The following is a 57,671-nucleotide window of genomic DNA, read 5'->3' on the forward strand; positions in this document are numbered from 1 at the left end:
GAGCTGGAAACGGTTGAAGAGTTTTTCCTGATAATACTTTTTTCCTTGCATAACTAAAGTTACGATCGATCCGCCGATCCACAATGATCATGACCGACTTTTTTGCTAACTTGTGCAACAGGCACAATGTATAAAAATAATCGCTCAATTTTGGGCTTAACCAAAGGTCGTTGCAAGTTTACTACGTCTGATTTTCCTGCGGAAAATCCTCGCACGTAAACCCGCAACTATTCTTATACGAGACCGTTGTGCAACATATCGCCATGAAAAAGTTTCTGATTATTTCACTTATCATATTATTTCACGGTTGTAAAGAAAAATCGACAAGGAATTTTGAAGATTATAATGAAGAGGACTTTGTTGAAGTGCAAGGACTTATTATAAAAGTCGAAAAGGAATTTGCCTATCAAAACAGAAAAGTGGACGTAACATACATTTACGATTTAGAAAAAGATAACCCAACCATTGGCCATGAAAAGAATTCCCCATTTATTCCTATGGTTGGACAACCTAGGGTTATTATGGTACATAAATATGAGGACAATGTTTCCTTTTTAGGTGTAAATACTTATGTAAAAGATGAAAACGACTTAGTAAAAAAATACTTGGAAAAGAGCGACCAATTTGGAGTTGAATATTACGGAGTTGACCAAAACGCGTTGGATTAATAAGACAGCAAGAAGTAAGGAAAAAATAAAATACGTTGCACAACACGGTGTATAATTAATTGCGGGCGGATTTCCCAAAATGGAAATCCTTGCAATTAACTATCTTCGGTACTGGCGGACATTTTCCGTTGGAAAAGTCCGCAACTAATCATACACATGACCGTTGTGCCTAATTCCAGAATGACAGAAACTGAAAAGAAATACGAGAAGATTTTATTCAAATATCACAGTAATGTTCTAGACGAATTGACTGTAGAAACAATGTGGGCTGAAATAATTGACGAAGAAAATGGAATTTACAAATTAGATAATATTCCGTTTTACGGACCATTAATCGCAACCGACGATGAGTTTTATGCGAAATTTGAGGAATCGGAGCAAATGCTGACTTATCAAAAGACAACTAAGTTTTCAGGGAACTCTATAGTTCTAATTATGATATTGCAAAATGGGTTTGACAAAGAAGTTATAAGAAACAGATTTAAGGAATTGAAATGCAAATCGGAAGGACTTAATGACTCATATTTTTCAATGGAAATTTTAAAAGACATTAATTATTTCGAGATTAAAAAAATGCTGACGGAATATGAAAATGACGGAATTTTAGAATATTCAGAACCGTGCTTATCGGAAAAACATCAAACGGATTTAAAAAACAACTAGGCACAACAATGGCTCCTATGAAAAGCACTAGTCCAGTTCCTTAAAGTTAATATTTTATTTTTTATCAGTCCATATTGGTGATTTTGGGGTGTTGAATTGTTGGCAACCCTTGTCAGCTTTTTACTTGGTTGTCAATACTTCAACACCATATATAACTTGCTCCGCATCCTATAGGTGATCGATCCTAGATTATGAACGTCACCGGCATCTGTATGATTATAAGTTATAATAAGCCCGGCCACTTGCTATAAAAATGTGATCCCAATTCCTTGGGCCACCCACGTTGTTTTGTGGTACTGGCTTTGAATACTTCGTTGTGAGCTTTGTTATCTGGTTGCTGTTTATCCTTTAGGTTATTCCAATACCCCTATCACATAAGGGGTCTCCGTCTTAAACCGCCAGTGTCCTGCTAAGCAGTTTCCTGGCTACCTTTATGATAATGCTCTTCACGTTCTTGCCATGGTACTTGCGGTAATAGGCCTGCATAACTGGATCCGCTCGTATAGCCTGCCAGGCAGTCTCCACAAAGTAGGACCCGATCAAACGGTGCGCCCTTGGAGTCATTCCCAGTGTCCTATAATTACCTCCGCTCTGGTGTACATCTGGGGCGAGGCCAACATAGCCCGCCAGATGTTTTACACTGTTGAACCACCCCAGATCCCTTAGTTCGCAAAGTATGCCGCATGCCACTATACCACCGATTCCGGGAATACTACGAAGCAGCATGTAATCTTCTTGTACTGCACTTTACAATATTTCCTGAGTTGGGTGGAAACGTAGCGCAGTTCTTGATCCACGAAACGGAAAAAACGCATCCTGCTCTCCAAGGGCGCCTTCGCCGTAGGAAATGCAAAAACCATATTGTTCAACCACTTCCGATACTTGTGGCTCCAATGGTCGTTGTCGAACTCCACTGGCTCCTTGATACTGCATCCTAATGTAGCTCTTGATCCGTCTATAATCCTTTACGGGGTCGTTGTGCCAACGGAAAAGGCTCCTGAGCTGTTCCCGTTCATTCCCCGATACATGGATTCTCTCCAAACGACCGTCCTTAAGTTCCCTACTTAGCAATTGCGCATCGATCTTATCGGTCTTTGTATGGAGTTCCCGTCCCTTTCTGTGCACGTCAGCAGGGTACACGACCTGTGAACGCCATCCATACCCCTCAAAGCAACGGTGGGCATGGTAACCGCAGCAACCGGCCTCATAGACAACATTGACCTGGTGTCCGGAAAAAAGTTTGTCTACATACTTGAAAAAAAGATATGGTTTGGGAGGCATAATTAAGGATTACCCCGGAAAAAACGCAATGGAAAAAATAAATATCCCAGCTATTCTTGTGCATATCCATCCCAATGAATAAGTTAGATGCGGCGGTAATGTGCGTATTCATAGCTTAAAGGTTTTAGCTATAAATAAAAGATACTCAACCTACTACATTCAAATAGATGCTATAATTCATTGTGGTATCACGCCAAAAAGAATAAGAACAATGAAATATTCGAGCTAAACAATTATTAATTCTTAGGTACTATTTTTAAAAAAAATCGTTTATATAAGACAGATTCACTGACATTTTAAAAATTATAAATATATTTTTAATGTTTATAACTTACCATAAATCCGAGTGAATTTGCATATAGATTAAAGAAAGTTATCGAAAAGAAGACCATAATTAAAAACTTGATAATTCATCAGTATAACTCCTTTGAAATGTTCAATGGGATAAATGAATTATAAAATAAAAAGCCATAAAAATGGATAATCTAATTATTAGCATGGTAAATACAATTGCCAGCAAAACAATTTTTTTTACAGAAATAATGTTTTTAATTGTACATAATGAACTTGTGAAAGGAGGAGTAATTATAGCAATCCTATGGTATCTTTGGTTCAATGTAAAAATCATACCCTCACATGGTCGTGGGAAAATTATTACAACCCTTTACGGAACCATTGGCGCCATAATTGTTGGTCGGTGTTTAGCTAATGTACTTCCATATAGGGCTAGACCTATTCTTAATCCAGAATTCGCATTCACTTATCAAATAGATGAATTTTCTTGGCTCAACACTTTAAGTTCCTTTCCAAGTGATCATGCCATTCTATTTTTTTCTCTAGCCACAGGAATTTTTTCTATTTCAAAAAAATGGGGTGTTTTTTCATTCGTCTACGTTTTTTTAATTATTTGTTTTCCTAGAATATATTTAGGGTTCCATTATTTTACAGATATATTCGTTGGTGGAGTAATTGGGGTTTTAATGATGTGGTTAATTTTAAAAGTAGAACCATCAAAAAGGCTTTCACGGTATATAATGAAGTATTCCAGCATAAATCCTGGTCTATTTTATGCCTGCTTTTTTATTCTTAGTTATCAAATAGTCACATTATTCAATGAAAGTCGTGCCTTGGCCAGTTATGTATTTAAGCACATATTTTAATAACAAACCAAGCTATATATGCTGTATTATCAGGTTTCAAATTAAAAAAATTAGACCATTTTTTTATAAGGATACAACGGTAAGTTTCCTAGATAAAGATTTGTTTTTCACCGAGTCATTGTAACTGCAAATTTATTAGTCACTAGCGATTATTGAAAATTGCGCTGGGGTCTAAAAGTAATTCTAGCGATTAAGTACTTCAACTAAAATAATGTTTATCACAAAAAATGCTTAATTCACAGCAATTCTATAATAAAAGAAGAAATAAATATATCTTTTTCGAAAAATTCTCTAGACCGAATTAAATAAACTGTAAGAAGCTTCTATTTTACAAAAGATCCATAAATTTAATTTGAGGTTTATAATATTTTTCAAATTTTAAGTATTTCAAATCCCTGTTATATGAAACAAAACATTGGAAAGCACCTTACTTAAAATACTTGTAGAACCTTTTATTTCCTAAAAGTAACATTTCCTTATCACCTTCACTATCGCCAAAAACGCTAATTTTATTAAATTCAGACAAGCTATATTTCTCTCTTATACGATTAACTTTTTCTATTCCATAGCAATTTTTTGTGGCAAAATTTCCGGTTAAGACATGATTTTTATGCTCTAATTCCGTACACACCAAGTCAAAATCCATGAATTTGGTCCAATGCTTTAAATAAGATTTAAATGATGCAGATACTACCACTATGGTCAGGTCCTTATTTTCTTTTTTAACCTCCTTTAGATAATCCAAAAAGCTTGCCCTAATTATTTCAGGAAGTTCATTTTGGCTATAATCCAAACAAAGCCTATCAAATTGAAAAACATCCATTCCCTTGAAGTGAAATGAAAATAATTTTGTTTTTGCCTTTTCATTAGAGTATAAGTTGAGCTTCATAAGTATGACAAAAGGAAATATGTATAAAAAGCCCGAAAACAACTGAAACCAGCTTTTAGAATAAGTTAGAAAATGAATAAAACTATCTTTATTTGTTATAGTACCATCAAAATCGAATAAATAAATTTCCTTTTCTAGACTCATTAAATTACAAATTATTAAGTTATTTTATACTGCTACTTCTCAAAATTAAGAACGCCGTCGTAATAAAGAAAATCATGTTTATAGAGATAAAAACCATCCCAAAGGCGGGCCCAAAATATTCTGTTGGATGAATCCCAATTTCAATATCCAGAAATATCCTTAGTAATTTTGGCACAATTGGATAAACGCAGAAATATGTAGCAAGACCTATTAATATGGTTCTGATTTTCTTTGAAAGGGCAGGATTGGAAAACGCAATAAGTACTGGAGCCATTATTACTACATAATCATAAGGTAAGTGAAATAAAACAGGAAAAGATAACAATAGAGTTGAAATTATAATCAGACGTTGGGAAGGACGATAATATAGACAATAGGCAGAAAAAGCTCCATATACCAAGCTAGCGCCAATTGAGAAAAAATTTATACCAAAAAAAGATTCGTTGCTATAATAAATTCTAAATAAAGTGAGTAAATCTGAATGTCCATGCCCACTAGTGTACATTGAAGCTACCTTAAACGGCAACGAAATGGATTCGAGAAAGCCAATATCAAATTGAAATGAAAAAATTAACGCAATTAAGAGGTTGATAAGTAAAGCACCAATAGCCTCTTTATAAAAACCAGCAAGGAAGAAACCCAGAAGTATTGGGAAACCAAACGAATATTTGGAAAAAATTAAGGTCAGAAGTACCAAAACAACCCACTTCTTATTTCTAAATATCCATGCTAACGAAACACTACATAAAATAAAAATGGATATTTGGCCTTGATATAAACTATTCGCAAAATTGCTCCCTACCAGCATTATACTTGCTATAAGAAGTACTTTGTATACTTCTACCTTCTCCCAACGTATAAAAGCATAAAGTGTAAAAATGAAACAACCAACGTTAAACATGAACCATATGAGCTTAAATTGATCCCAATCAAAAAAAACGAAAGGAAATAGCACATAATATAGTATATGTCCATAATTTGGATAAGCAGTTAAAAGCCACTCGGAAGAAGTTATTGCGGAAGTATATGGATTAATGCCTTCCCATAATAATTTTGCTCCATACCATTGGGCATCTCCACCTCCATCCAGGTACATCAACCTATAATAGGAATAAGCCAAATTCAATAAAAATAGTATTCCAAAAATGGAATAGAATAGCCATTTTTGGAATATTTCTGCACTTATTTTACTACAAATTAATCCCATTATTATAAAATAAGTTTAAATATTCATTTTTTTAAATTGCCACTCTGGAATGTTTCGTATTATCAACATTATCCAACGCCATATCCAAATTGTATAAACCACATTTGTAAGTTTTTTCTGAGCATTGTAAATATCACTGGCAACTTGCTCAGGGGTACCTGTCAATCTTTTTGGCAAATCTAAACCTTCTGTCATTTTAGTTGCTATAAAGCCTGGTTTCACTGTTATCACGTGGACGCCGGATGAAAAAAGACGATTCCTGAGTCCTGAAAGATAAGTACTCAACGCCGCTTTGGCTGCGCCGTATATATAATTTTTTTTACGGCCCCTATCGCCTGCAACAGAACTAATCCCGCAAATAAAACCTGATTTTCTTTGCTCAAAATCCAAAGCTATTATATTAAATAAACTAACAATCCCAGTAAAATTTGTATCTATTAGCTTACTAGCTTCCATAAATTCTTTTTCTGATATTTTCTGATCTCCCAAGTATCCAACAGCTGAAATTACACCAATAACTTCTTCTTTTAATTGATCATAGAAGAATTGATGAGAGCTGTAATCAAGAATATCCAATTCCAAACATTGGGCATGACATTCATATCTTAATTTCAAATCACTTGCAAACTCTTCGAGAGTATCTGAATTCCTAGAAGCCAGATATAAATTAAAGCCTTCTTTGGCGTATTTTCTTGCAACAGCCATTGCGACATCGCTTTTGGCGCCAATTATTAGTACATATTCCTTTTTAGATACCAAGTCGTTTAGATTGAATTGAGTTAAATTTTTCATTCATTTTATATTTTTTTCTGATATTTCGGAATATTTCTATTTTTGGATATCCCTTTTCAAATGTATCCTTTGCAACCCTGGCGTCTTTAGCCAAATAGATACGACCACCCCTATTTACAACAATTTCATCAAGCTTGTTCAATAGCTCAAATAAACCTTTTTCAATTTTAAAGTCCAGTGCCAAACTATAACCTTCTATTGGAAATGATAAGAAATTTCCGTTCTCCTTTCCATAAAGTTTTAATACAGATAAAAAAGATCCTTTTCCAGAGCTGGCAATCGATTTTAATATTTCCTCCAAACCTTCATAACTGTTCCTTTTTGGCAATATAAACTGATACTGGATAAAACCATTTCTCCCATAAATTCTATTCCAATTGTTTATACTGTCCAAGGGATAAAAAAATGTTTCAAAGTCTACCAATTTTTCCGTAATCCCGTCTTTGACTTTCATATAGTAGAACGTATTGAATATTTTAACACTAAGCGTGTTTAGAATAAATGAGGGGAAGAAAAAAGGGACATTGACCTTTTTTTTGGGTATAAAATCCAATCGTCCGTCATTAGTAAAATCCCCAACCATTAACAAGGACCTTCCCATTTTATCATTTTTTGCCAAACAATCAATCCAAGCAACGGAATAAGGTTTATTTTTATATTTTTCGAAGGCTTCAAAAGTTTCTTTAAGGTTTTTAGTCTTAATTGTTTTTTGCTTTATAAATCTTGATTCAATTTTCTTTAGGTATATTTTAGCGTCCAAAATTATTCCAGTAAGACCCATACCACCGCAAGTTGCTCTAAATAATTCGATATTTTCAGTTTTACTACAACTTACAATTTCGCCTGAAGGGAGTAATAGATTCAGCATAGCAACACATTCACTGAAACAACCTTCTATATGATGGTTTTTACCATGAACATCACTGGCTATTGCCCCCCCCACCGTTATAAGTTTTGTCCCGGGTGTAACTTTCAGGAACCAACCACGTGGTACCGAAAATTCCAGTATTTCAGTTAATAACGCTCCAGCCTGGATATGAAGAAGTCCTAGGTCATCATCAAAATTTAAAAAGTAGTTTTTGGGTTTTATACAAACTATAGTATCATTTATTGCACTATCGCCATAGCTTCTACCATTGCCATAGGCAATAATCTCTTCTTCCTTTTTTATGAAAGATTTTAACCTATGAGTTTCCGAAATGATTACCGTCTTAGCATTGACTTTAGGGTAATTTCCCCAACTTTTTGTGTTACTCATTGGCAATTATTCTCTTTAAGAGATTTTTTTTTAATACAATTCTCCTTTTGTATGGATAAATCAGAAATAAATTAAAACAGAGAAATGCAAAATCCACCCCGATAAAACCGTAATTAAAAATGAATCTTTGAATACTAGATCGGTCGGAGATCCACTATTTTTTTCAACAAAACTTAGTTGCATGTATCTCAATATACCCAAGATAACATAAATTGATGTCAGATAGACAAATTTGCTTTCCAGTCTACCTACGACTTCGGCTGAAGTTGTGTATAGAATATAAGTTACTATTGTTACCGAAGACATAATCATCATAGACCCTTCGACAAATTTTAGATTATAATCCGTTATTACTTTGCGCATTTTATGATTTTTCTCAAGGAACAATAAAACGCCATCTCTTCTTTTCGCAAATGCAAGAAAAAGTGCCAAAAGGAAGGTCATAATTACTATCCATTGTGAAAGTGGAGTATCTGTTATTACCGCCCCTAGAATTATACGTAGTACGAATCCGACGGCTATAACAGTAATATCAAGTATAGAAATATGTTTAAAATAGTAACAATAAAAAAAATTTAAAACCAAATATGATCCCATAATACCTAATGCATTAATTGAGAGCATGCCCATAATTAGCAAACCTGCAGCTAAAAGCAGAATCATTAAAAATATTGCTTCTGGGGTCGAAACTGTCCCCGCGGCAAGTGGGCGAAATTTTTTCTTTGGATGCAATCTATCTTCCTTAATATCTTGGTAATCATTGAAGATATAAATTGCACTGGCACACATCGAAAATGACAAAAAAGCTATAAATAGATTGAATAACAGTTGAAAGTTTGAAAACTCCCCAGCAAAAAACAACGGCATAAAAATAAAGAGGTTTTTTACATAATGTTTTGGCCGTAAAAGCTTCAAAACATTACTTGAATTAACCAAAGCTTTTTGTATGCTGGGCATAGATTCCTATTTAAATTTTAGCCCAATGTATTACATTCGTTTTTATTTATATAATCCTTTCGTTAAATGGTAACAAATAATAGATTTAGAAAATTACCTAAAACTCTATTCTGTTTAGCTGCATTACTCTTAGTAAAATCCGCAAAATTTGAAACAACCATTCTTAAATTAACACAAATAAGAGCGTTGGCCACTACAATCTAGCTAATGCAGTTACCAAATTTAAAATAATCTCAATTCAAATAAATTATTCAATAGTGTTGCTGTCTAGATTTTTCCATAATTATTTAATCGATGATTTAATTTACATCAAATCTCAACGCCGGATTCTTAGGTGACGAGTAAAAAAACAAAAAAATTATTTGATATTTTAGTAAGTATAATCATTAAATTGTTAATCTGTACAGAAAGAGTTTCATGCTTTTGCCAATTTTTGTTTTCAAACTCTACTTCGTGCATTTTTTCATTCTTCCATAGGGTGAACATTAGTTATAAACTCTTTCCCTAGACTGCCATAAATGCGTCCAATGGTTTTGCTTTTGGGTTGTTAATCTGTTATTAAATCGTTTTAATGTTGGGCAGCACCTAACACAGGTCACGGATGGGGTATATAAGGTTGCCTTTATATGGTTTTGCCCCTTTTTGCCCATCCTAGTTTTTCTATAAAATTGCCAAACTCCTTTAATCCCACTGACTCCCTACTTTTAGTATTATGAATTAATCTAAATTGCTATCTTTAAGTCAACTATCAAACATGCGAGCCGAAACGTTCTATGCAAGCTGCAAGTAGAACATAAAGCTTTTTTAAAAAGAATAAGTATAAATATTAAATTTTTATTTTATGAAAACTAAAACATTAATTATTGCTTTAACACTTACAATAGGTTTATTTACAGCTTGTACTGAAAAGAAAAAAACTGAAAAGAAACCTGAGATAGAAATTAAATCCGAAGAAAACAGAACATCCCTTGAAGACAATGTTGATGAAGCAGAAAAAAGAAAGTTAGATAGTATTCGTCAGGTAAAAGAACATGGACATGCACACTAATTAAACTATATGAAATTAGTAAAAATAACAACTCCAGTTATACTATTACTTTGTTGTTTTATATCGGCATCAGCCTTTGCGCATGGTGTAGATGAAGAGACACAATCATTTTTAACATCCAATAAAGGTGTTGCTTTTGGACCTTTTCTATACATAGGTGCAAAACATATGATTACGGGTTACGACCATTTACTCTTTTTGATTGGAGTTATCTTTTTTTTATATCGAACGAAAGAAATTATCACCTATGTAAGTTTCTTTACTATTGGTCACAGTCTTACGCTTTTATTTGGTGTTATGGCAGATATAAATGTAAATGCCTATATCATTGATGCCATAATTGCCTTATCTATTGTCTATAAAGGTTTTGATAATTTGGGAGGATTTAAAAAGATTTTTGGGAAACAACCCAACACCAAAGCAGCAGTTCTAATTTTTGGGTTATTTCATGGCTTCGGTCTTGCAACCAAATTACAAGAATTTGAATTTGATAAAGACGGGCTTTTCACAAACTTACTTGGCTTTAACTTGGGTGTAGAAATTGGACAGTTTTTAGCATTAGGATTTGTACTCTTAATCATTAAATTCTGGCGACAATACAGCAGTTACATCAAATTTTCCAAACTCACTAACTTACTTTTAATGGCAGCTGGCTTTTTATTATTCGGTTATCAATTAACAGGATACTTTATTTCTTAATGCATAATATACTATGACCACAAATAAGCAACTTAATTTAACAAAAGGCCAAATATTAAAATCACTACTGATAGCTTTACTTATTGGTGCAGCCGTGCTAGTAACTGCTGTATTACCTGCGGAGTATGGAATCGACCCTTTAGGAACAGGTGAATTACTTGGTTTTTCTAAGTTATACCAAGGAAAAAATGAATCAGAAACTATTGATACCGCTTCCATTTTAAATTTTAATAAAATAAAAATGGAAAAATTGGGATCGCCACAGAATACACCAAAACCGAGTGAAGCTAACAATCCACCTCCAAAAGTTCAGTATCCTAACACACAGGATTCCATAGAAGTTATTGTACCAGCTAAAAAAGGTATTGAATATAAATTTAAAAGCTTAAAATATGGAAGCATTAAATACGAGTGGGCAACAGATAAAGGAATTGTTTATATAGATTTTCATGGTGAGGTAAAACAAGAAAATCCGCCAAAAAACGTTTTTTATGAAAGTTATACACTTGCATATTCAAACAATATGGCTGGAACACTAACCGCTCCTTTTGAAGGAAAACATGGTTGGTATTTTAGAAACGAAACGAACGAAGATATTGTCGTTACTATTAGACTAAATGGACAATATGTACTATTTGAATAAAATGCCTGAAGTGAACAACGTGTCCTATGAAAAGTACTAGTCCATCCCGATAATTATCGGGACTCCCAAAGTTAATATTTTATTTTTTATCAGTCCATAATATTGATTTTGGAGTTTTGGATTGTTAGTCATCCTTTTTAGCATCATGCTTGGTTGTCAATACTTCAACACAATATATAAATTGCTCCGCATCCTATGTGTGATCGATCCGAAAATTGGAACGTCGTCGGCATATATATATTGGTAAGCTATAATAAGGCAGGCCGCTATTCGAATTAATCATCAATTTATGTAGGAATCAAATTGTTAATTAGTTTTTACACGATATTCAATATTATTCATAAGAACAACTTGCCATATTTTATACAATAAGTCGCTCGTTGTTATAAATTTGATTACTTTACTTTAAAATTATCACTAACAATAGTGAACACAAAACTGAACACGTTTTGGAACACATTTTTATAAACTAGCATCTGGGAAGCCCTGTATTTAGGGAGTTTTAAAAATACAAGCAGGAATTCATAACCCGGAGGTCGGGGGATCGTGCCCCCCTCTCGCTACAGTATAGAAATCACCCAAAACAAGCGGTTTAGTTCACTCTAAACCGTTTTTTTATGGCTTCTATTTCCTTGTAAATAACTTTTGTATTACAACAATGTCTTTTTGGATTACACCTGATACAGGAAAACATAAGCAAAAGGGTGGCGATTGTAGAATCAGAAAAAACTGCTATTATCATGTGTATTCTTATGCCAGATTATATTTGGATGGCCACAGGATATAAAACTGGCCTTAATGAAAAAGTATTACAACCCCTTAAGGGTCATAACGTGATTTTATTCCCCGATAAGACAGAATATGGTGCATGGGCAGACAAAACAGCCATGCTTGCTGCAAAAAGCTTTAAAATAAGCTGTAGTTGCTTGCTTGAATCCTATGACCTAGATGAAGGGCCAACTTGGTGGACTTGTTTTCTAAATATGAGGGAAGCTCCAACCGTACTAACAAACCCCTGACCCCAAAGGCCAAGGATTTACAATAACTTAGCGAAATAAATCCACAGGTACTGAGATTGGTGGAGGAGTTTGGGTTGGTGTGATGTCCTTAGCCTTTCAGTCAGCTATTCTAAATTGTAGATTAAACTATATAGAGAAGTTAATCAAGGTGTAGGGTCCTAATCCACAAATTTATCGCTTATATAACAACTCATCCATATCTAATAATGTGATAAAAATAGTTGTTAGTTTTTATCTATTTATCCCCAGATTTACTAAATCCAACTCCTAATATCAATATTTTTATATAAATTTAACAATACTTCAAAAGTACAATTAATGTGAATAAAGTATACCATCAAAAAATTTTGATTTCGATGTAGTTAATGATAATATATGAATAATAAAATAATATATTTTACCAACAGACTTAAAGAGAAATTGTGGTTTCGTCCCTTTATTTTTTGTATTTTCTCTATAATTGCAGCCTTACTTGCACAATTTGCGGACAACACTTTTTTAAAGGAATTGGTTCCAAAGATTAGTGATGATTCTTTAGTGGGTCTACTTAATACCATATCGGCCAGCATGTTGGTTATTGCCATCTTTGCAGTTGCATCCATGGTGTCGGCTTTTTCGGCTGCAAGTAGCAACGCTACTCCCCGGTCTTTTAAATTGGTAGTAACAGATGATGTGTCGCAAAATGCACTTTCCATATTTATTGGTGCCTTTATCTTTAGTATTGTAGCTACTGTAGCGCTTAAAAACGGGTTCTACGGGGAGGCAGGTATATTTATATTATTTGTACTGACCATTCTACTTTTCGGAGTGGTTATAATTACCTTTTTAAGGTGGGTAGACCGAATTTCGCGATTGGGAAGACTTTCAAATACCATTCAACAGGTCGAGAAGGCAGCTTTAAATTCTTTGTCTAAAAATATAAGCAACCCTCTGATGGGGGGCACTCCGCAAGAATCTTCGATTTTATATAATGGAGAAGCCTGTTATTCCAATAGTACAGGATATGTTCATACTATAAACATCGAGATCTTGCAAAAACTTGCAGAGAAAGAACAAATGCATATCGATTTAAGCTGTGTCCCTGGCAGTTTTATAAGCTTCAATACCCCTGTTGCTTTTAGCAATACTACATCGGGCTACATTAAGGAACAAATTGCCGAGGCAATTGTTATTGCGAACGAAAGAAGTTTTGATGACGACCCGAGGTTTGGAATTATCACCTTGTCTGAAATTGCAAGCAGGGCCCTATCTCCTGGAATTAACGACCCAGGTACGGCAATTCACATTATTGGCAGTATGAACCGATTATTTTGTGCCTATAATAAAATGCCATCTGATGGACCGATAATTAAATACGATAGAGTTAGTGTTCCGGCATTAAAAATTTCCGACCTATTTACCGATGCTTTTAGACCTATTGCCCGAGATGGAGCAGGAAATGTCGAAGTCATGACGCGATTGCAAAAATGTCTGGCCATAATAGCTGCGATAGACCACCCTGAATTTAAAAAAGAGGCCAGACACCAATCCATACAGGCTTTTAAAAGATCAGAGATTGCCATGGGGTTTCAACCGGATATAGAGGAGTTGCGAAAAATCACACTTTTCCTTTCCGACTCCTAAAAATAATTATGTGGTTGTTTGTTTTTCAATCATATTTTATAAGTCAAGGTTAATATCGAGTTTTAAAAATATTAATAAACTACAATATATGCTAATAACCTATTATATCATTTCTGCATTGGTAATATCGGCCTCTATATTGCCCTTTATTACACATCAACACTGGATGTTTCGCGTCTGGGAGTTCGGAAGGATTCAAGTAACCATTATTCAGTTAGTGACACTAATTATAGGTATCTTGCTTATAGAAAACAAGAGCGTACTTTTTTGGAGTACAATGCTGTTACATGCAGGGCTACTTATTAATCATCTAACCATCCTAATTCCCTACTCCAACTTATACAGCACCAAGAAACTGGATCATATTCCCAAACATACCCAATTAATTTCTATAGTATCGGTGAATGTTTACCAATTTAATGAACGATATGAAGAATTAATAAAGTTGGTCCTGGATGTTAAACCTGATATTTTGCTTACGATGGAATCCAACCAGGCTTGGGAAGACGCTATGTCAGTCATTGAAAACGAATACACTAACTTTAAAAAGGTGGCATTGGAAAATACATACGGAATCCATTTTTACACCACCTTAACCGCACTATCAATGAAAGTCAATTATTTTATTGCAGATGATCTACCGAGTATCGAGGCCTCCCTTCAAACCGATGAAGGAATTCAGTTTACCTTTTTTGGAGTACATCCGCCACCACCAAGTCCTACGGAGGAGGATAACTCTAGGGAACGGGACGGAGAATTACTTTCTTTAGCTAGGAGAGTCAAGGAGACGGTTGGACCTGTAATTGTTGTCGGCGATTTTAATAATGTTGCTTGGGCGAAATCTTCTATTCTTTTTAGAAAAACCTCAGAATTGATCGATCCTAGAATCGGACGAGGATTCGTATCCACTTTTCATGCTAAATATAGATTTCTAAGATTCCCTATTGACCTTTTTTTCCATTCATCAGAAATTTTTGTCGAAGACTTTAAAACTTTACGTAAAATTGGAAGTGACCACCTTCCCCTCTTTTGCGAATTTTTTATAAATAAGAAAGATGATGTACAGGAGGAAGATGTGGAAACCTTGGAGGAGGGAGAAATGAAGGAGGTAGAGGAGATGATCGAAGATGGAATAAAAGAGGAAAGCGACAGACCGGAGGTAGCAAAAGAATAGGCTAAATTATAGAGTTGTTCATTACATTTACCGCTCGGCACAGGTCCCTTTCAATACAAGCGTTCCGATGTGACTGACTTAGTACGCACCTAAATTGCATTATTATGGAGTAAATTGTAAAATACCTAATATATGCCACCAAGTACCCTTTAAACAAGATATTCAATTTTTCATTTCAATCATTTTCTTTAGATATAATTTTCTCCCACTCTAATATGCAATCGTTCTCCAACGTTCCTTGATAGTATTGATTCACTTTCAAGAAATCAAGGCATTGTTGAGACTTGATATGTTTTCAGTAATTTTTAAATGTAACATCGAATCTATTTGTGTTTATTAACATGTGTTTTCTGATATATTTCGTACATTCAGAACAATTGCAGGTGCAGTTGATTTAAATTGGGGTCGTATGAATAAATCTAAGGTGAATGGGAGAAAATTGAATCTCGATTTTCATGAAATTCTTAAGACTCCCACTGATGGTTGTTATGATGACTTGGCCTTACTAGCAGTTAAAATTTTTGATGTACCAATAGCTATAATAGCACTGGTAGATTCAGACCGAATGTGGCTCAAATCATCTGTTGGTCTTAAGGACGAACATTTGAAATCTAGTACGGAATTATGTTATTCTGCTTATCTGTCCGATGATGTTTACATTAAGGACAAGACGAGAGTTGATCCTCGTATGCTCTCGAACCCTGTGGTATCCGGTGCAATGGGCCTACAGTTTTTTGCTGCAGCTCCCCTAAGGTCTTCACACGGGCCTACTGTAGGTTCATTCTGTATAATGGATGAAAGGTCAAGGAACTTTACTGTTGCCGAGTCGTCAATGTTACGACAGCTTGCACGGGTTGTGATGGATTATTTCGACTTAAAAGTCAATGCCAGATTATTGGTCAAAGACATTCAGAAAAATCTTGGTCAAACTTATAATTGCAGTTAATACCATCACTACCGTTAAGCTACAAGTACAAGGAAAGCCTGTTAAACCAACTCATTATTGCATACTAAATAATTTTATTCATCCTGCAGTGAATACCTCCTCGTAAATTTCAAGATAATTCATTATCAAACTTAACAAATTACGGAATTGGTAAGATATGGTTTTACAGAGGCCATATTTACATAAAACACAATAAACAAAGTGGTAGCGTTGTACGATTAGTACAGGTTACATTCTTTCAGTTTAACGACCTAATGCACCACATCATTACCCTAGGGCCACCATACAACGATAATAAAATGAAATCTTTAGTAGGCCAGCTGACTCTTATATAAGTATCTAAAAGTAAGACTATCGATATATAATTAGGCATTGTTGATCGGCACGACAGTTCAGAAGGTGAAAATTTAAAGTTTCGAATAAGGTAATTGTTTTAAAAAGACTCGTGTAATGTCATTCATGGCATTGGCATATTCCTCTAATTTTATGATTCGCTGCCATTCGGGATGCGGACCAAATTTGGCCCATGTCCGAGTGTGCGCTTCCATATCCTTAAAAGCAAGCATATATGTTAGGCATGGCATTTGGTCTCCAGCTATATTCTCCCCAAAGAACACCATAGGTAGCCCGACTTCTTCAAAGATTTTAAACTCACTATCGTTGAACATTTTGACTTTTCTACGGAGTGCATCTTCATTGTGACTCTCGTATATTCTTAACTCAAAAAGATTAGCCTCATCTACGGGTTTTACCAGCTTGGGAAAACCAGCGGAGGACCTAATAAGATTAGTGGATATTCTCTTGTAAGGAATTATTTCTTCCGTGGCATTGAGATATGTTTTTGCGTCCTGTAAGTATTTAGCGTCTTTTGCCAAAACATCTTTACTTGATTGAAAAGTTTGTATGTTGTCATAGGGAATAAGCAAGTAAATTTTCTTGGGCAAACTTTCACCATACTCCTCAAAGGCCCCAATATGTTCAATACCCTGACGGTCTAGCGCCGGTAATAGCGCCTGTTCTAAATAGTTGTGTAAAACCTTTGCCTGTCCGAAGAACTCTAATTCATAGGTTCTCAACTCATATACCTCTTCCTGTGAATATATGCTGGTAAAAGAGAGAAATAATATTATGGCTGATAAAATTCGTCTGTTCATATTGATCAACATTATTTATTTTGAGCAAGATATTAAATTATTAGGTCATAAAATAACATTGATTCAACGGCACAAGATTTTTGGATATCATTAGCGATATGGCTTTCACAGAAATTATTTCAAATTATGGTTGCTTGAGAGGCTTTCAATAAATAGTATTTTAAGCTGAAATTTTGAACAAGGTAAAAAATCAAATATCAAGTGGGTACATTCATATAGGCTGATCTGAATATTTGGGATGCGATCTTCTAATATCAGTGTTCTTTGGAGATGATTTTTACCCACATGAATATGAACTAATTAATAATTTAATTTGTAGACCTTATGATAATTTTATTTATGGGTTCTATGTGTGCTTTAGCCCATAACAGTTAAGTGTAATCTTACAAGGCAAAAAAAAAGTAACCTTTATTAACCATACAAAAAAAGATTCAATATGGGACATATGCAAAAAATCCTTCCGAAAAGCGACAGAAGGATCAAATCTTCTAATTCTTAATTCTATTAAATCATTCAAAAAGAGAATCCAGTAATTAATCTGTACCCAAATGCATATAGGACTACTATGAACATAGCAAAACTGAACCATGAAAAAGCTTTGAAATAGCTTTTTACTAGCCAACTTCCCAGCTGCTTAAATCCATTGTGATATATTTCTTTAAAAAGTAATATTGTTTCCATAAAAATTGTTTAAGGGGTTTTAATGCAAAGATATCACAGTATTTTACCAAGTACTTTCTTTTTCTACAAGGAGTTAATAAATACGGTTTAAAGCCAAAAAAAAAATATTCATCTAGTATTATGGCACTTAAACGAATGTATATCTACACTTTGTGAATTTTTTGGAAGCTTACGTAATTATAATAAACTTTGGATGAACTAAATTAAAAAAACACAGCTATGCTAAAGCATAACTCTCTGGTAATTCTCAAATGCACAGTTCCAAAAAACAATTCGTTTACTACTTTTTTGAATGAAGAACCTTATCCACGGTGCTTTTGGAAAGTGGTTTGTCAAAATGCCCTTTTATCATAGGGTGCTCCTTGGCCCTGGTCCTATCTTTCGAATTTGAAAAGGCCGATAGAATGTAAATGTCCGTTTTTTGTAAAACATTGCTACCAATCTTTACTGTATCAAGAAATTCCCAACCGTCCATGCCGTTCATGACCAAATCAAGGAATATTACATCCGGTACATCCTCTTCATTATTTAAAGGATGGGCAAACATGTTCAAAACTTCTTCCGCAGTGTCACAAACAATAGTCCTGCAATTAGAAATTGATTGTTCAATGCAATATCTTGACGCGAATTGCGACACTAAGTCGTCATCTATAATACAAACTGTCAATTCCATTTTTTTAAAAATTAATCGTTGTAAATATGAGTAAGATTTAACACTTAATTAGAAATCCTAACTGGTAAACGTTCAAAAGATCCATATTTTCGTCGAAACAAGAAAGTTCCATTAAAGAGGAACCTTCAATAAAGCTCTGTTCTTTTATTCTTCATCTCGGCCTATAGACAACCATTAAAGTTCTAGCCGAATAACGATGTTTAAGTTAGCTAAAATCCATACCAGAGGACAAGTCAATCTTATTTGGTGAAGCGGCATCATTGACCTTTCCAAATTTGTGTTCAACAATTAATTGTTCCACTAAGTTATCAGGAAGGTCATTTAGGAAATATGTATCCGCATCGTCGGTTTTTGAATCCATATTCGTTGGTAATGCTCGCTGGTGAACCGCAGAAATTGAGGAGGTATTTCTGGTTAGAATCAATCTGTTCTTCGCACGTGTCATAGCAACATATAGAACGCGTCTATCTTCTTCGATTTCGGCAAGATTATCCAATGACCATGCCGATGGAAAAGCTTTAGGGGATACATTTAACACAATACAGACATCGGCCTCCAGTCCTTTGGCTGAATGGATAGTTGATATAATTACATGGTCCTTATTCTCTGCAGTATTCAGCTTAGACTCACTAAGAACATTCATGCCGTTCATATTTTCCGAATTATCCAGAAGACCTTCTCCAATAAACTCGCCAAGGGTAGGATAGCTTTTAGCCAGTAACTTAAGAACAGGAAAATCGCCTCGTCTTTTTTCATTCCAATCACGCCTGTATCGAAATGCCAGACCTAACGACATTGCCTCATATGCGGTATCTACCATTTCACCCACATCGCTTTTAGATTTTATAGATTCATAAAGCTTGGCTATTTTGCTACCATCCTCTCCTGGCATGGCATTTTGGAGAATGTTCGGAATATCATCCTTTTCTACATTTTCTATGACCTGTTGAAGTATTCGTGATGCCCGTACTTCCCCGACTCCCTCTTGAAAGGTCAAGAACCGTATCCATGCAATTTCGTCATATGGATTATTTACAATACGTAGCAAAGAGACCAAATCTTTGATATGCGCTGCCTGCATAAACTTACGCCCACCATAGGTGACATATGGAATCTTCCTTCGTATGAAAACTGCCTGTAATGACTTGGAGTAATATTGGGACCGTGCCAATACCAGATGGTCGGAGAATGTCCGGTCCTGGTGCGTGAAGTTATTTAATATCTCGTCTGCAACCCAATTGGCCTCTTGCCATTCGTCACTAACATTTACAAGCCGTGGCAACTCTCCAGAACCACGAATCGATTGTAATTTCTTATTATAGTTTATCGGAGACTTTTCCAATAACCAATTCGATATATCTAAAATCTCCTGGGTAGAACGATAGTTCTTTTCCAATTTGTATACCTCGGAATCCGGGACCCTTTCCTTGAAGAGATGTACATTCTTAAAATCGGCTCCACGAAAAGAATAAATAGATTGTGCATCATCACCAACGCAAAATAACTTACAAATACTGACAAACGGGTCTAACAGGTCCCATTGTAAGGGATTGGTATCCTGCATTTCATCCACTAGTAGATAATCCAGATGTTGTGAAAGAATGTTTCGTGCTTCAGGGTTAGTTCGCAACTGGGTGGAAACGACCAAAAGCAGGTCATCATAATCCAAATATCGTTGTTCCCCTTTTTTAAGTTGATATGCCCTTAAAATATTTTCGACATGCGGTTTTATTGTCGAGATTTCATAGTCGGTGTCGGCGTCCTTCTTATTCTTAAAGAGTTTTATCCGCAAACTTTCCGTTAAGCTTTTTTTGGTATTTCGGGCCAAGGAATATATATCGATAAGTTGTTGCGGTTTTATACGTAGTTTTCCGAAATCGAGATTCTGGTTTCCACAAACCATTTTCATAATACTAAGCTGATCATCTGGGTCAATAACGGTATAAGCTGCGGCGCCGAATAAATTCGGAAAACGCACGATCAATTGGTTGCACCAAGAATGAAAAGTAGCACCGCTTAAGGAATTGCCATCGGATTGCGGTAATGTTGCTTTTACCCTTTCGACGATTTCGTTCGCAGCCTTTTTGGTGAACGTGAGTATCTGTATTTTCGATGGGTCTATTCCTGATTGTATAAGATATGCTGCCCTTGCGATTATAGTCTTTGTTTTTCCGGTTCCCGCACCAGCTAATACCAGGAGATGTTCGCCATCAAATTCGACTGCTTTTCTTTGCCCATCGTTAAGTGTATCTGGAATGTTCATAGTAGTACTAAATTAAAATTACCGTTAATCATCGAATACTGGGGAGCTCTTCAAACTTAAAATTATTTGATTACACAAGATGCTCTTATAAAAAATTGTTTTAACGCAGCGAGGATAAGTATAACGTTAAATTCAAGAGAAAGACCATCAGTGGACAAACTCTTGTGGCACCACTAATTTAATGGATTTAGGGTTGGCATTCAAATAACTGCTAATGATACGCATGGTATGATACGTGTTTTTTCTAGCTGTTAAGAACGTCTCCAAATCATCAAGACCTTCAATGCCCTGATCTCTGTCGAAAAAGCCGTATCCTTGATATATGCTGTTCTTGACCAAGACAAAACCATGTTCTTCCTCCGAACGGCCTTTACAGATAACGGCGTAATTATCCCTATTCTTATGAAGCTCGGAAATAGCCCGTTTGGCTCGGATGTTATAAATTGCCACGGACTCTTTTCCCTCGCAGACCTTGTGGCAATCTTTTATTTCATAATGCGAGCAGCCCTCCTTACTACTTTGTAGCGCAGTAAATCGCGGACACAGGGTGAATTCCTCACAGATTTGCCTTAATCTGGCAACAGCCTCCTCACGCCTGTAAAATGTTACGGCTCCCAAATCAGCTGCGGATTTTCTATCGATTGCAAATTGGATGATACCTTTTCTGTTGATGTAATGTATGATACAATATGGTGCCCTTAGTTTCTTTTGTGTAACGTTGAAGATCGGATAGTGGTTCTGTATTTCATCAGCTTCCAACAACAATGCGATGAGTTCATTTCCAGTTTCTAGAAAGTCTACGGTGGCGGTCGCTTGACAAAGGTCGTATTCCTTATTTTTTTTATCATAGAAATGACTGAGGACCCTTTCCCTGATTCGAATGGCCTTACCTACGTATATAATCTTACCACGGCTGTTCTTGAAATAGTAGACACCGGGACTCTGTGGAAGGCCCGCTAAGAGCTCCCTGTCGATATTCGGAGCCAAGGTGGTCTTTCTTGAATTTAAATAAGAATCGAAAACAATACCCCCGTCATCTAGACTCATTAGACGCTGAAATAGTATAACGGTAGCGTCAGTATCGCCTTCGGCCCGATGGCGGTTGACGAGGGGAATGCCCAAAGTGGAACAGAGGCGTCCCAGGCTATACGATAACATTCCTGGCATTAATTTTTTCGCAAGTCGCACTGTACAGAGTCTTTGGCGACTGTAGTTATACCCTAGGTATCGAAACTCAGAGCGCAGCACCGAATAATCGAAGGTCACATTATGCGCAACGAACACGGCATCCTCAGTAATTTCTAGGATTTTCGCGGCAATCTCTTCGAAGAGTGGGGCAGTTCGTACCATATCATCATCTATTCCTGTCAGACCTGTTATGAAGTTGGGAATCCGAACTTGGGGATTTACCAGTGATGTAAACTTATCCAATATTGTGTTCTCGTTCATACGAACAATGCAAATTTCAGTAATACGGTTATTTCGAATTCCCTTTCCAGCTGTCTCAATATCGACGACTACATAGTCCATTTAGTTAAAATTTTATTTCGTGCCGTAAAAATACTACAATCAATGGAAATAATCCATAATTTTGGATATTTTCCAATAATTATCAAAATAGAGCAAATGGACTATCCAAATCTGATACGTTTAGAAGACAAAATTAAGGTATTACTTGACTATAGATTGGCGGACTACCACTATAAGCTGGTTATAGTAGAGGCTTATTATGCAATGGATAAGACTGTGATGTGCCGCATAGAACTATATGGGTCAAAAACCACTATAACACATCGGTTAGCCAAATATGAAGCTAAGCTAACAGAGGGATTTTATTACGAAGCAGAACAAAGGTTAATAGGTCAAATGGAGCTTAAGGAAAACAAATATGTAATTGAAGATTATGGATAATTGACTATGGAAAGAGCGATAGTACATATGGATATGCATGATTATTACATTGCATGCGAACGTTTGGCAAATTCATCCCTGAAGGGTGTGCCCCTTATCATCGGTGGTGGTACCAATAGAGGGACGGTTGCCGCCTGCTCTAAAGAAGCGGCAAGGTTTGGTGTTCGGGTTTCAATGCCTACTGCTTATGCGCAAAGGTTATGTCCCAATGCGACTATACTTAAAGGGGATTATGGCTCATACACCAATAAATCAAAGGAGCTTACCGAAATAATAAAGGAACATGCCCCGGTGGTCGAGAAATCATCTATTCATTCCTTCTATTTGGATATTACCGGAATGGACCGTTTTTTTGGCTGTTATGATTGGACAAAGGAACTCTCGCTACAGATTTCAAAAATGTCCGGCCTTGACCCTTCCTGGGCATTATCGGTCAATAAAACAGTTTCAAAAATTGGAGTGGTCGGTACCACTCCCACAATGCCAAGAATTTTAAAACAGGAGGAAGTGCAGAATTTCTTGAATCCATTACCGATTCAAAGATTGCCCAATATTGGTGATACTACTTTCCAATTATTATCAAGAATAGGAATCCGACAAATAGGTAAAGTCTCTGAAATGCCACCGGTGGTTCTACAGAAAATGCTGGGAAAAAGGGGCAATTTAATTTGGCAGCATGCAAACGGTATTGATAGTGAACCAGTAAAACCTTATTCAGAAAAGAGAGCGGTCTATCGGGAACACGATTTTGACATGGATTGTATAGATATCCAGGTTATAAAAGCTCAACTAATGGCCATGGTGGAACAATTAGCTTTTAAGCTAAGACAGGATAACCTAGTGACCGCAAAGGTAATTGTCAAGGTAAAATATAACAACCTTGATACAGAAACCAAACAGTCAAAAATAGGCTACACTTCATTGGACCACATTCTGAAAAAAGAGGTGCAGCTGTTATTTTTCAAACTTTATCATAGAAGAATGCGACTAGTAAAAGTCGGTGTTCGTTTCTCCGATATCGTATCGGGTTCCCATCAGATCAATTTGTTCGAGGATACTAGTGAAATACTATCGTTATATAATGCATTGGATTCCATACGCAACAAATACGGAATGAATGCCGTAGGAACATCTTCAGCTTTTCAAAATTACCGGACCAAATGAAAATGTTTCTTAACTGCCATTCATACCATAGTCTAAGATACGGAACAATCCCATTGGAGGAACTTGTAGACCTGGCAGCACAAATGGGTGTGGTTACCTTGGGGCTGACCGATATCAATACGGTAACGGGTATTTACGACTTTATTCGGATGTGTGATGCAAAAAAAATTAAACCCATAGTGGGTGTCGAATTTCGCAATAATGATGAAAAACAATATACCGGACTAGCAAAGAACACGAAGGGAATCGGCGAGCTTTGTGAATTCTTGACAAATTATAATCTCAATGAAAAGCAGCTTCCCACCATAGCCCCGAAATTTAAAAATGCATTTATAATTTATCCGCTATCCAATGTTCCAGTAAGTTTGGAAAAGAATGAATTTCTTGGGGTCAATGGATTTGAGACCACCAAATTGATCAAACCGATATATCAAAAATTGCTAAGAAAAACTATAGCGTTTCAATCCGTGACCATTCGTAACGAAGACGAATATGAGCTTCATAAAACGCTGAGATGTATCGACCATAACATCTTGTTATCACAGTTGCCGGAGGATGCCCATTGCCATCCCTCGGAGGTTATGGATCCTACGCAGACTTTAGAGAAACAGTTTTCTAGATATTCTGGTATAATCCGCAATGCGGAGAAGTTGGCCGATCGCTGTAATTTCACATTCGACTTTACGGTACCTAGGAATAAAAAACTGTACACGGGGAGTAAGTCGGGGGATATGTTACTGTTGGGGCAGTTGGCCGAGGACGGAATTGTAAGGCGTTATGGTGCAAAGAACAAGGATGCCAAAGTTCGAATGGAAAAAGAGCTTAAAGTAATAGGCGAACTTAACTTTACGGGATATTTTTTGATTACATGGGATATTATAAGATATAGTCAAAGTAGGGGATTTATGCATGTTGGTCGCGGAAGCGGTGCGAATAGTATTGTAAGCTACGCCCTTGGAATTACGGATATCTGTCCTATTGAGCTTGATTTATATTTTGAGCGTTTTTTAAACCAAAATAGAAAAAGCCCTCCCGATTTTGATATAGATTGGTCTTGGCAAGAACGTGACGAAATTCTCGATTATATCTTCAAGAGATTCTCTCCAGGTCACGTAGCTTTCTGCGGAACAATTGTGGAATTCAAACATCGCTCTATAATGCGTGAATTGGGCAAAGTCTATGGTCTGCAAAAGGCGGAGTTGGACCAGTTGTCCAATAAGGGTTTGCAATCTGGCGGAACGGATTCTGTTGTTGACCGTGTAGCAAAACTTGGAGCTATGCTTTTGGGATTTCCAAATCAAAGAAGTATGCATGCTTGCGGTGTAATCATATCCGAGGAACCGATAACTAATTTCTCTGCCTTAGAGATAAAGCCTAAGGGCTTCCCAATCGTTCAATTTGATATGCATATTGCCGAAGATATCGGGTTCGAGAAGTTCGATATTCTTAGCCAACGAGGATTGGGAACAATAGCAAGTACCGTAGAACTGGTTAAAGAGAACAAGGGTATCAGTATTGCTATTGAACAGGTTAATTCCTATAAGGTAGATGTCCAATGTAATAGCAACTTACAAATCGGAAATACCTTGGGTTGTTTTTATATAGAGAGCCCTGCCATGCGTGGTCTTCTCAGAAGATTAAAATGTAATGATTATCAGACCTTGGTGGCAGCTTCAAGTATTATTCGCCCTGGAGTAGCGAAAAGTGGTATGATGAAAGAGTACATTTATCGCCACAATAACCCGAATAGTTTTGAATATTTCCATGAAGTATTTGAAGAATTTTTAGGAGATACCTATGGTATAATGGTATATCAGGAAGATGTTATTAAAATTGCCCTTCACTATGGGGGTCTTGAACCAACCTATGGGGATATTTTACGGAGAGCCATAAGTGGTAAATCGCGCTCTAAAAAAGAGATTGAAAGTTTAAAATATAAGTTCTTTGAATCCTGTAAAATACGTGGCCATGACGAGCAATTAAGTTTGGAAGTTTTTAGGCAAATCGAAAGCTTTGCGGGGTACTCCTTTTGCAAGGCACATTCCGCCTCATATGCGGTAGAAAGTTATCAGAGTCTCTACCTTAAAACCTACTACGGAATTGAATTTATGGTATGTGCCATAAATAATGGTGGTGGATTTTACCGTACGGAAATTTATGTTCATGAAGCAAAGCGTTCTGGGGGTACCGTGCATGTACCTTGTGTGAACAATAGCGAATTGCAGACTTGTGTGAAGGGCGTGGATATCTATCTTGGATTCGGTCTTATAAAATCTATGGATGAAAAATTAGCAGTCCAGTTGGTTGAGGAAAGAAAGGCGAATGGCGATTTTACATCCTTGGAGAATTTCCTATCGCGAACAGCCATCGGCGGTGAGACCTTACAAACTTTGATATTTGTTGGTGCTTTTCGGTTTACCGGTAAACCGAAAAGCGACCTTATAATTATTGCCAAAATGTTGGAATCTGGTGAGGTTTCGAAGTCACCTATGCTGCTCATAGAAGAGCCAATACAAGAATATACATTTCCGGTTATGGAGCGCAATATTATCGAAGATGCATTCGATGAAATAGAGATACTCGGATTTTCGGTATCGCTCTCTCCTTTTGAGCTCTTAAAAACAAAGTATCGCGGGGATGTAATGAACAACCAACTGCTTGATAATTATAAGAAAACGGTACGTATGTTGGCCTATCTGGTATCTACAAAACAAGTGCCCACCAAGAATGGTAACATGTATTTTGGGACATGGATAGACAATAATGGGGATTACTTCGATACCGCCCATTTTGCGACCACATTAACAAAATATCCATTTAAAGGTGGGGGCTGCTATCTACTGCTGGGCACGGTGGAGGTGGATTTTCATTTCCCGACCATAATAATATCCAAGATGGAAAAAATGCCTTTTGTTCCGGACCCTCGATACGAGAACGGTAGCGATAGAGATTATAAAGTACATGAGAGATTAAAAGAAGATAGGAGCACTACTCATCGAGCCCCATATCCACAGGAGCATGAAATTGGTTTGCCACGTTCCAGAATGAATTAATTTCTCAACTGAGTGAAGATTTATTCTATTATAACTTTAAAGCAAGAAAAATTTTAACGTTTCAACGAAAAATGCCCCTTAAAACTTCCACCAATACCATTTTCCTATCGGAACCAATAGTCAGCTTAAGGCATGGGCAGACAAATCAACCATGCTTACCGCAAAAGGCTTTAAAATTAGCTGTAGTCGCTTACTTGAATCCTATGACCTAGAAGAAGGTGCCGATTTGGTGGACTTGTTGTTTAAGTTCAAAAATACTTCCGACCATACCAACAAACCCCTAACCCCAATGGCGAGGGATTTACAACGACTTAGCGAAATAAATCCTGCGGTTTGGAGATTGGTGGAGGAGTTTGGGTTGGTGTGATATGTGCATTCAATTAATCCTAAAAGGAAGGATGATTTCTCTTTTAAAATCCTCTTCTAGCTTCCCTGTCGGTCTACTCCATTTATATTTTATCTAATTCTAATTTAACGAGAACAGCTATTTGATATCAATTCATTTATGAACTGAATCATTTCAAAACTACAGGCATGAAGTAACATAGCGAAGATTAATCGTACCGATTGTCGATTTTTTTAATAATTTAAACGGTAAAAATTTAATATTTTAACATATTTAACATATTTTCAATAAATAATAGTCATTTATCCGCCAATCGGCCTGAATCCTCTTTATATTTTTTTTTTACGAAGCTATGGTTATGCTTTGCTAACTGAAAACCGATCGTATTATGAAACCACTTTTACTATTAATCTCGTTATTGTTTATTTTAAGTTGCGGTAAGGATGAAAGCAGCTGTTGCTCTTAACGCTAGTACAGGTAGTTTCTCTGGTACATTTAATGAGACCTTTGAATATACAGATTGCAGTCCAAATTATAATTGCGGTGGAGTAATAACTATATCCAGAAAATACAATATATAAATGGTAGTTGACAAATCACAGTAGAAATGCATAGCATTATTAAAAAATGAACAAAAACAAGCCAATGACAACCAATAAACTTAGAATAGTAACCATATTTCTTTTTTTTATATTTAGCGGGTGTGATAATTCAGATGATTATCTCAACGATTACGAGGTGGAAATAAATATTACTGGAGATGTCAGTGAATTTGATAAATTTCTAGCAATAGCTTCTGCAAGAAATGACGGCGAGGGGGAGTTTATTGGTGAAAACCTTCTATTTCTAGATTCTAGCGAAATAGCGCCTATTATTTTTTTTAATAGTGATTTGGAGGCTGGCACCTATAAATTTGTTACTGCAAGAAAAGCCCAAAGTTTGCAAATATCACATGAAAATAAATTCATAAGTACAGGGGAAACATCTATTGATGCCTCAATGACTATTACCGTGATCGTCAAAAGAGATGGAAGAGAAATTGACTACTTTAACATAAGTTATGATGAATCAACTGGTGATGAAGAATTTCTTGTTAATTATAATTCTGATAATGATGGATATAAATGTTACTGTACAACAAACTGCAATCAGCTTTTAGGACACGGTGGCATTGGACCTGCTATTCCCTGTGATTAATACAAATGACTAAAACATTTTGGCTAATAATAGTAACTTTTGGACTAGCCTATAATTTCTGATATAGTGAAATAAAGGAGGCTGCCTTTTAAAGCAGTTTTGATTTTTATATCTATATGGTGTTCCCTACTTTTAATGGGAAAACCTTTTAATATAAGATTCCTAATTGTAGCATTAGGGTTGATCTATTCTCAAAAATTTATTTGTGAGGTGTAATTTGGTGAGCTATCCAAGATCATTAAAGAACCTAATTTAATACATAAACTTTTGAAAAACTGAATCAAAGAATTACCCGGTTTGAACAAAGCATGGATGATTATTCATTGTTTATAGCTAATATTCGGCATTATTTCGCACGATTGGATACTAGATATAAAGACTAAATACAGCGTTATCAAAGATTAAAAAAAAATAGAAGTGTCATTTTTTTTAAACAGGGTCAGTTTCTTTTTTTTGAAGCGCTACAGATATTAAAAAATGAATTTTATTTGCAACTAAGCAAGACGGACTATCGCTAAGTAAAAGTCAATATGATTTGGATGGTCATTATTTACATTGTATTTTCGTTAAAATTTAATATTAATACAGTAAACGATTTCGTAAACGTTTTTATAAAATTAAGTACATATTAAGGGGTTGATTAGGATTTTTTCAAATTCATAACCCGGAGGTCGGGGGATCGTGCCCCCCCTCTCGCTACAGTATAGAAATCATCCAAAACAAGCGGTTTAGTTAACTCTAAACCGTTTTTTTATGGTTACGTTTTACGAAATCATTGCATTTGAACACAAAAGCGAACACGTTTTAGAACACAGTTTGTCCAACAAGAAGAATTTTTCCTTACCAAAAATCAACACCGCCAATGGAGACCTTTCCAAACGTTGGTATGTCTATTTTACCTTTCGAAACCCAGAGACCCAAAAGTTGGAAAGGATGAAAATAATTTAAGAAATAAAGAACAAGCAACAAGGTTAGAGACTAATTTAGGGTGAAGGATAATCTTTAACTTGTGTAAACAATGTGCCTTAACGAACATTTTAAAATAACGTTTCGTCCTAATTTATCGACATTTCGGTTATTTATAAATCAATTAAAGTTTAAAATTAATTAGTTTCACATGGATTAAACTTGAATCATGAAATTATTAGTAATTGGTGGAACTGGAGGAACAGGACGTGAATTGATTAAACAAGGCCTAGATAAAGGTCATATTATAACAGCTGTTGTTCGTAAACCAATAAAAATAAAATACAGTCATCCAAATCTAATCATATTAAAAGGAAATGTTTTAATTCCGGAAAGTCTTGAACAGGCCGTTCAAGGACAAGATGCGGTTCTATCTGCATTAGGCCATAAAAAATTCTTTATTAAAACAACCATACTTTCAAGAGGAACTAAAAATATAATATCTGCTATGACTAAAAATCAAGTAAAACGATTTATCTGCATAACATCACTTGGAATTAATGATAGCAAGTTTAAGCTTGGATTATATTATACCCTTTTCACAATACCATTAATACTTTTATTTTACTTTATAGATAAGTCCAAACAAGAAAAATTAATAATGAAAAGTACCTTGGATTGGACAATAATTCGACCTGGTCAGTTAACTAATGGAAAAAAACGGACTAATTACAAGCATGGACTCACAGTTGGAAGTTATATCCTGACCAAAATGATCTCAAGAGCAAGTGTTGCAGATTTTATGTTAAATCAGCTCGATAATCAGACATATATAAGAAAGACTCCTGGGATTATAAATTGATATACCGTAACTAACAAAACCTTTAGTCCATTGCGAGGATTTCCTAAATGTAACTCCTTGGGAATTATCTATTCGGTTTTTATTTGCTAAATTAGGTGCTTAACCAGGCTCCTAACCATACACAAGACCGTTATGTGCAATTGACAATACATTAAATCGTTCTTGACAGATGATTGCTCACCTCCTAAGCTTCCTTTTTTCTTGTTGCTTAAGCTATCCCTCACTTTTGGTGTAGGAAAATGTGATGTAGTTTGAAATGATAAGGACATATCCTTTAGAAAAATATTTCCCCTTGTAACTGATAGACTAATTTGATGCCTTCGTATCACGATTTTAAAGAAATATGAGCAATAACGATAAAGAGCACTTCCAAGAGAACAGTCCCTTTTATTTCCCTTTAGAAGTTACCCCAAGAAAAGGGCTACTACCAATATCACGCGAAGACTATGAAAACAAGCCCAGTGGTGACATCTTTGGCAAAATACAGGATGCCGGGATGAAGTGGAATCCAGAAGATGTAAATCAATCAGAATTCCTTATAATGAGTACTGCGGGAGGGTTGAAGAACGGGGAAGAGACGCTGGCACTGGGCATGCACTCAGGACATTTCGAATTGGGGGATGCCGCAAAAGTTGCTGCAAGTGCTTTCAAAAACCTCTTTACCAAACCCTATTATGTATCAGTATCCGATCCTTGTGATGGACGTACCCAAGGCACTACAGGCATGATGAATTCATTAGCCTATCGTAATCATGCCGCCACAGTTTTAGGAGATTTAAGACGCTCTTTGCCCAATCGCAAAGGCGTAATGGGCATCGCTACTTGTGACAAAGGCCTACCTGCGATGATGATGGCATTGGCGAATGAATCTGATCTTCCAACGATTATTATGCCGGGCGGGGTGACATTAATCGCCAAAGGAATAAAAGATTTGGGTTCGGTACAGTCTTTACCATCGCTTGTTTCCCATAAAGAAATATCATTGCAAGAGGCACAATCCCATGGATGTGCTTCCTGTGGGACACCAGGTGGAGGTTGTCATTTTTTGGGAACAGCAGCCACCTCCCAAGTCGTAGCAGAAGCATTGGGAATGGCATTGCCACATTCGGCACTAGCCCCCTCTGGAGGGAAGATTTGGTACGCCCTTGCTAAAGATTCAGCGATTTCTCTGGTAAATCTGGCAAAAAACAATATATATACCAGGCAGATCGTCACTCAAGATGCCGTTTACAATGCTATGGTAGTACATGCAGCTTTTGGTGGATCTACTAACCTCTTACTGCATATCCCTGCTATAGCTCATGCAGCGGGTCTACCGATGCCTACTCGAGAAGAATGGGAGAATATTAACCGAAAAACGCCTCGATTAGTCAATGTGCTCCCAGCAGGGAAGTACTCCACAGCACACGTATATGCTGCCGGAGGAGTACCAGAGGTAATGTTACATCTGCGAAAATTAGGTCTACTCAAAGAAGACTGCCTCACAGTTACAGGCAAAACACTGGGCGAAAATTTGGATGTCTGGGAGCAGGGTGGTAAAATGTACGTTTGGGAAGCAGAGAATAAAAGAAATAGACGTCAACAAGTACGATTTAACCTCCAGACATTTAATGCTGATGCACATCCTGATAAAGTGATACTATCTCCTAAAGCGGCAAAGAAGGCCAACATGAAAAGCACCTTGACTTTTCCCACCGGAAATTTGGCACCAGAAGGAGCGTTGATCAAAAGTGGTGCAATCGCTCAAGAGATGATTGATGACAACGGCATATACTATAAAAAAGGAGTTGCTAAAGTATTTGTCTCTGAAGCAAATGCCATTAAGGCAATTAATCATGGAGAGGTAAAACCAGGTCATATTATCATATTGATTGGAACCGGGCCAAGTGGCACAGGAATGGAAGAAACCTTCCAAATCACGGGTGCTCTGAAACAATTATCCTTTGGAAAAGAAATAGCCCTGATTACCGATGGACGTTTTTCTGGCGTTTCCACAGGCGCATGTATAGGACATGTTGGTCCAGAGGCTCTAGTAGGAGGACCTATCAGTAAGGTTCAAGATGGAGATATCATTGAAATCAAAATTGATTGCGATAATCTAACTGGAAGTATAAATCTAATAGCCTCGCAAAGCGATCCCAATGCCGAACTAAGTGAAGCCGAAATAGCGCATTTATTTTCAAGCAGATCACCACATCCAGAACTACGACCACATCCAGAATTGCCCAATGATATTAAAATTTGGGCAGCGACACAGAGCGGTATATGGGATGGATGTGTACAGGATGCTGATCGGATTTTGAAGATTGTGAAGGCAGGAATTGATGCTTTGAAATAAGAAAAAGCACATAACATTAAGTACGGACACAAATCTGCCCGTACCTTGCGGAGACGGTAACATACCATAATCCGTAGTATTACATGAAGATAAAAATGGCAGTAATGTTCACTAGAAACATTTTGTTTCCAAAAAAAAAGTTTAACTACAAGAATTCAACTAATTTACTTTAAAATTATTAATAACAATAGTGAACACAAAACTGAACACGTTTTGGAACACATTTTTATAAACTAGCATCTGGGAAGCCCCGTATTTAGGGCGTTTTAAAAATTCAAGCAGGAATCCATAACCCGGAAGTTGGGGGTCTTGTCCCCTACTCTCGCCACAAAACTCAAGTTTTTAAAAACAAACGGATTGGATAGTGCCAATCCGTTTTTTTATGCCTTCTTTTAATAAAATGATTACTTCAATAAACAGTATATTGAAATAATCAATTTCTATGAAAAAGCATATTTGATGGAATTTCTACCTTCTCGAAATCCTCACCTTGCCAGGATAAAGTCAATTTACTTCCACCACCTTGCTGGAAATAGTTGAGCGAGATTTTATGCATTCCTGTTTTTAAAGAAATGGAGCCCTTTTTTTCGTAATTGCCATGGGCCCCGTCATTATCGATGAGCGCTTCATCATTCAGGAATAGTACACTTCCATCGTTGGATTCAAGAAAGAAGGTGTATAATCCATCTTTTGGGACATTTATATATCCATCAAAGACGTAACCGAAATTTTCTGTTTGCTGACTGTTTTCTATGGTAAATTGAGGGATTACACCTGATGCTGTTTCCTGCTTTTTTTCAAGCCCTCTCGCCTTGCTTAATTCTTCATTGTAATATTTATAATGTATTCCGGGTATCGGCTTCTCCGTTAGTTGCTGCGCCTCTTCAAATATGTCATTACCAATTTCCGCAGATACGATCTGACTGGGAGTGTTGTCTTCCGAAAATGCCTGCATACGCAAGGAGGCTTTCTTGGTAATGACAATGGGTTCGTTGTATAGAAATTCATTTTCCGGTTTGGGCAGAGTGCCATCAAGGGTATAATAAATTTTAGATGTTGCGTCCTTGGATGCCAATTGGATATTGCCATTTTGATCTGATGCCACTTTGGGATCTTCTGTAGCATCCTGATAAATCCAATCTAAGCTAAGGCGGGTGATTTGCGTAGTAGCCAAACCATGCCCTCCCTTTCTATCGCCTGCACAATGCCCCAAAAGCACATGATTATCCATGAATTCTATTGCTGTATAGCAATACCATCCATCAGGGTCACTTTCTATAGTCTTTATCTTCTCCCAACTTTTTCCTTCATCCTTGGATATGGCAAGGTTGTAGGGAGTTCGATATCCACCGTCTCTTGAATTTTGGTAGTTGTTGTTCCATACCAATAATAAGTCCCCTGTTTTTGGAATGCGCTCTATCGAAGCTGGGGAAAGTGGTGATTTTATATTTCCCGCTACGATTGGCGACCAGGTCTCTCCCTCATCTTCCGAATAGGAGAAGTATTGTACACCAGCGTCTGTCCGACAAAAAAGCATCATTTTCCCGTGATCCAATTCAACGATTCCTGGCTCTTGCAACACGACGTTGTCAGGATTGGGTACCTCCATGGATTTTGACCAACTTTTCCCTAGATCATCCGAGAAATACGAATATATCTTTCCATTAGCAGTCATCCTGGATTCAACCTCACCATGTAGTGCAGTAGGATAAATGATCCTGCCATTGGGCAACTGAAGCAATCTGTCGTTATTTACAACGTGATATCCTTCGTCTTCCATACACCTGATCGGTTCACTCCAAGTTTTTGCCTCATCAGTAGAAAAGCGCATAAATGGTATACAGTCCGTTTCTGAGTTTTTTCGAATATAAAAAAGGGCCAAACTTCCATCACTTAGCCGCAAAAGAGAAACTGACATCACATTCATTCTACCTTCGTTGGATAATATGCTAACGTCTTCCTCTGTCCAGGTTTGGCCACCATCACTGGAATATCTCCCTGCCAGATAAGCTTTGGCATGATCACCCGCTCCTCCAGTAAAATGGGTATAAACAAACAATATTCGTCCATCTTTAAGCTGGATAAAATCACCCTCGCTATTCCTAGGATTATCAGAGGTTGGAGTTAGCCGTAAAGTAATTTCTTTGCCGGAATCTTCCTCTGGAGCAGTTTTGCATCCTATGAAAAATAAGGTCATTATAAGTATAAGGAAGCGGTAATTGTGATTTTTGTAATTCATATCTTTTGAAAACTAGGGTAATTCTATTTTAGCGTCTGAAAGTAGCCATTTTAGACTAGATCACCTTAAATATTAATGATAATTCTTACTATTGTAAATAGTTGTATAAAGGTATTGTCACCAATAATCGATTAACAAGAGTATTTAGAAGTAAAGGCTATTTAGAAAATAAACAGAACTAGTTTACCTAATCTGCGCCCTTACAGAAAAAGCAATGAAACAAAAAAGAATAGTTTATTTAATTTAGTAAATTGCATACGAGCCATACAAAAAAAACTATGCTATATAAACTATATCCTTTATTGCTACAATTGCCTATAGGCACACGAAACCCGGATGACAATAAACCTATTGATCTTACAAGTCCGTTTGATGTCATTGTTTATATTATTCTCCCTGTACTAGTCATCGTATTATATATTATATGGAAAAGGAAGAAGAAAAAAGATAAGAATTGAATTACGCAGACTGAGAAATAGATCTACCCATTATTAAAAAAACCAATACTTTTGCACGCTTAAAAATAATTCCACCTAAGATTGAACAAAGAGCGGTATAGTGGAACGAAAAAGTAAGCCAAAAATATTTCTTTAATCACCAATTAATTGGTTTAGTATTCCCCCGCTTTAAAATCTCACCTTTTACAATCTCCAGAAAATCAAGGTTTTTTTGGTACTAAGCGTATACTTCCAAACAGTCTCATAAAACGGCCGTTTTCAAGTACACTTAAATAATTAATTATAGCCGTATATTAGTCCAATCATATCACCCATTAGTGTACTTAAGCTTAAAAAACTTAGCAGTCTGAACAACATACCCAACATATCATTTAAAAGCGAAAAAAATGAAAAGGAATTTGAGTTCCTTAATCTATCCCAGCTATTTGCCAAAATAAGGACAGGCTTAGATCACGATCCCAATAAACCCCATAGGCTTAGCTTTTTTGCCTTGTTGATCGTTACCAAAGGTTCGGGAAGCCATCATGTTGATTTGAAAGAATATCCATTAAGAAAAGGTACAATATTAAAAATAGCAAAGGGACAAGTACATGCTTTTGAAGAAAATCCGAGTTACGACGGATTCCTCATTGTGTTTACCGAAGAATTTGTGCTCCAATATTTTTCAAAATCATCGATCGAGTTTATATCACATCTCTATAATTATCATATTTCCAAAACTGCTGTAGATGGCAGCAATTTTAATGAATCGTTTATTGGGCAGTTAAAAGATGAACTGGAAGCAGAAAACACCTATGCTCAAAAAAATATTGTGGCTAAACTTCTAGAATTGTATTTACTAAAGTTGGAACGCCTTACGCAGGCAGATGATTCACCAAAACAACTCCAAAAGCATTATCCATTATTTCTTGAGTTTAAAAATTTAGTGGAAGAAAAGTATACTACCACCAGAAATGTCAAGGATTATGCGGATATGCTCTCAATTTCTACAAAGCATTTGAATGGAATAGTGAAAGAATTTACACTAAATTCTGCCAAACATTTTATAGATAATTTAGTGATTCTTGAAACTAAAAGAGCCATTGCAAGTTCCAATTACAGTTTAAAGGAAATTGGATATGCAGTGGGTTTCGATGAAGTTACTAATTTCACCAAATTCTTTAAAAAGCATACTGGCAATACCCCTAAACAGTTCAAATCCAACTTATAGAGGTTACATTCCCACATTTACCATTCTTATCCGAAGATTTACCTACCGCATTATTCTGAATTGGCCCAATTTTGTACCAAACTTTAAAATCATAGAAAATGGAAACAAAATTAGTTACATTTATTTGTCTTGCTCTATTCAGTGTTGGACTTAGCTCGGCTCAAAGCAAAACCGCGGAAGAAAATAAATTTCAGTTCGGTCAGCCCGAGCATTTCTTGGATGGTTATTCATTGAATTTCCAGTATCAGGATGGTACTGCCATACATATGGAATTTTACAATGGCAAAGCAAAATATGAGTGGGTCGCAGGACCGGCAAAAGGCAATGGAAACAAGGATATTCTTTATCGTTCCCGTAAAATTGGCAATAATCTTTATTGGATCAACTGGCACGAAATAGATAAAAAAGACTATTTAACCCTTGTTTTTGATTTTGATAAAATGCTTGTGCACAGTTCTATTATAGTTGGTTATGAAAACAAGCCTGAAAGGAACTTAATAACCGTATTCAAAAGTGGAATTATTGATCATTTAAAAACAGCTGAATAATTTGAAAAAGAATTGGGCAATTAATTGAATCAAAAATAGCAATTATGAAAATTGCGGTAACATCGGCAAGCGGACAATTGGGGGCAGCAGTTGTAAAACAGCTTATAAAGGAAATAGGGAAAGAGAATGTAATAGGCATAGCCCGTACCCCTGAAAAGGCCAAACATCTTGGTGTTGAAATTAGAAAGGGAAACTACAACAATCGTCAGGATTTTGATAGGGCCCTACAAGGTGTGGATGCCGTTCTTTTGGTTTCGGGTATGGACGATCCCAAAAAAAGAATCGAACAACATAGAAATGTCATTGAAGCGGCAAAACAAAATGGAGTGCAAAAAATTGTATACACCAGTATTGTAGGGGACGAAAATAAAACCGCATTCAGCCCTGTGGTACAAAGCAATCGCGAGAGCGAAAAAGATGTACGGGCCTCTGGATTGGAATGGGTGATCGGCAGAAATTGTATATATATAGAACCGGACCTTGAGTATATTGACAACTATGTAGAAGAGGGCGAGATTAGAAATTGTGCTGCAGATGGGAGATGTGCTTATACCAGTAGGGAAGAATTGGGTTACGCCTATGCGCAAATGCTTCTCAATGCTAAGCATAACGGGCAAGTTTATAAGCTTGTGGGCGAGGCCATTACCCAGGCAGATTTAGCAAGAATTATTAATCAGGTATATGGTACAAATCTGACCTATAATCCTGTTTCGGTAGAGGCTTATGAACAAGAAAGAAAAGAAGCCTTAGGCGATTTTATTGGAACTATAATAGCCGGTATCTACGAAGGGATTAAAATAGGTGCCAACGATGTAAGTTCCGATTTTGAAAAAGCAGCAGGAAGACAGCATAAAACAGCCGTTGAAATGATCGAAACAATAAAAAATTTATAGATAATGAAACTAGAAAAGAAGCAAAAAATGGTTGCTCCATTTATGGCAGCCAACAAAATAGTAAAATTCACCTTGCTTTTATTGGGGATTATTTTTTTAAATGCATGTCAAAATTCCACAGAAAATAGCATACCTCAAGAACAAGGACAAGGACAAGAACATCCGAATCTTAAAAATTAAAAAATCAAAGTGCTGAATTTACACCTGAGATTATAAAATTGAATGAAAACGTTTATGTAGCCGTGGGCTATGATGGTTCCAATGCCTCTATGGTCATAGGTGAGCAGGGAGTGGTGATCATTGATGCACTTCGCGCTTTGGGAGCTGCGGAAAAGGTAGCCGAAGAGTTCCGTAAAGTAAGCAATAAACCTGTACAGGCCCTTATTTACACCCATGGGCATTTAGATCATACAGGAGGCACCTCTGCGTTTATTGGCAATAGTAAAGATGTTAAGGTTATTGCAAGGGAGGGCTTTAAGAATGAGTTGCAGGAACATTCCCCGATAGAACCCATCCTAAAACAACGAAACGCACGACAGTTTGGGCGCGATTTACCAGCTAAAGATATTATTAATAGAGGTGTGGCCCCCGGTATTACTTCAACAGACAGGGCTGGAAAAGGGTATATAGAACCCAATATTACATTTAAAGACTCTATGTTGGTGACGCTTGCAGGTTTGGATTTTGAGCTACATGCGGCCGATGGAGAAACAAATGACGAGCTCTTTGTATGGATTCCTGACCTGGAAACATTATTCACAGGAGATAACTACTACAAATCCTTTCCAAACTTGTATGCCATTCGAGGTTCTCAATATAGGGATGTTAAATCTTGGGGAGAATCGATTCGAAAAATGAGTACTTACCCAGTGGAGCACCTTGTACCGGGCCATACACGCCCACTCTCAGGAAAATCAGTTGTTCATCAAAATTTATCAAATTACTCATCTGCCATTCTAAGTGTATACACCCAAACAATAGAAGCCATGAACAAGGGCTATACCCTGCAACAAACAGTTGATAGCGTTAGCTTATCGGATTCATTGGCAGAACAACCAAACTTGCAAGAGTTTTATGGTTCTGTACCTTGGGGGATTCGTTCTATATATCTACACTATGTTGGTTGGTTTGATGGAAATCCTACAAATCTTTACCCCCTTTCATCCTCACAAGAAGCGAAAAACATAATTGAATTGGCAGGAGGTGAAAGTAAGGTTTTTGCAGAACTAAATAGAGCTACAAAGGAAGGTAATTATCAATGGGGATTACAGTTGGCCGATTATCTACTCCAGACCGATTATGAAAGGACGAAAGTCATTGAAGCTAAGGTAAGGTTGTTAAGGGCTTTGGCATCACAACAAATAAATGCACCTGCCAGAAACTACTATCTCTCCTATGCCTATGAATTGGAGAAGAACAGGATTTAACTTTAATATTGATGGAACAAACTTATTAATTTATAAACTGGAGGTCAAGGGATCTCGCCCCTCTCGCTACAAAATTTAAGTTTTTAAAAATCAACGGATTGGCAATACCCAATCCGTTTTTTTTATGGATTATATACAAGAAGCATTGTCAATATTAGATTATATTCCCAAAGGGCCTAGCCTATTGCCATGTCCGTGCGCTCTTTTGTAGAACTGTTAAATGGGATGAGAACAGCCTACCATAAATTAAAACATCAAGCACTGAAATTTTGACAGGATTGATTCTTCAAACAATCTATCCGCTGCCCTTGGCAAGAAGTCTGTGGATTAAATTCATATTATGCAACTCATAGCATTGATTTTGACAGATCCACTTCAATCCACATTTTGTGTTTTCTTATTAAATGGTAAATGTCAAAAGGAAGCTTTTGCCCCTCCAAAATCTTGCGATAATCGTCCACCTCTGCACGTTCCCTTTGCGAAAATTTTTTGAGTGTTGTAGCACCATTGTCCAATGAGGGCATTTCCATGTCCTCCATCTCTGGCTTTAATTCGCCTTTAGCGGGTAAAGCGGCCCTTACCTTATTCTTTAAGGCTTCCCCGAATTTTTTCCATTCCTTGGATTTTCGCCGGAAATAATGAATTCGCTTTTTGTTATCTGTACTGTTGGCGGCATTATGATAGGCTTTTTCCACTTCCTTATTCCTTCTCATGATTTCCTTGAGTTTTGCAAGGGTTCCTGTGCTTATTGTATCCATATTCCTCCGTGTTAATTCCTATCACAAGTATTACAATAAATATGCTGAAAATAAATAAATGGGGTTGACCGTATCGCATATTTTATTGATGCAAAGTATCATGAACTGAACAGCTAGCTGTTCAGTAGTTTCTTAGAAGACCGGAATATAGATGTCAAATCTTGCTCCCCGGTCTAATTCACCTTCTACCGTAATGGTCCCATTGTGGTTTTCTATAATCCGTTTTACGATGGCAAGACCTATGCCGGAGCCCAAGTAGACCTCCTTCCCGTGGAGACGTTTAAATACCTCGAATATTTGGTCACCGTATTCGGGCTTGAAGCCTATCCCATTGTCCTCCACTGTGATCTGGCAATACCTTTTGTCCGGTAAAAGATCTTTGATTTCGAGCTTGTTTCCCTTGGCAATTTTACTTTTTATGGTAATATGCGGAGGATTATCGGGCTTTGAGAATTTTAGGGCATTGGCGATTAGGTTGTACATTAGCTGACGAAATTGGTAAGGAATCACTTTTACCGTGTCCATTTCTTCGCAATTTATCGTTGCCTTTTTTTCATCAATCAGCCCTTCAAATTCCCTTATTACCTCCTCGGTTATTGCACCAAGATTGGTCTCTACAAACTTTCTCTCAGCCGAACCTAGGCGTGAGAAATCAAGTAGGTCCTTGATAAGTCCCCTCATCTGTTCGGAAACCGCATATACCCTTTGGAAATAACCTTTGCCCTTATCGGTCAGGCCATCGCTCTCCCCATCCGAAATACGTCCTATAAAAGTTTGTATTTTTCGTAAAGGTTCTTGCAGGTCGTGACTGGCCACATATGTGAACGCTTCCAGTTCCTTGATCAGCCTTTTCAATTCGGAGTTACTAACCTGAAGTGCGTCGTTGGAACCCCGCAGCTCCGCAGTACGTTGTAATACTTGTTCCTCCAGCACATTGGAGTGCATTATGTAAGTCTCTTGATTACGGTTTCTTGTCGATATCTGCTCGGTAATATCCGTGGAAACGCCTATCCACATTTGGAAATCGCCTTTCTCGTCCGTTATAGGGGATGCGATATTCAGGTGCCATATATAGTCGCCGTTCTTGTTCAGAAAACGCATTTCCATTTCCAGGTTGGTCCCAGTTTCCAACGCGATTTCAAGACGTTTACCAAATTCCTCAACCTCTTCGGGATGCATAATCTTATGGTAGCCCAGTTCCTTTAATTCCTTGAAATCCAACCCAGTGAATTCCAACCAGTTTTTATTAAAATATGTGACGTTTCCGGCTATATCCGCATTGCTGATTTTTGAGGGCATCAGGTCTGCCATTTGGCGAAAATGGGACTCGCTTTCCCGTAATTTTTGATGCAATACGGCCTGTGGCGTAACTTCATTGGCTATAATCGCCACGCCTTCTATTTCGCCCTGTAGGTTACGTTGTGCCTGGTACATAAAAGTATAATATTCAATTCCCGCTTGCCCGTTCCTAACCCGTGTAATCGGGGCTTCGTAGGCATTAGCAGACTTACCAGTTCTGTAAACACCCAGTAAAAGTTTTTCAAATCCTTGTTCGGCCGCCTCGGGCAGGACCTCAAAAAGCGATTTCCCAATTATCTCCTTTCCTTTGCCCCACGACTCCAACATGGCATCGTTGGCAATTTCGATGGTCATGTTTTCACCTTTAAGAACAGAAATCAGGGAAGGTGAGGAATGGATCATGTTGTGGTAACGGTATTCACTTTCTTCCACCAGCTGTCTGGCGCGCACCTTCTCCGTTACCTCGTTCGCAACGGCCATGATACCTGTTACTTTGTTTTGTTCATTATGTATTGGGTGATACACAAGATTAAAATAACCCATCTCCCCTTTTTCCTTTCTGAGCAACAAGATCTTTAGTTCGACACCATGGTAAGGAACACCATTTCGCATCACACCTTCTAAGCGTTCCTTGACCCCTTGGAGCTTTAGTTCGGGCAAGGATTCAAAGAGTGGCCTGCCGATAAAATCCTTTTCTTTTTCTACCATCCCTAAATAGGCTTCGTTGGCCAGTTCTACCAAAAATTCCGGTCCTTTTAGGACCATAATAGCTACTGGGGCCTGTAACAACAGATTCTCGAACCTATCCAGAAGTTCTTTTTCCTTCTGGCGTAGCATTGCTTTTTCAGTAACATCCTCAATGGCCAAAAGAATCAATTTTTCGTCCTCGCTGTCCCTTCTTATTTCTCGGGCGTTCAATAGCATGTTCCTCTCCCCGATGTTGGGGTAATTACGGGCTACCTCAAAATTTTCAATGGTTGATTTATGGGGCAGAATATCTTCTAGAAGGGTTCGGAGGCCCGGAATATCCCATTGCTTGTTCCCCAATTGAAAGATCAGTTTCCCTTCCGTATCTTTCTGGTTTACTTCAAAGGTTCTATAAAAAGCTTGGTTGGCGGATATTATGCGTAAGCTTCTGTCGAGTACCAACAAAGGTTCGTGTATGGTATCAACAATGCCTTCGGCATAGTCCCTAGCGGCTAACAGTTGTTCGTTCAGGCCTATAGTCTCCTGGTGCACCACCATTAGTTCTTCATTGGTACTGTGAAGCTCCTCCTTACTGGTCTCCATTTCCTCATTAAGGCTCTGTAGTTCCTCGCTACCGCTCATCAGTTCTTCGTTTGCACTTTGCAGTTCCTCGTTGGCCGCCTCCTGTTCTTCTATAATACTGCGCATATCCTCCCGGGTCTGGGCAAGTTCCTGTTCCAACTGTTCTATATGCAGATCCTTTTGGTTCTTTTTGGATTTTCCACCAATATCTCCTTTCTTGGGTAGTTTTTTGCCTATTGCCGACAGTGTGCCCTCCCTTAGAACACGATCGTGAAAAAGTACCAAATAATGGGGTTCCACTATATTGGGCAAGGGAATAGCCTCGATACTAATGTTTCGGGTCTCATCTCCATTAAGCTGCACCGATATGTTTTCTTTTACTACTGCAGTATTTTCTTTTTTTGCCTTGTGCAAAATATTACGCAGCTCGAAGGCCAAGCCATGTTTCGCCATTCTAAATAAATTGAGACTGGCCTTACCTGGGGCAGGTTCCAGATAACGACCGGTACTGCCCCTAAAATGGACAATGTCCATAGCCTCGTTAATGACCACTCCGGCCGGTGTGAATCTACTAAGCAGAATATCGTCCGCAGTCTTCTGAAAATCGGTGCGGAGGTTTCCGATTTTTCCGTGGCCCCCAAGATCATTAAAACTTTGTTCGCTTCGAAGGCCCGTAGTAGGGATGAAACGTTTTGGCACCTCTAGGCGGGAAAACAACTTATCTTTTTTATCCAAAGCCCTAAAATGTGAGGGAACCCCGCTGGTCGTTTCCGATTTTCCCAGCCATAAAATACCGTTTGGATTCAATGCGTAGTGAAAAGTGGTCAGTGCACTTTTTTGTAGGTATCCTCCCAGGTATATGAGTACATTCCGGCAACTTATGAGATCCATCTTGCCAAAGGGAGGATCCTTTAAAAAATCATGTACTGCAAAAACGCAACAACTCCTAATGGATTTGTTTACCTGGTAACCGTTATTGTTCTTGGTGAAATAACGTTGTAGCTGGTCCGGAGACACCCCTTTGACTTCGCTGTTGGAATACATTCCAGATCGTGCCTTTTCAATGGCGGGCATGCTCAAATCGGTAGCAAAGACCTGCACTTTTTGAAATTGGGACAAAGGGGCTCTGCCGACCAATACTTCATAGAGGGCGATAGCAATAGAGTACGCTTCTTGGCCCGTACTGCAGCCCGCTACCCAGACACGAATGGTATCCTCAAAAGTCTTATTTTCTATGATGTTCGGGATAACTTTTTTATATAGTTTATCAAAGATCTCTGGATTCCTAAAAAATTCGGTTACCGGAATCAACAGGTCCATATACAATACATCCAGCTCCTGTTTGTCCCTCCTTAGATATTTTAGATATGCGGATGGTTCCATAGTTTTGGTAATGGCAATCCTACGGAGTATCCTTCTGCGTATAGTAGTCTGTTTATAGTATGTGAAATCAGTGCCCTTGCGTACCCGTAGCAACGCGATTATTTGTTTGTAAATGGTATCCTCTTCTTTTTGCCCAGAATTTTCCACACCATTTCCGTTGATGATATGGGCCACCTCCTTAATTTTTCTTGGTATGTCTCCGGGGGGAAGTATAAAGTCCACCACGCCCGCCTGTACAGCACTATTTGGCATGCTGCTATATGCCGCAGATTCTTCATCCTGCGCAAACGTGATACCGCCGTGGTCTTTAATGGCCTTGAGTCCCAAAGTTCCATCGGTGGCGGTACCGGAAAGTACCACCCCGATCGAATGTGATTGGTGTACTTCCGCTAGCGACCTAAAAAAAAGGTCAATGGGCATATTACGTTCGTTTTCGCCTTTTGCTGGTCGGGGCCTCAATTCAAGAACGCCGTCGTTTGCGATCATCATCTTATTGCTGGGGATGATGTATACATGATCAGGCACTACTATTATTTCATCGGTAACCTCCAGAACGGGTATGGAGGTCACTTTTTGAAGCAGTTCCTGTAGTATGCTTTCGTGGGTGGGATCCAGATGTTGCACTAAGACATAGGCCATTCCGGAGGACTCTGGAATGGCCTTCAAAAGTCTTTTAAAGGCGTCTAGCCCCCCTGCGGAGGCACCGATCCCCACTACGGGGAAACAGTTCTCTGATATTATGAGCTTCTTTTTGGGTGTTTTCATATCCATGGTATACTATTGAATATCGATATTTTTGTACCGTTTTTATAAATAGATACTCGATTGCGACAGAAAATTATTAATAGAAAATTGATCTTTTATTTTATCGATCACATTTCCTTTAAAGGTAAGGATAATATATGGTGGATTTCTTATTCCCATTAAACATTCGTAGGCTCTAGGTTAACCTCATGGAAGGTGCGTGGCTATTTGGGTATAATCTGTAAACATTATGAGTAGAAACCACTAATTACACAGGGAATTCCGTGGATCTTATCGAGTATAAATTCTGACAATACTTGGGTAATGGAAAATAAATATGGAATCTTTTACGGCTAAATGGTGTATTGGAACTTTTCTAAATCCTGATGTTCCATGACTACATTATTGCAGTAAAAAGTTGTTCTTTTCAGTACGTATACCGTTTTTCTGTATTACGAGTTCGATGGCGAGTGAAATTAATTTCAGTAACTGAGAAAACCCGACTGGTTTCTGTATAAAATAGGTGGCTCCATTTTGATATAGTCCGTCTGCAACGGATCGGTCATAAGAGGTAGAAATTATAACGACCGGAATCTTTGACAGCCCTACATCGTTTTTTATTTCCTTTAGACATTGGAATCCTGTTTTTCGGGGTATATTCAAGTCCAAAAAGAGAACATCGGGAAGTTTTGTTGTATTTTTTGAAAGCAACTGCATGAGTTCCTCTCCATCATAAACGATTATGTTAGTTGTTAAAAAAGATAATGCTTCCAGAGCTTCCCTGAAAAACATGCAATCGTCGGGGTCATCATCAGCAAGGAGAATGTAGGGGATTTTGTCCATAGGTCAAGATACTTTATTGTCCTAACCTGGACATTGACCGGATTTTAGGTTTTTAATTTCGCATAAATATAATAAAAAATTGCACAAAAATATTGACTAGTGTATTTCAAGAGTCTTTTGGTCGGTGCTGTAAAATTATCAGTTTTAAGCCATTGGTTTTCAACTTCATTTTGTTCCATCATTTCAATCTATTACGATAAAGAAATAACCTTAACCGAATTTAAAGTAAGTTGCACATGTATTGCTGGGTCTTCCCTTGGGATGTTTGAGAATTTTAAAAAAACAGGAGAATTATGTAATCTATTAGGATAATTATATAACATTAATCCCTTCAATACTTCTCACCTTTGCTGTCAATAGTATTTTAAACAGAACCTATGGATACGTGGAAAGAGAATAATTTCCTTTACAGAATTCTTGGAAAATTGAAGAGTTTCCTAAGACCGATATATTATAATGGAACTTCCGTTACTGTTAAGGAGCGGGAATCGGCCTTGGCATTACAAACAATTTTGCTGGAACTCAATAATATTAAACTAATAAGTAAAAACGAGGACATTGTCCCATCCTAAAAAACAATACAATTCTAGGTAGTTGGTAAATAGTTAGGATTTTTTTTGAATGTACATGAAAGAGCAGGTATTAAAGAACTTTGCTCTTTCATTACTACAAATAAATTTAATAGGAAAATATCCTGTAGTCCAGTGAGCTTTTATCCCATATTAGTAATAACAGTACAATAATAAATAAAGTATTATGAGAAAATGTTTCATTTTTTTTGCCGTCTATATAATTATGTTATATAGTGTAGTTTACCTGTAAAAAACATAATCTAAACCATAGTTTTATGGAAATCCTTACTTCAAACCGGTTTTATAAAATGTAATTGGATAAGTGAACCACTTTGGCAACAATAGTCATGTTCTCGTAAATGAGCATAAATAAAACCCTCCAATTTTCATATTAAGGGACATTTATTTATACATTTTTCTTTCCTTTATAAATACAGTAATATATTTATCACTTCTATAAAAGGAAGGTTTTCCTAACATTGCCCCCCTTCTACAAACTGTTTTTGCAAAATGGCCGATTATGGTACTCCAAAAGTGGCGGCAAATCTCTTATAGGCTGCATACGGACATTAACCAAATATTCCACTGTAAGCTAATAATAAGTATATTTGTATGTTGAATCAATTTCTGAAGCCGACCTTTGTTGCTGTCAGCACCAAGGCTTATCCCCGCCTACAGAAAAATGGCTGCAACACCCCGTCTAACCATTATTGCATTGTACCATTAATTACAACATCCAAAGGCATTCCTTCCAAAGAATTTCTTTCGCTTATATAAATATAAACACAAATGAAAAATATCTTTCTTGCTGATGACGATGCTGATGATCGCGATTTTTTTATAGATGCACTTAAGGAAGTAAGCCTCCCTACTGATATCACGCTTTCCAACAATGGTTTGGAATTGATGAAAAATCTAGAGAACTTAATCCAACATCCTCCACCTCACGTAATTTTCCTGGATTTGAACATGCCTTTTAAAGACGGCTTTCAATGCTTGGAGGAAATAAGAAATACGCCAAAACTAAAGGATATTCCAGTTGTTATATTTTCAACATCAGCCAGTGATATTTATGTTGATAAAACATATGAACAAGGTGCAAATTATTATATTCAAAAACCTTCTTCATTTAAACTTTTGGTAAAATCTATTGAAAAAGTTTTATCACTTGAAATGTGGCCATCACCAAAACCCCAAAGAGAAAATTATATTTTATCAATTTCCTAACATGATACGAATTCAATTAGCCAAAGCCCTTCGATCGCTTGCTTTTCTAAATACGGAGAAAAAAAAGCGGGCAGCGGAATTGATAGTTGCCAACAAGGAACTTGTTTTTCAAAACGAGGAGAAGGAAAAAAGAGCAGTGGAATTGTTTATTGCCAACAAGAAACTGGTTGTACAAAACAGGGAAAAGGAAAAAAAAGCTGCGGAATTAATTATTGCCAACAAGGAACTTGCTTTTCAAAATGAAGAGAAAGAAAAGCGGGCGGCGGAATTGGTCATTGCCAATAAGGAACTGGTTGTACAAAACAAGGAGAAGGAGAAACGGGCTGGGGAGTTGATCATTGCCAACAAGGAACTAGCTTTTCTAAATGACGAAAAAGAGAAGCGGGCGGCGGAATTGGTAATTGCGAACAAGGAACTTGCATTTCAGAACGAAGAAAAGGAAAAAAGGGCCTCGGAATTGATCATTGCCAATAAGGAACTCGCCTTTCAAGGCGATTTAAAGGAAAGGCGGGCAACAGAATTAATTATTGCCAATAAAGAATTAGAATCTTTTACCTACATATCCAGCCATGATCTGCAGGAGCCATTGCGTAAAATACAGATTTTCTCAACCCGCTTAATTGACGATGAATCACAAAACTTATCCGAAAAAGGGAAAAGCTACGTACTGGGAATGAATGAGGCATCCACTCGTATGCAATCCTTGATTCGCGATTTACTTGGATACTCCCGCACAACTACTTCGGAAAGAAAATTTGTAAGCACCAATCTCAACACCGTAATAGAATTGGTAAAAAAAGATTTCATAGAAATCATAACTGCAAAAAACGCCACCATCAAAGTAGTTGGCGAGTGCGATGTGCCAGTCATTCCCTTTCAGTTTCACCAACTAATTCAAAACATCATTGGCAACGCCCTTAAATTTTCTAAACCGGACTTATCGCCTCTTATAATAGTAAAGAGCAAAATTGTAAAGCGCAGCGAAGTAATTAGCGATAAACCATTATCTGCCGAGGAATATTGTCACATTACAATAACAGACAATGGTATTGGATTTGCCCACAAATTCAAAGACCACATCTTCGAATTATTTAAACGCCTTCACGACAAAGACAAAATACCCGGTACAGGTATCGGGCTTGCAATCGTAAAAAAAATCGTAGAAAATCACAATGGTTTAATTACAGCAAGCAGCGAAATTAATAAGGGAGCTTGCTTTGATATTTATATTCCTTCGAACCTACCCCTATAAAGGTGAGTGACTTTAAATGGTTAACCTTCTTTTATAGCTTGTGCAGTACCGGAAACCTTTAAACATTTTAAGCGCTTAGATTCAACTCAACGCCGGTTCCTTTAAACAAAAGTCTTTTTATTCATTTTTGTAACTGGCTTGTGTTGTTCCCCTGGCGCCCCAAATTTAACATTGGTATTCTTTATTACCATTAACAATTCTTTTACCAATTAACTTCGGGCAGGGAATATATTTACCTTATTCCAACTGGGAATTTCAAAAGTTCCGAGTGCATTGGAATAAATTAGAACAAACTATTTTCCGTTGGTGTTCTGTTCATTTTTTGCATCGCCCAAAAAACGAACCAAAAAAGGCTAGGCTGATTTTTCTTTTTTTGAAATCTACGGACTTTTCACGGCCGCAGCGTCCAGACCGCTTTCACAAAGGTGAAATGCTCTTTGGACGCCTACCCAAACCCCATGTGAAAACCCCTTGATTTACTACTAAAATAAAAATAGGCCGTTCCTTTGGTCTTTCAACCTTCTTAGTTCTGATAAATCATTGTCCGTTATCGAATACCATTGAGCAAATCCTAAAGTCGATCTTCTTCCGTCGTGGAGATGGCATGGCCGTTAAGAATTATTGAAGCCTTGGAAATAATTTAGGCCATGGCATCGGTCCATAAAATCCCAAGATTTTAGGGGCCACCTAGTGAAGAAGGGTCTTTTCTTTTGGTTCGTTTTCTTTGGACAAGCAAAGAAAATGAACGAATCAAGATATTCATAACCTCCTTATTCTGCCAGGGTCTTGGCTATATCCCTGACCTTATGCGAGGATGCCACCACGGTTCCTGCCTGAGTCAGTCAGGCCTAACGCAGCACACTTGAATCAATAACTGTAAACCAGTGTATCGCTCCCCCCCTATTTACCTATACGTTCCAGTGCGTTAAAGAAGTTTTTTCAATTAGTGCTTTAGACTTTTCATAAATTCTGAACACTCAATTCAAGTCTTGGTATTTCCCAGGTGAACCACTTATGGGCAGACAGTAAAAAGATGTAATTCAACGGGTAATCCAGTATTTAATCGATGAAACAAATACCAGAACCAATATTTATTACCTTAGAAGCTACGAATCTAGCTCTTGGTTGTAGTACTCCCTCCTCTTTACACCAGCGAAAATTTTATTTGATTATTGGATCTTAAACAGTATTCGGGTACCGTCCCGTTGACTAGGAATATGCTAAAATAGTTATATGGTAACTTTTTTCGGTTTCAGTATGTTGTGCTTCATTAAGAGATTGCCAAAAGTAAATTAAGTACAGCTGGACTTATTGTGTCCTGTGAAAAGAGGAAATTTATTTTCGAAAGAATAAAAAAGAATTTCAAATACATTTTTTAACTTAAATCAAAAATCATGGAAAACAAACAAAACCTTCAGGTTATAGAGAATCTTTACAACGCTTTCGCAACGGGAGATATGCCTACAGTTCTCGGGTCTATGGATCCTGCTATTGAATGGAACGAAGCCGAAAGTAATTCGCTGGCAGATGGCAATCCCTATGTTGGTCCAAATGCTATTTTGGAAGGCGTTTTTGCACGACTTGGAGCCAACCACGAGCACTTTGGGCTGAAGGATGTTAAAATCCACGGTATGAATGACAATAAGGTTTTAGCTACCCTACGTTATGATGCTAAAGTAAAGGTAACTGGAAAGGCCTATAATGCACAAGCTGCGCATCTTTGGACGCTTAATAATGAAGGAAAAATTACGGCCTTTCAACAATTTGTGGATACCAAGAAGTTGGCAGACGCTGAAAAGTAATTTTAATTGTATCAACGTATAGATTACTAAAAACATAACCACGCTAAATAGTGTTTCAGGCAAACACTATAAGATTTCCCTTTGTGCATGGTGGAAAGCAATCGCTAGTTGCCTTATAGTTTGTAAAAATAGGAATAGGTTGACTTGTTCATCCGTATATTGTGAGCAAGAAAAAAAATGGGCATAGACCCACATGGTTATGGCACAATTCCCTGCGGAAATATAATTTTAAAAAATGAAGCTGGTAATTAAGGGGGTTAATTTTCTCTAATTGTCCGGTCCTAAAATATTATGTCGAAAGAACAAACAAAACGTATTCTTAGAATAGTATTTATTATTGCTAGTATAAGCTCTTTGTATTTCGTACCATGGATTTTGGTAAAGGCTTGGATTTTACCACTACCCGATACCGTTCAAGAACAGCTTAATGAAGGAATTGATCATGGATTTGATGGAATGATCATTTATGTGGACCAAGCAGGGAAGCCACCGGAGTTTTATGCCTCAGGTTGGCACGACCGAAAAAAGAAGATACCTGCCGACCCCCACGCCTTATTCAAGATTGCCAGTATTACCAAGCTTTATGTGGCAGTTGCTACCGCAAAATTAGTCAAGGCCAAGCGTTTGTCCTTGGATAAAACGCTCGCGGATTACTTTCCTGAACTTGTGGGAAGAATTGAAAATGCAGAAAGAATCACATTGAGAATGATGGTGCAGCACCGAAGTGGCATTCCCAATTTTGTAGACCATCCCGATTATTGGAAAAACCCGCCCACAACCAAACAAGAAACTCTTGATTACGCTCTGGATTTACCGGCCGATTTTGAACCAGGGGAAGATTATGGCTATTCAAATACCAATTATATGCTGATTTCCGATCTTATTGATAAGGTGCTAGGTTACAGCCATCAACAATACATAAAAGAAGAAATTCTAATGCCCATAGGGCTGAAAAACACTTACGGTTCGTTAAATGAAGTGAACATAGATGATGTTATGAGTGGTTATTATGTTGGCTATGAGGAAGATTTAAAGACAGAAAACACAGGCCTAATGCTGGCTACTGCAGAAGATGTGGGTATTTTTTTGAGGGCCCTGAACGATGGCTCCGTGTTTAATGAAGGAGAACAGGAAATCTATTCCTCCATTTATGTGTACAAGCATACAGGCCTGCTTGTAGGCTATCAGAGTATTGCAGAATACCACAAAGACATCGACACGGTGGTTATTCAATTTAACAATACCACGAATTTTGATGGATACGACTGGAATTTAGCTGAAATCATTTATAGTAGAATTGTAAAAATAGTGAGCCGTAAAAAAGCTCATGATGAGGTCTAAAACATTGCTATGGTAAGCATTCAGATAGGTTTATATGTAGCGGGGAGGTCTGTCTAAAATCTGCTATGTTTTTCGGAAAACAAGTACCAACTGAGTCATAGTTTGCTAAATATATAGTAACTTGTTGCTATAGCCGTACGTTGTATATAATTTCCAAAAAAGAAAAAATGCTTAAAAGAATGGAATTTTCTATTGAAATAAAGGCTGAAAAAACCACGATTTGGAAAGCGCTATGGAATCAGAGCTCCTATCGAGAATGGGCCAGTGTTTTCTTTGAAGGGTCCTTTGCGGTTACTGATAATTGGGAAGAAGGCTCCAAAGTTCATTTTCTTGCCCCAGATCAAAGCGGTATATACAGTGTTATCGAAAAACACATCCCTAATAAAAGCATACGATTTAAGCATATTGGAAATGTTTTAATCGGAAAAGAGCTACCCATTGATAATGAAACAAAAAAGTGGTCTGGAGCAACAGAAATTTATTCCCTTACAGAGGGAAAGAACTCCTGCACACTTACCGTTAACATAGATATCATGGATGAGCACCTAGAATTTATGACAAAGACATTTCCTAAAGCACTGGAGAAAATAAAAAACAACTGTAGCTGACAACGCGTATAATTAATTGCTTCAGAATTACACCGCGGGTAATTCAATTGAATTATTTAACTTGCCACTAGGTGGTAAAATCAAAACTGATTTGCCGCAACTAACCATACACAAACACCTTGGCGCTAATTAAAACTGAATTGAATATTATGAAAACAATGACTTGCAGACAATTAGGAGGCGCGTGCGACTTGGAGTTTCACGGAAATACTTTTGACGAAATATCTGAAAAAAGTAAACAGCATGGAATGGAGATGTTTCAAAAGAATGATGAACCCCATCTTAAAGCAATGAATAAAATGAGGGAGTTAATGAAAACTTCTGATTCCGAGGCAATGAAAAATTGGATGAAAAGTAAACGAGATGAATTTGATGCATTACCAAATAATTAACTACCACCAACATTGTGTCATTCGCTATTTTCAATGTCACGCCTTTTATTTCAAAAGATCTCACTAGTTTCAACAGCATATACATTGACCGTTGTACATTTTAATAAGATTTAATCAATGAAAAGAACTCTTGAAGAACAGCGAATTGAATTTTCCAATCAGAAATTTCTCGCTACTCCTATAGCAGGCTTAATTGTATGGGCAATTATTGGATTTGTGGGGATATTATTTTCGGATTTTATAGCGGTTTGGGCCATATTTATTGGCACAGGAAGTATTGTATACCTAGGTTTATTTCTCTCAAAATTCACTGGTGAAAATTTCCTGGACAAAAGTAAACCGAAAAATGAATTCGATACACTTTTCCTTTTTACCGCCGGACAAGCCATTCTAGTATACTCCATAGCTATACCCTTTTTCTTGGTGGACTATTCTTCCCTCCCAATGACCGTAGGAATTTTGACTGGATTAATGTGGTTGCCATTTTCCTGGATTATTAAACATTGGGTCGGTATTTTTCACACTATGACAAGAACAATATCAATAGTTGCGCTTTGGTATCTTTTACCGGAATATAGATTTATAGCAATACCTTTCACCATTGTATTGATTTACATATTGACCTTATTGATTCTCAAAACAAGAAAAAGAAGTCATACCGACACCGCAACATCGGCTACATTAAATGCGATTTAGAGTGAGGTAATGGAGATAATTAAATCCAACTATGTGCGTGGCTTAAAGTAAGCGCTTGTTGGCTTATAGTTTGTTATATATAGTAACTTGTTGCTATAGCCTTACGTTAGCACTTATTTGAGAAAAAAAAATGAAACGATTAACAAAGATCATAAAAAAGAATATTTCAGGAAAAAAGGTTTTAGGACTTTTTATCTTGACCAATGTTGTTTACACCTTTATGCTGACTGTTACAATTCCCAAAACAATGGAATTCTCTAACGGAATGAAATTATTGGATATGATGCCCGCCGGATATGATTTGAATTATGTTAGTGAACTATTTAGTTCGCTTGGAGAAAATGGACGGATGACTTATCTAAACAACCAAATACCTGTGGATATGATTTACCCACTACTATTCGGACTTTCTTACTGTTTGCTTTTGGGATATTTCTTGAAGAAGTTGAACAAATTAAATTCCCATATACTTATCTCTGCCTAATACCGATAATTGCCGGAATTGCAGATTATTTAGAGAATTTGGGAATTATCACAATGCTTAAAAACTATCCCGAATTGACAGAGATTACAGTTTATACAACTAATATGTTTCCAGTTATAAAAAGTATTTCAACAAGTATATTTTTTATTGCATTGATAGTTGTCTTGATAACACTTGGAATTAAATTATTAAGGATCAAAACAAGTGTTAATCGAGTAGACGGCCGTGAGCAGTAAAGCCCACGGTGCGCCTCTCACACCACTGTACATACGGGTCTCGTATACAGCGGTTCGCAATCCATCTTTTCAATCGCTCTTTACACCAATCGAAACTATTCTGTACTTTTTCAAAAGGCTACAGATTTTCTTGGGAATCGGTCACCCAATTAGCGAAAATCAATGCTCCCATCGTAATTTCCAGAAGGATTGCGTTCGGTCCTTCCCCACTTGTGAGACCTGTGCAGTTTTATGCAACTCATTTCCCGTAGGTACTATGACCTCTGCTGACTTCTCCGTTATATCAACACGTAATTACGGAGACCTCCCCAGTTAATGACATCTTCTTCCCTCGATTCCTGCCAGATCTACTGCTTCGGCATTCACTTAAAAGTGTTTCGGACTTCACAATGATGTGCTTGCTCATCCATCCTCACAGCCTCGTATCTGGTTCCTGTTCGTCAGTACCGAGTTTTGTAGTCCTGCTTCCTTCACTCCCCATCTCACGATAGGCGAGCTTGCAGCTTACTAATGGTTCAAGGCGTTACCCCTGCCCATAAGGGACTTGCACCCTCTAGATTAATACCATATCTTAGATATAGTAAAGATGCCCATGCTGGGCCCACACAATGTATAACCGCAATTACGGCGGATTCGACTACGTCCGAATCCACTCGGAATTACTAAAGTCAGTGCCAAACCGAAAATTAACGCATATAAACCCGTAACTGACGGTTATACGCACCGTTAGCGGCAAGCATGAACAATCACTACAACAAATAAAATGAGACTTCCACCATACGACAAATTTCCAAGTATTTCGGGCGACAATATATTGTTGCGACAAATTCAATTTTCCGACATCAATGACATTATTGAAATTTCATTCTACGACTCTATTCAAGCTACAACATTGACACAAGCAATAGAAATGCAAGCCAAAATAAATGTGGACTACAACAACGGAAATTCAATACACTGGGGTATTGCAGACAAATTAACAAATAAGATTGTTGGAACTTGCGGTTATTATCGTGGACTGGACAAAGGCGAAGGAGAACTGGGTTGTGTTTTATTGCCTCAATACCGTGGACAAGGATATATGACTTTTGCAATGTTATTAGCAATTGAATTTGGACTAAATAATATTGGACTAAAACGCATTTGGGCTATAACAACTAAACAAAACGAAAAAGCAATAAAACTTATTGAGAAACTTAACTTTATAAAAATTGCAGATATGGACGACAATGAAGTAGAATACGAATTAAGACAAGATTTAAATCTAACAGACTAATGGAAAAAATGCCTATCGCTAACAGGTGTTTGGCTCAATGGCGGGTGACGTGGTTAATTTAACATTCTGTTCGCATCAATTTTTGTGCTGTATTGACAGTTATGTGCTCTGAAATTCGCCACTGCGCCAAGTGCCGAGACGTTGTACTCAATTAGAAAGATTTATATGAAAAGAATGATTGGAATAAATGTGTTGATTTTTTTTGTTGGACTAATTTCAAACTCTTGTAATAAGAATTCTGCCGTACCTACTACTAGCAATGAGAAAAAATTGTTTAAAAGTTCTTTTGAAACTATAGATGATTTTTCAGGATTTTATATAACACCTCAAGGACACCTGGAAACAACTTTCCATGAATTATCGGATTCAATTGTTCATAGTGGAATTTTTTCCCATAGGGCTTGGATTGATGGTGCCAATCCTCCATCAATTACTGAAAACAATAACCATAGAGGCTATCCAACTATTCAACTTAAAAACACATTAGGCGGTTCATTTATATCGCCTTGTTATATAACTTTTTGGGTATGGTTGGATATGGACCTGCAGGCAAGTACAACTGGCGGAGAAGACGATTGGTTTAGCTTTGCAACATTCACAGATGACGAGTCTGACAATTGGGATAGAACATTATTGGTGAATTTATCCCATGACGGTTACGTGCATTTACAAAATGTACCTAAGCAGAATGAACAGGAACACGAATTTCAAACTTCAAACATTACTTTCCCTCAAAAAGAGTGGGTTGAGCTGAAAGTATATTTGGACCTAAGCAATGGAGGATATGCAAAAGTCTGGCAAAACGGACAATTGGTGTCACATGCAAAAATTGGGAACATGACCAATAAGTTGTCTCAAGCTCATTTTGGGCTTTATTGTTCTCCGCAATTAAGAAAGGGAACTGTTTACAATGATGATTTGATCATAAAAGAAGTTGATGGAGAATAAACTACTACCAACAGGTGTATAGTTAACTGGCCCCCTCCGAATCGGTACCTGCCCAACTTGAGCATTCAGGTGGGTTGCTTGGATCTTTGTGTACTCGGGAAATCCCCACTACTTTGGCGTAGCAAGTTCGGTTTCCTTTTGCTAAATTAGTTGCTTAACTATCGTATCTACCGAACATAAAACCATGTAAGCCATTCAGGCTTATAAATTGATTTAAATATATTGAACCATAAAAATATAATTATGAAAAGAATATTCATTTATGCAATGGTTATAATAATGACCGCCCAGTTTTCATATTCTCAAGCTATAAATAAAAACTTCAAATGGCCTGAAGATAAAAAAGCCGCGGTCTGTTTAACCTTTGATGATGGTCAAGATTCACATCTGGATAATGCCATACCTCTTCTTGATTCCTATAATATGAAAGCAACTTTTTATTGTCCAGGGAATAAGGAGTCTTTACATAATCGCACCTCTGAATGGAAAAAGATCGTTGAAAACGGCCATGAACTTGGCAATCATTCATTATTTCATCCGTGTGATGGTAGATTATTCGATTGGGTTACACCAGAATATGACTTAAACAATTACACTAGAGAACAAATGCGGATGGAATTATATACTGCCAACACACTCTTAAAAGCTGTTGATGGAAAAACGAATAGAACATATGGTTACACCTGCTCAAACTTTAAAGTACAGGGAGATTCCACCTACGTGGATATAGTGAAGGATCTATTTTCGGCAGCAAGAGGTGATGGCCCAATACCTAGCACCATGGAAAAAATTGACATTAATTTTATGCCAAGTTGGTGTGTGGACAGTCATACCGGCAAAGAACTAATCGATTATGTAAAAGAAGCAAGAAGTAAAGGAACTATTGCCACATTTATGTTTCATAGTGTAGGAGGTGGTTACTTAAACGTATCCAATGAGGCTTTACAGGAACTATTGATTTATCTTAAAGAAAATGAACAGGATTATTGGGTAGACACCTTTTTTAATGTTACAGAATATATTTCAAATCAATAAGTAAATATATAT

The 57,671-nt window shown here is 37.2% G+C and carries 51 protein-coding genes; 35 read left to right on the plus strand and 16 right to left on the minus strand.

Going from position 1 to position 57,671, the window contains the following annotated elements; all coding sequences use genetic code 11:
- The first annotated feature begins 263 nt into the window (after positions 1 to 263).
- The gene (locus tag H4O18_RS17655) at positions 264 to 668 is read left to right on the plus strand and encodes a hypothetical protein (protein ID WP_187587057.1); all 405 of its coding nucleotides are present in this window, start codon (positions 264 to 266) and stop codon (positions 666 to 668) included.
- 180 nt (positions 669 to 848) lie between these two features.
- Complete coding sequence (locus tag H4O18_RS17660; RefSeq protein ID WP_187587059.1) at positions 849 to 1,331, plus strand: DUF4265 domain-containing protein; 483 nt, start codon at positions 849 to 851, stop codon at positions 1,329 to 1,331.
- A gap of 390 nt (positions 1,332 to 1,721) precedes the next feature.
- Here the strand turns inward: H4O18_RS17660 and H4O18_RS22605 are convergent, their stop codons facing one another.
- Together H4O18_RS22605 and H4O18_RS17670 are read right to left on the minus strand one after the other, a co-directional pair.
- The gene (locus tag H4O18_RS22605) at positions 1,722 to 2,057 is read right to left on the minus strand and encodes a transposase (protein ID WP_187587061.1); all 336 of its coding nucleotides are present in this window, start codon (positions 2,055 to 2,057) and stop codon (positions 1,722 to 1,724) included.
- A 21-nt stretch (positions 2,058 to 2,078) separates the two neighbouring features.
- Positions 2,079 to 2,612 carry a hypothetical protein gene (locus H4O18_RS17670; protein ID WP_187587063.1) on the minus strand — a complete coding sequence of 178 codons (534 nt, stop codon included), beginning with the start codon at positions 2,610 to 2,612 and terminating at the stop codon, positions 2,079 to 2,081.
- Positions 2,613 to 3,088: 476 nt separating this feature from the next.
- Here H4O18_RS17670 and H4O18_RS17675 point away from each other — a divergent pair, with 476 nt between their 5' ends.
- Positions 3,089 to 3,772: a phosphatase PAP2 family protein gene (locus H4O18_RS17675; RefSeq protein ID WP_187587065.1), complete on the plus strand. Its 684-nt coding sequence runs from the start codon at positions 3,089 to 3,091 to the stop codon at positions 3,770 to 3,772.
- A gap of 427 nt (positions 3,773 to 4,199) precedes the next feature.
- On the opposite strand, the gene H4O18_RS17680 is transcribed toward H4O18_RS17675, so the two are convergent.
- The 5 genes from H4O18_RS17680 to H4O18_RS17700 form a co-directional block, all read right to left on the minus strand.
- Positions 4,200 to 4,805, minus strand: a complete 606-nt coding sequence (locus H4O18_RS17680; RefSeq protein WP_187587067.1) for an HAD family hydrolase — start codon at positions 4,803 to 4,805, stop codon at positions 4,200 to 4,202.
- Positions 4,806 to 4,824: 19 nt separating this feature from the next.
- Positions 4,825 to 5,706 (minus strand): hypothetical protein, encoded by an 882-nt coding sequence (locus tag H4O18_RS17685; RefSeq protein ID WP_187587070.1) that lies wholly within the window; start codon positions 5,704 to 5,706, stop codon positions 4,825 to 4,827.
- A 321-nt stretch (positions 5,707 to 6,027) separates the two neighbouring features.
- The gene (locus H4O18_RS17690) at positions 6,028 to 6,804 is read right to left on the minus strand and encodes an SDR family oxidoreductase (RefSeq protein WP_187587072.1); all 777 of its coding nucleotides are present in this window, start codon (positions 6,802 to 6,804) and stop codon (positions 6,028 to 6,030) included.
- Complete coding sequence (locus H4O18_RS17695) at positions 6,761 to 8,062, minus strand: FAD-binding oxidoreductase (protein WP_187587075.1); 1,302 nt, start codon at positions 8,060 to 8,062, stop codon at positions 6,761 to 6,763. Before H4O18_RS17695 ends, H4O18_RS17690 begins: the two co-directional genes overlap by 44 nt.
- 60 nt (positions 8,063 to 8,122) lie before the next feature.
- On the minus strand, positions 8,123 to 9,019 hold the full coding sequence (locus tag H4O18_RS17700; protein WP_187587076.1) for a decaprenyl-phosphate phosphoribosyltransferase: 897 nt from the start codon (positions 9,017 to 9,019) through the stop codon (positions 8,123 to 8,125).
- A gap of 841 nt (positions 9,020 to 9,860) precedes the next feature.
- Between H4O18_RS17700 and H4O18_RS17705 the strand changes: the two genes are divergently transcribed.
- The 7 genes from H4O18_RS17705 (at position 9,861) to H4O18_RS17735 (ending at position 16,171) form a co-directional block, all read left to right on the plus strand.
- The gene (locus H4O18_RS17705; protein ID WP_187587078.1) at positions 9,861 to 10,067 is read left to right on the plus strand and encodes a hypothetical protein; all 207 of its coding nucleotides are present in this window, start codon (positions 9,861 to 9,863) and stop codon (positions 10,065 to 10,067) included.
- Between the two features lie 9 nt (positions 10,068 to 10,076).
- The gene (locus H4O18_RS17710) at positions 10,077 to 10,766 is read left to right on the plus strand and encodes a HupE/UreJ family protein (RefSeq protein WP_187587081.1); all 690 of its coding nucleotides are present in this window, start codon (positions 10,077 to 10,079) and stop codon (positions 10,764 to 10,766) included.
- Positions 10,767 to 10,779: 13 nt separating this feature from the next.
- Positions 10,780 to 11,409 (plus strand): hypothetical protein, encoded by a 630-nt coding sequence (locus H4O18_RS17715; protein ID WP_187587083.1) that lies wholly within the window; start codon positions 10,780 to 10,782, stop codon positions 11,407 to 11,409.
- 638 nt (positions 11,410 to 12,047) lie between these two features.
- A complete protein-coding gene (locus H4O18_RS17720) occupies positions 12,048 to 12,428 on the plus strand; it encodes a DUF6371 domain-containing protein (protein ID WP_343065477.1) in 381 nt (126 codons plus the stop codon).
- 375 nt (positions 12,429 to 12,803) lie between these two features.
- Positions 12,804 to 14,051 (plus strand): DUF2254 domain-containing protein, encoded by a 1,248-nt coding sequence (locus tag H4O18_RS17725; RefSeq protein WP_187587087.1) that lies wholly within the window; start codon positions 12,804 to 12,806, stop codon positions 14,049 to 14,051.
- A gap of 88 nt (positions 14,052 to 14,139) precedes the next feature.
- Entirely contained in the window at positions 14,140 to 15,225 is a 1,086-nt protein-coding gene (locus H4O18_RS17730; protein WP_187587089.1) for an endonuclease/exonuclease/phosphatase family protein, read from the plus strand.
- A 409-nt stretch (positions 15,226 to 15,634) separates the two neighbouring features.
- Positions 15,635 to 16,171 (plus strand): GAF domain-containing protein, encoded by a 537-nt coding sequence (locus tag H4O18_RS17735; protein ID WP_187587091.1) that lies wholly within the window; start codon positions 15,635 to 15,637, stop codon positions 16,169 to 16,171.
- A 407-nt stretch (positions 16,172 to 16,578) separates the two neighbouring features.
- Here H4O18_RS17735 and H4O18_RS17740 read toward each other — a convergent pair whose 3' ends face one another.
- The 5 genes from H4O18_RS17740 to H4O18_RS17760 form a co-directional block, all read right to left on the minus strand.
- Entirely contained in the window at positions 16,579 to 17,325 is a 747-nt protein-coding gene (locus H4O18_RS17740; RefSeq protein ID WP_187587093.1) for an NIPSNAP family protein, read from the minus strand.
- Between the two features lie 513 nt (positions 17,326 to 17,838).
- Positions 17,839 to 18,006: a DUF6747 family protein gene (locus tag H4O18_RS17745; RefSeq protein ID WP_187587095.1), complete on the minus strand. Its 168-nt coding sequence runs from the start codon at positions 18,004 to 18,006 to the stop codon at positions 17,839 to 17,841.
- 280 nt (positions 18,007 to 18,286) lie between these two features.
- Positions 18,287 to 18,679, minus strand: a complete 393-nt coding sequence (locus H4O18_RS17750) for a response regulator (protein WP_187587097.1) — start codon at positions 18,677 to 18,679, stop codon at positions 18,287 to 18,289.
- 205 nt (positions 18,680 to 18,884) lie between these two features.
- Positions 18,885 to 20,942 carry an ATP-dependent helicase gene (locus H4O18_RS17755; protein WP_187587099.1) on the minus strand — a complete coding sequence of 686 codons (2,058 nt, stop codon included), beginning with the start codon at positions 20,940 to 20,942 and terminating at the stop codon, positions 18,885 to 18,887.
- Between the two features lie 147 nt (positions 20,943 to 21,089).
- Positions 21,090 to 22,472, minus strand: coding sequence for an exonuclease domain-containing protein (locus H4O18_RS17760; RefSeq protein WP_187587101.1), 1,383 nt, complete (start codon positions 22,470 to 22,472; stop codon positions 21,090 to 21,092).
- Positions 22,473 to 22,514: 42 nt separating this feature from the next.
- Between H4O18_RS17760 and H4O18_RS17765 the strand changes: the two genes are divergently transcribed.
- The 8 genes from H4O18_RS17765 to H4O18_RS17800 all read left to right on the plus strand — a co-directional run bounded on the left by H4O18_RS17765 (position 22,515) and on the right by H4O18_RS17800 (position 32,719).
- Complete coding sequence (locus H4O18_RS17765) at positions 22,515 to 22,853, plus strand: hypothetical protein (protein WP_187587103.1); 339 nt, start codon at positions 22,515 to 22,517, stop codon at positions 22,851 to 22,853.
- A gap of 6 nt (positions 22,854 to 22,859) precedes the next feature.
- Positions 22,860 to 24,017: a DNA polymerase Y family protein gene (locus tag H4O18_RS17770; RefSeq protein ID WP_187587105.1), complete on the plus strand. Its 1,158-nt coding sequence runs from the start codon at positions 22,860 to 22,862 to the stop codon at positions 24,015 to 24,017.
- Between the two features lie 2 nt (positions 24,018 to 24,019).
- Positions 24,020 to 27,070 carry a DNA polymerase III subunit alpha gene (locus H4O18_RS17775; protein WP_187587208.1) on the plus strand — a complete coding sequence of 1,017 codons (3,051 nt, stop codon included), beginning with the start codon at positions 24,020 to 24,022 and terminating at the stop codon, positions 27,068 to 27,070.
- A 151-nt stretch (positions 27,071 to 27,221) separates the two neighbouring features.
- Positions 27,222 to 27,437, plus strand: a complete 216-nt coding sequence (locus tag H4O18_RS17780; RefSeq protein ID WP_187587107.1) for a hypothetical protein — start codon at positions 27,222 to 27,224, stop codon at positions 27,435 to 27,437.
- Between the two features lie 606 nt (positions 27,438 to 28,043).
- Positions 28,044 to 28,613, plus strand: a complete 570-nt coding sequence (locus H4O18_RS17785; RefSeq protein ID WP_187587109.1) for a beta-barrel fold lipoprotein — start codon at positions 28,044 to 28,046, stop codon at positions 28,611 to 28,613.
- Between the two features lie 753 nt (positions 28,614 to 29,366).
- Positions 29,367 to 29,561 carry a hypothetical protein gene (locus tag H4O18_RS17790; RefSeq protein WP_187587111.1) on the plus strand — a complete coding sequence of 65 codons (195 nt, stop codon included), beginning with the start codon at positions 29,367 to 29,369 and terminating at the stop codon, positions 29,559 to 29,561.
- A 187-nt stretch (positions 29,562 to 29,748) separates the two neighbouring features.
- A complete protein-coding gene (locus tag H4O18_RS17795) occupies positions 29,749 to 30,381 on the plus strand; it encodes an NAD(P)-dependent oxidoreductase (RefSeq protein ID WP_187587130.1) in 633 nt (210 codons plus the stop codon).
- Positions 30,382 to 30,724: 343 nt separating this feature from the next.
- The gene (locus H4O18_RS17800) at positions 30,725 to 32,719 is read left to right on the plus strand and encodes a YjhG/YagF family D-xylonate dehydratase (RefSeq protein WP_187587132.1); all 1,995 of its coding nucleotides are present in this window, start codon (positions 30,725 to 30,727) and stop codon (positions 32,717 to 32,719) included.
- Between the two features lie 433 nt (positions 32,720 to 33,152).
- On the opposite strand, the gene H4O18_RS17805 is transcribed toward H4O18_RS17800, so the two are convergent.
- A complete protein-coding gene (locus H4O18_RS17805; RefSeq protein ID WP_187587134.1) occupies positions 33,153 to 34,958 on the minus strand; it encodes an exo-alpha-sialidase in 1,806 nt (601 codons plus the stop codon).
- An 822-nt stretch (positions 34,959 to 35,780) separates the two neighbouring features.
- Here H4O18_RS17805 and H4O18_RS17810 point away from each other — a divergent pair.
- The 5 genes from H4O18_RS17810 to H4O18_RS17830 all read left to right on the plus strand — a co-directional run bounded on the left by H4O18_RS17810 (position 35,781) and on the right by H4O18_RS17830 (position 39,494).
- Positions 35,781 to 36,626 carry an AraC family transcriptional regulator gene (locus tag H4O18_RS17810; protein WP_343065478.1) on the plus strand — a complete coding sequence of 282 codons (846 nt, stop codon included), beginning with the start codon at positions 35,781 to 35,783 and terminating at the stop codon, positions 36,624 to 36,626.
- Between the two features lie 98 nt (positions 36,627 to 36,724).
- Positions 36,725 to 37,174 carry a MoaF-related domain-containing protein gene (locus H4O18_RS17815; protein WP_187587136.1) on the plus strand — a complete coding sequence of 150 codons (450 nt, stop codon included), beginning with the start codon at positions 36,725 to 36,727 and terminating at the stop codon, positions 37,172 to 37,174.
- Positions 37,175 to 37,218: 44 nt separating this feature from the next.
- The gene (locus tag H4O18_RS17820; RefSeq protein WP_187587139.1) at positions 37,219 to 38,067 is read left to right on the plus strand and encodes an SDR family oxidoreductase; all 849 of its coding nucleotides are present in this window, start codon (positions 37,219 to 37,221) and stop codon (positions 38,065 to 38,067) included.
- Positions 38,068 to 38,070: 3 nt separating this feature from the next.
- The gene (locus H4O18_RS17825) at positions 38,071 to 38,247 is read left to right on the plus strand and encodes a hypothetical protein (RefSeq protein WP_187587141.1); all 177 of its coding nucleotides are present in this window, start codon (positions 38,071 to 38,073) and stop codon (positions 38,245 to 38,247) included.
- A 38-nt stretch (positions 38,248 to 38,285) separates the two neighbouring features.
- The gene (locus H4O18_RS17830) at positions 38,286 to 39,494 is read left to right on the plus strand and encodes an alkyl/aryl-sulfatase (protein ID WP_222942459.1); all 1,209 of its coding nucleotides are present in this window, start codon (positions 38,286 to 38,288) and stop codon (positions 39,492 to 39,494) included.
- 347 nt (positions 39,495 to 39,841) lie between these two features.
- Here the strand turns inward: H4O18_RS17830 and H4O18_RS17835 are convergent, their stop codons facing one another.
- From H4O18_RS17835 to H4O18_RS17845, 3 genes are all read right to left on the minus strand, one after another.
- Positions 39,842 to 40,252, minus strand: coding sequence for a hypothetical protein (locus H4O18_RS17835; protein WP_187587143.1), 411 nt, complete (start codon positions 40,250 to 40,252; stop codon positions 39,842 to 39,844).
- Positions 40,253 to 40,384: 132 nt separating this feature from the next.
- Positions 40,385 to 44,968, minus strand: coding sequence for a chemotaxis protein CheB (locus H4O18_RS17840; protein ID WP_222942460.1), 4,584 nt, complete (start codon positions 44,966 to 44,968; stop codon positions 40,385 to 40,387).
- 381 nt (positions 44,969 to 45,349) lie between these two features.
- Entirely contained in the window at positions 45,350 to 45,790 is a 441-nt protein-coding gene (locus H4O18_RS17845) for a response regulator (protein WP_187587153.1), read from the minus strand.
- 377 nt (positions 45,791 to 46,167) lie between these two features.
- Between H4O18_RS17845 and H4O18_RS17850 the strand changes: the two genes are divergently transcribed.
- The 12 genes from H4O18_RS17850 to H4O18_RS17905 all read left to right on the plus strand — a co-directional run bounded on the left by H4O18_RS17850 (position 46,168) and on the right by H4O18_RS17905 (position 57,659).
- On the plus strand, positions 46,168 to 46,362 hold the full coding sequence (locus tag H4O18_RS17850) for a hypothetical protein (RefSeq protein WP_187587155.1): 195 nt from the start codon (positions 46,168 to 46,170) through the stop codon (positions 46,360 to 46,362).
- 789 nt (positions 46,363 to 47,151) lie between these two features.
- The gene (locus H4O18_RS17855) at positions 47,152 to 47,589 is read left to right on the plus strand and encodes a response regulator (protein WP_187587157.1); all 438 of its coding nucleotides are present in this window, start codon (positions 47,152 to 47,154) and stop codon (positions 47,587 to 47,589) included.
- A 1-nt stretch (position 47,590) separates the two neighbouring features.
- Positions 47,591 to 48,841, plus strand: a complete 1,251-nt coding sequence (locus H4O18_RS17860) for a sensor histidine kinase (RefSeq protein WP_187587158.1) — start codon at positions 47,591 to 47,593, stop codon at positions 48,839 to 48,841.
- 1,394 nt (positions 48,842 to 50,235) lie between these two features.
- Positions 50,236 to 50,643, plus strand: coding sequence for a nuclear transport factor 2 family protein (locus tag H4O18_RS17865; RefSeq protein WP_187587160.1), 408 nt, complete (start codon positions 50,236 to 50,238; stop codon positions 50,641 to 50,643).
- Positions 50,644 to 50,934: 291 nt separating this feature from the next.
- Entirely contained in the window at positions 50,935 to 51,984 is a 1,050-nt protein-coding gene (locus H4O18_RS17870; RefSeq protein ID WP_187587162.1) for a serine hydrolase domain-containing protein, read from the plus strand.
- 167 nt (positions 51,985 to 52,151) lie between these two features.
- Positions 52,152 to 52,592 carry a hypothetical protein gene (locus H4O18_RS17875; RefSeq protein WP_187587164.1) on the plus strand — a complete coding sequence of 147 codons (441 nt, stop codon included), beginning with the start codon at positions 52,152 to 52,154 and terminating at the stop codon, positions 52,590 to 52,592.
- 149 nt (positions 52,593 to 52,741) lie between these two features.
- A complete protein-coding gene (locus H4O18_RS17880) occupies positions 52,742 to 52,984 on the plus strand; it encodes a DUF1059 domain-containing protein (protein ID WP_187587165.1) in 243 nt (80 codons plus the stop codon).
- Between the two features lie 117 nt (positions 52,985 to 53,101).
- Complete coding sequence (locus H4O18_RS17885) at positions 53,102 to 53,680, plus strand: DUF7010 family protein (protein WP_187587167.1); 579 nt, start codon at positions 53,102 to 53,104, stop codon at positions 53,678 to 53,680.
- Positions 53,681 to 53,810: 130 nt separating this feature from the next.
- Positions 53,811 to 54,164, plus strand: a complete 354-nt coding sequence (locus tag H4O18_RS22295) for a hypothetical protein (protein ID WP_246474404.1) — start codon at positions 53,811 to 53,813, stop codon at positions 54,162 to 54,164.
- 999 nt (positions 54,165 to 55,163) lie between these two features.
- Positions 55,164 to 55,676 (plus strand): GNAT family N-acetyltransferase, encoded by a 513-nt coding sequence (locus H4O18_RS17895; RefSeq protein WP_187587169.1) that lies wholly within the window; start codon positions 55,164 to 55,166, stop codon positions 55,674 to 55,676.
- Between the two features lie 165 nt (positions 55,677 to 55,841).
- The gene (locus tag H4O18_RS17900) at positions 55,842 to 56,624 is read left to right on the plus strand and encodes a polysaccharide lyase (RefSeq protein ID WP_187587171.1); all 783 of its coding nucleotides are present in this window, start codon (positions 55,842 to 55,844) and stop codon (positions 56,622 to 56,624) included.
- 243 nt (positions 56,625 to 56,867) lie between these two features.
- Entirely contained in the window at positions 56,868 to 57,659 is a 792-nt protein-coding gene (locus H4O18_RS17905) for a polysaccharide deacetylase family protein (protein ID WP_187587173.1), read from the plus strand.
- Positions 57,660 to 57,671: the final 12 nt, after the last annotated feature.

Origin of the sequence: Arenibacter arenosicollis (assembly GCF_014397245.1) — a bacterium.
Taxonomy (GTDB): Bacteria; Bacteroidota; Bacteroidia; order Flavobacteriales; family Flavobacteriaceae; genus Arenibacter; species Arenibacter arenosicollis.

Excerpts from the sequence above, each read along its gene's own strand:
- H4O18_RS17715 (WP_187587083.1), top strand. The coding sequence starts at position 10,780 with ATGACCACAAATAAGCAACTTAATTTAACAAAAGGCCAAATATTAAAA.
- H4O18_RS17745 (WP_187587095.1), bottom strand. The coding sequence starts at position 18,006 with ATGGAAACAATATTACTTTTTAAAGAAATATATCACAATGGATTTAAG.
- H4O18_RS17680 (WP_187587067.1), bottom strand. The coding sequence starts at position 4,805 with ATGAGTCTAGAAAAGGAAATTTATTTATTCGATTTTGATGGTACTATA.
- H4O18_RS17740 (WP_187587093.1), bottom strand. The coding sequence starts at position 17,325 with ATGAACAGACGAATTTTATCAGCCATAATATTATTTCTCTCTTTTACC.
- H4O18_RS17760 (WP_187587101.1), bottom strand. The coding sequence starts at position 22,472 with ATGGACTATGTAGTCGTCGATATTGAGACAGCTGGAAAGGGAATTCGA.
- H4O18_RS17685 (WP_187587070.1), bottom strand. The coding sequence starts at position 5,706 with ATGTTTAACGTTGGTTGTTTCATTTTTACACTTTATGCTTTTATACGT.
- H4O18_RS17825 (WP_187587141.1), top strand. The coding sequence starts at position 38,071 with ATGAAACTAGAAAAGAAGCAAAAAATGGTTGCTCCATTTATGGCAGCC.
- H4O18_RS17670 (WP_187587063.1), bottom strand. The coding sequence starts at position 2,612 with ATGCCTCCCAAACCATATCTTTTTTTCAAGTATGTAGACAAACTTTTT.
- H4O18_RS17660 (WP_187587059.1), top strand. The coding sequence starts at position 849 with ATGACAGAAACTGAAAAGAAATACGAGAAGATTTTATTCAAATATCAC.
- H4O18_RS17895 (WP_187587169.1), top strand. The coding sequence starts at position 55,164 with ATGAGACTTCCACCATACGACAAATTTCCAAGTATTTCGGGCGACAAT.
- H4O18_RS17785 (WP_187587109.1), top strand. The coding sequence starts at position 28,044 with ATGAACAAAAACAAGCCAATGACAACCAATAAACTTAGAATAGTAACC.
- H4O18_RS17865 (WP_187587160.1), top strand. The coding sequence starts at position 50,236 with ATGGAAAACAAACAAAACCTTCAGGTTATAGAGAATCTTTACAACGCT.
- H4O18_RS17820 (WP_187587139.1), top strand. The coding sequence starts at position 37,219 with ATGAAAATTGCGGTAACATCGGCAAGCGGACAATTGGGGGCAGCAGTT.
- H4O18_RS17675 (WP_187587065.1), top strand. The coding sequence starts at position 3,089 with ATGGATAATCTAATTATTAGCATGGTAAATACAATTGCCAGCAAAACA.
- H4O18_RS17765 (WP_187587103.1), top strand. The coding sequence starts at position 22,515 with ATGGAAATAATCCATAATTTTGGATATTTTCCAATAATTATCAAAATA.
- H4O18_RS17725 (WP_187587087.1), top strand. The coding sequence starts at position 12,804 with ATGAATAATAAAATAATATATTTTACCAACAGACTTAAAGAGAAATTG.
- H4O18_RS17695 (WP_187587075.1), bottom strand. The coding sequence starts at position 8,062 with ATGAGTAACACAAAAAGTTGGGGAAATTACCCTAAAGTCAATGCTAAG.
- H4O18_RS17790 (WP_187587111.1), top strand. The coding sequence starts at position 29,367 with ATGGTTACGTTTTACGAAATCATTGCATTTGAACACAAAAGCGAACAC.
- H4O18_RS17870 (WP_187587162.1), top strand. The coding sequence starts at position 50,935 with ATGTCGAAAGAACAAACAAAACGTATTCTTAGAATAGTATTTATTATT.
- H4O18_RS17815 (WP_187587136.1), top strand. The coding sequence starts at position 36,725 with ATGGAAACAAAATTAGTTACATTTATTTGTCTTGCTCTATTCAGTGTT.
- H4O18_RS17905 (WP_187587173.1), top strand. The coding sequence starts at position 56,868 with ATGAAAAGAATATTCATTTATGCAATGGTTATAATAATGACCGCCCAG.
- H4O18_RS17710 (WP_187587081.1), top strand. The coding sequence starts at position 10,077 with ATGAAATTAGTAAAAATAACAACTCCAGTTATACTATTACTTTGTTGT.
- H4O18_RS17750 (WP_187587097.1), bottom strand. The coding sequence starts at position 18,679 with ATGGAATTGACAGTTTGTATTATAGATGACGACTTAGTGTCGCAATTC.
- H4O18_RS17700 (WP_187587076.1), bottom strand. The coding sequence starts at position 9,019 with ATGCCCAGCATACAAAAAGCTTTGGTTAATTCAAGTAATGTTTTGAAG.
- H4O18_RS17800 (WP_187587132.1), top strand. The coding sequence starts at position 30,725 with ATGAGCAATAACGATAAAGAGCACTTCCAAGAGAACAGTCCCTTTTAT.
- H4O18_RS17875 (WP_187587164.1), top strand. The coding sequence starts at position 52,152 with ATGCTTAAAAGAATGGAATTTTCTATTGAAATAAAGGCTGAAAAAACC.
- H4O18_RS17795 (WP_187587130.1), top strand. The coding sequence starts at position 29,749 with ATGAAATTATTAGTAATTGGTGGAACTGGAGGAACAGGACGTGAATTG.
- H4O18_RS22605 (WP_187587061.1), bottom strand. The coding sequence starts at position 2,057 with ATGCTGCTTCGTAGTATTCCCGGAATCGGTGGTATAGTGGCATGCGGC.
- H4O18_RS17900 (WP_187587171.1), top strand. The coding sequence starts at position 55,842 with ATGAAAAGAATGATTGGAATAAATGTGTTGATTTTTTTTGTTGGACTA.
- H4O18_RS17840 (WP_222942460.1), bottom strand. The coding sequence starts at position 44,968 with ATGAAAACACCCAAAAAGAAGCTCATAATATCAGAGAACTGTTTCCCC.
- H4O18_RS17860 (WP_187587158.1), top strand. The coding sequence starts at position 47,591 with ATGATACGAATTCAATTAGCCAAAGCCCTTCGATCGCTTGCTTTTCTA.
- H4O18_RS17780 (WP_187587107.1), top strand. The coding sequence starts at position 27,222 with ATGCTTACCGCAAAAGGCTTTAAAATTAGCTGTAGTCGCTTACTTGAA.
- H4O18_RS17655 (WP_187587057.1), top strand. The coding sequence starts at position 264 with ATGAAAAAGTTTCTGATTATTTCACTTATCATATTATTTCACGGTTGT.
- H4O18_RS17845 (WP_187587153.1), bottom strand. The coding sequence starts at position 45,790 with ATGGACAAAATCCCCTACATTCTCCTTGCTGATGATGACCCCGACGAT.
- H4O18_RS17690 (WP_187587072.1), bottom strand. The coding sequence starts at position 6,804 with ATGAAAAATTTAACTCAATTCAATCTAAACGACTTGGTATCTAAAAAG.
- H4O18_RS22295 (WP_246474404.1), top strand. The coding sequence starts at position 53,811 with ATGAAACGATTAACAAAGATCATAAAAAAGAATATTTCAGGAAAAAAG.
- H4O18_RS17755 (WP_187587099.1), bottom strand. The coding sequence starts at position 20,942 with ATGAACATTCCAGATACACTTAACGATGGGCAAAGAAAAGCAGTCGAA.
- H4O18_RS17775 (WP_187587208.1), top strand. The coding sequence starts at position 24,020 with ATGTTTCTTAACTGCCATTCATACCATAGTCTAAGATACGGAACAATC.
- H4O18_RS17850 (WP_187587155.1), top strand. The coding sequence starts at position 46,168 with ATGGATACGTGGAAAGAGAATAATTTCCTTTACAGAATTCTTGGAAAA.
- H4O18_RS17770 (WP_187587105.1), top strand. The coding sequence starts at position 22,860 with ATGGAAAGAGCGATAGTACATATGGATATGCATGATTATTACATTGCA.
- H4O18_RS17880 (WP_187587165.1), top strand. The coding sequence starts at position 52,742 with ATGAAAACAATGACTTGCAGACAATTAGGAGGCGCGTGCGACTTGGAG.
- H4O18_RS17885 (WP_187587167.1), top strand. The coding sequence starts at position 53,102 with ATGAAAAGAACTCTTGAAGAACAGCGAATTGAATTTTCCAATCAGAAA.
- H4O18_RS17735 (WP_187587091.1), top strand. The coding sequence starts at position 15,635 with ATGAATAAATCTAAGGTGAATGGGAGAAAATTGAATCTCGATTTTCAT.
- H4O18_RS17705 (WP_187587078.1), top strand. The coding sequence starts at position 9,861 with ATGAAAACTAAAACATTAATTATTGCTTTAACACTTACAATAGGTTTA.
- H4O18_RS17835 (WP_187587143.1), bottom strand. The coding sequence starts at position 40,252 with ATGGATACAATAAGCACAGGAACCCTTGCAAAACTCAAGGAAATCATG.
- H4O18_RS17855 (WP_187587157.1), top strand. The coding sequence starts at position 47,152 with ATGAAAAATATCTTTCTTGCTGATGACGATGCTGATGATCGCGATTTT.
- H4O18_RS17730 (WP_187587089.1), top strand. The coding sequence starts at position 14,140 with ATGCTAATAACCTATTATATCATTTCTGCATTGGTAATATCGGCCTCT.
- H4O18_RS17805 (WP_187587134.1), bottom strand. The coding sequence starts at position 34,958 with ATGAATTACAAAAATCACAATTACCGCTTCCTTATACTTATAATGACC.